Annotated in this window: 63 protein-coding genes, 3 tRNA genes and 1 pseudogene (2 of these 67 cut by a window edge); 35 read left to right on the top strand and 32 right to left on the bottom strand. The window is 53.7% G+C overall.

All coding sequences use genetic code 11. The features are described 5' to 3' along the window. From motB to flhD, 4 genes are all read right to left on the bottom strand, one after another. Window positions 1–243, bottom strand: partial view of a flagellar motor protein MotB gene (gene motB / locus BFG58_RS00555; RefSeq protein ID WP_032658606.1) — the start only. It extends 687 nt beyond the left edge of the window; only the first 243 of its 930 coding nucleotides appear in the window; it begins with the start codon at window positions 241–243; its stop codon lies beyond the left edge, outside the window. Next, entirely contained in the window at window positions 240–1,127 is an 888-nt protein-coding gene (gene motA / locus BFG58_RS00550; protein ID WP_008500417.1) for a flagellar motor stator protein MotA, read from the bottom strand. The genes motB and motA overlap by 4 nt, the downstream gene beginning before the upstream one ends. 123 nt (window positions 1,128–1,250) lie before the next feature. Beyond that, window positions 1,251–1,829, bottom strand: coding sequence for a flagellar transcriptional regulator FlhC (gene flhC, locus BFG58_RS00545; RefSeq protein WP_008500416.1), 579 nt, complete (start codon window positions 1,827–1,829; stop codon window positions 1,251–1,253). Window positions 1,830–1,831: 2 nt separating this feature from the next. Beyond that, window positions 1,832–2,182 carry a flagellar transcriptional regulator FlhD gene (gene flhD, locus BFG58_RS00540; RefSeq protein WP_008500415.1) on the bottom strand — a complete coding sequence of 117 codons (351 nt, stop codon included), beginning with the start codon at window positions 2,180–2,182 and terminating at the stop codon, window positions 1,832–1,834. Between the two features lie 795 nt (window positions 2,183–2,977). Here flhD and uspC point away from each other — a divergent pair. Beyond that, on the top strand, window positions 2,978–3,406 hold the full coding sequence (uspC, locus tag BFG58_RS00535) for a universal stress protein UspC (protein ID WP_045908186.1): 429 nt from the start codon (window positions 2,978–2,980) through the stop codon (window positions 3,404–3,406). 15 nt (window positions 3,407–3,421) lie between these two features. Here the strand turns inward: uspC and otsA are convergent, their stop codons facing one another. From otsA to araF, 5 genes are all read right to left on the bottom strand, one after another. Continuing rightward, window positions 3,422–4,846 carry an alpha,alpha-trehalose-phosphate synthase gene (gene otsA / locus BFG58_RS00530; RefSeq protein WP_069718976.1) on the bottom strand — a complete coding sequence of 475 codons (1,425 nt, stop codon included), beginning with the start codon at window positions 4,844–4,846 and terminating at the stop codon, window positions 3,422–3,424. Then, a complete protein-coding gene (gene otsB / locus BFG58_RS00525) occupies window positions 4,821–5,624 on the bottom strand; it encodes a trehalose-phosphatase (protein WP_045908184.1) in 804 nt (267 codons plus the stop codon). The genes otsA and otsB overlap by 26 nt, the downstream gene beginning before the upstream one ends. A gap of 176 nt (window positions 5,625–5,800) precedes the next feature. After that, on the bottom strand, window positions 5,801–6,790 hold the full coding sequence (gene araH, locus BFG58_RS00520) for an L-arabinose ABC transporter permease AraH (protein ID WP_175430159.1): 990 nt from the start codon (window positions 6,788–6,790) through the stop codon (window positions 5,801–5,803). Between the two features lie 11 nt (window positions 6,791–6,801). Then, window positions 6,802–8,316 (bottom strand): L-arabinose ABC transporter ATP-binding protein AraG, encoded by a 1,515-nt coding sequence (gene araG / locus BFG58_RS00515; RefSeq protein WP_069718975.1) that lies wholly within the window; start codon window positions 8,314–8,316, stop codon window positions 6,802–6,804. A gap of 71 nt (window positions 8,317–8,387) precedes the next feature. Further along, on the bottom strand, window positions 8,388–9,377 hold the full coding sequence (gene araF, locus BFG58_RS00510) for an arabinose ABC transporter substrate-binding protein AraF (RefSeq protein WP_008500409.1): 990 nt from the start codon (window positions 9,375–9,377) through the stop codon (window positions 8,388–8,390). 789 nt (window positions 9,378–10,166) lie between these two features. Here araF and BFG58_RS00505 point away from each other — a divergent pair. Together BFG58_RS00505 and BFG58_RS00500 are read left to right on the top strand one after the other, a co-directional pair. Further along, window positions 10,167–10,670: a non-heme ferritin-like protein gene (locus tag BFG58_RS00505; RefSeq protein WP_045908180.1), complete on the top strand. Its 504-nt coding sequence runs from the start codon at window positions 10,167–10,169 to the stop codon at window positions 10,668–10,670. 156 nt (window positions 10,671–10,826) lie between these two features. After that, the gene (locus BFG58_RS00500; RefSeq protein ID WP_069718974.1) at window positions 10,827–12,170 is read left to right on the top strand and encodes an anaerobic C4-dicarboxylate transporter; all 1,344 of its coding nucleotides are present in this window, start codon (window positions 10,827–10,829) and stop codon (window positions 12,168–12,170) included. A 42-nt stretch (window positions 12,171–12,212) separates the two neighbouring features. On the opposite strand, the gene BFG58_RS00495 is transcribed toward BFG58_RS00500, so the two are convergent. Both BFG58_RS00495 and azuC read right to left on the bottom strand, forming a co-directional pair. Continuing rightward, window positions 12,213–12,464: a DUF2766 family protein gene (locus BFG58_RS00495; RefSeq protein WP_008500405.1), complete on the bottom strand. Its 252-nt coding sequence runs from the start codon at window positions 12,462–12,464 to the stop codon at window positions 12,213–12,215. A gap of 109 nt (window positions 12,465–12,573) precedes the next feature. Then, entirely contained in the window at window positions 12,574–12,657 is an 84-nt protein-coding gene (gene azuC, locus BFG58_RS23670) for a stress response protein AzuC (protein ID WP_014884364.1), read from the bottom strand. Between the two features lie 234 nt (window positions 12,658–12,891). Between azuC and yecR the strand changes: the two genes are divergently transcribed. Beyond that, window positions 12,892–13,230 carry a YecR family lipoprotein gene (gene yecR / locus BFG58_RS00490; protein WP_045908178.1) on the top strand — a complete coding sequence of 113 codons (339 nt, stop codon included), beginning with the start codon at window positions 12,892–12,894 and terminating at the stop codon, window positions 13,228–13,230. Window positions 13,231–13,432: 202 nt separating this feature from the next. Then, complete coding sequence (ftnA, locus tag BFG58_RS00485) at window positions 13,433–13,930, top strand: non-heme ferritin (RefSeq protein WP_014884366.1); 498 nt, start codon at window positions 13,433–13,435, stop codon at window positions 13,928–13,930. A gap of 36 nt (window positions 13,931–13,966) precedes the next feature. Here the strand turns inward: ftnA and BFG58_RS00480 are convergent, their stop codons facing one another. Then, entirely contained in the window at window positions 13,967–14,308 is a 342-nt protein-coding gene (locus BFG58_RS00480; protein ID WP_048223763.1) for a hypothetical protein, read from the bottom strand. Window positions 14,309–14,597: 289 nt separating this feature from the next. On the opposite strand from BFG58_RS00480, the gene tyrP reads away from it, so the two are divergent. Continuing rightward, entirely contained in the window at window positions 14,598–15,749 is a 1,152-nt protein-coding gene (gene tyrP, locus BFG58_RS00475; RefSeq protein WP_368072901.1) for a tyrosine transporter TyrP, read from the top strand. Window positions 15,750–15,905: 156 nt separating this feature from the next. Here tyrP and BFG58_RS00470 read toward each other — a convergent pair whose 3' ends face one another. Further along, complete coding sequence (locus tag BFG58_RS00470) at window positions 15,906–16,574, bottom strand: YecA family protein (RefSeq protein ID WP_069718972.1); 669 nt, start codon at window positions 16,572–16,574, stop codon at window positions 15,906–15,908. A gap of 423 nt (window positions 16,575–16,997) precedes the next feature. Here BFG58_RS00470 and BFG58_RS00465 point away from each other — a divergent pair, with 423 nt between their 5' ends. The 7 genes from BFG58_RS00465 (at window position 16,998) to BFG58_RS00435 (ending at window position 23,125) form a co-directional block, all read left to right on the top strand. Further along, window positions 16,998–18,119: a branched-chain amino acid ABC transporter substrate-binding protein gene (locus BFG58_RS00465; RefSeq protein WP_023312277.1), complete on the top strand. Its 1,122-nt coding sequence runs from the start codon at window positions 16,998–17,000 to the stop codon at window positions 18,117–18,119. A gap of 99 nt (window positions 18,120–18,218) precedes the next feature. Next, window positions 18,219–19,133, top strand: coding sequence for a branched-chain amino acid ABC transporter permease (locus tag BFG58_RS00460; protein WP_032646250.1), 915 nt, complete (start codon window positions 18,219–18,221; stop codon window positions 19,131–19,133). A gap of 11 nt (window positions 19,134–19,144) precedes the next feature. Continuing rightward, on the top strand, window positions 19,145–20,419 hold the full coding sequence (gene livM / locus BFG58_RS00455; RefSeq protein WP_069718971.1) for a high-affinity branched-chain amino acid ABC transporter permease LivM: 1,275 nt from the start codon (window positions 19,145–19,147) through the stop codon (window positions 20,417–20,419). Beyond that, window positions 20,416–21,291 carry an ATP-binding cassette domain-containing protein gene (locus BFG58_RS00450; RefSeq protein ID WP_063622007.1) on the top strand — a complete coding sequence of 292 codons (876 nt, stop codon included), beginning with the start codon at window positions 20,416–20,418 and terminating at the stop codon, window positions 21,289–21,291. The genes livM and BFG58_RS00450 overlap by 4 nt, the downstream gene beginning before the upstream one ends. Continuing rightward, window positions 21,288–22,004 carry an ABC transporter ATP-binding protein gene (locus BFG58_RS00445; protein WP_008500393.1) on the top strand — a complete coding sequence of 239 codons (717 nt, stop codon included), beginning with the start codon at window positions 21,288–21,290 and terminating at the stop codon, window positions 22,002–22,004. Before BFG58_RS00450 ends, BFG58_RS00445 begins: the two co-directional genes overlap by 4 nt. A gap of 153 nt (window positions 22,005–22,157) precedes the next feature. Next, complete coding sequence (locus BFG58_RS00440) at window positions 22,158–22,649, top strand: Hcp family type VI secretion system effector (protein WP_069718970.1); 492 nt, start codon at window positions 22,158–22,160, stop codon at window positions 22,647–22,649. After that, entirely contained in the window at window positions 22,646–23,125 is a 480-nt protein-coding gene (locus tag BFG58_RS00435) for a DUF2778 domain-containing protein (RefSeq protein WP_069718969.1), read from the top strand. Before BFG58_RS00440 ends, BFG58_RS00435 begins: the two co-directional genes overlap by 4 nt. Window positions 23,126–23,479: 354 nt before the next feature. On the opposite strand, the gene BFG58_RS00425 is transcribed toward BFG58_RS00435, so the two are convergent. Then, entirely contained in the window at window positions 23,480–24,157 is a 678-nt protein-coding gene (locus tag BFG58_RS00425) for a DUF2076 domain-containing protein (RefSeq protein WP_069718968.1), read from the bottom strand. 180 nt (window positions 24,158–24,337) lie between these two features. On the opposite strand from BFG58_RS00425, the gene BFG58_RS24215 reads away from it, so the two are divergent. Continuing rightward, the gene (locus BFG58_RS24215) at window positions 24,338–24,607 is read left to right on the top strand and encodes a hypothetical protein (protein WP_069718967.1); all 270 of its coding nucleotides are present in this window, start codon (window positions 24,338–24,340) and stop codon (window positions 24,605–24,607) included. 596 nt (window positions 24,608–25,203) lie between these two features. On the opposite strand, the gene BFG58_RS00415 is transcribed toward BFG58_RS24215, so the two are convergent. The 6 genes from BFG58_RS00415 to uvrY form a co-directional block, all read right to left on the bottom strand. After that, a tRNA-Leu gene (locus BFG58_RS00415) sits at window positions 25,204–25,290 on the bottom strand. An 11-nt stretch (window positions 25,291–25,301) separates the two neighbouring features. Continuing rightward, a tRNA-Cys gene (locus BFG58_RS00410) sits at window positions 25,302–25,375 on the bottom strand. Window positions 25,376–25,421: 46 nt separating this feature from the next. Next, window positions 25,422–25,497: transfer RNA gene (locus BFG58_RS00405), tRNA-Gly, on the bottom strand. Window positions 25,498–25,649: 152 nt separating this feature from the next. Then, window positions 25,650–26,198, bottom strand: a complete 549-nt coding sequence (gene pgsA / locus BFG58_RS00400) for a CDP-diacylglycerol--glycerol-3-phosphate 3-phosphatidyltransferase (RefSeq protein ID WP_048029399.1) — start codon at window positions 26,196–26,198, stop codon at window positions 25,650–25,652. Window positions 26,199–26,254: 56 nt separating this feature from the next. Then, window positions 26,255–28,087, bottom strand: a complete 1,833-nt coding sequence (uvrC, locus tag BFG58_RS00395; RefSeq protein WP_008500347.1) for an excinuclease ABC subunit UvrC — start codon at window positions 28,085–28,087, stop codon at window positions 26,255–26,257. Next, on the bottom strand, window positions 28,084–28,737 hold the full coding sequence (uvrY, locus tag BFG58_RS00390) for a UvrY/SirA/GacA family response regulator transcription factor (RefSeq protein WP_069718966.1): 654 nt from the start codon (window positions 28,735–28,737) through the stop codon (window positions 28,084–28,086). Before uvrY ends, uvrC begins: the two co-directional genes overlap by 4 nt. 469 nt (window positions 28,738–29,206) lie before the next feature. Here uvrY and BFG58_RS00385 point away from each other — a divergent pair, with 469 nt between their 5' ends. Then, entirely contained in the window at window positions 29,207–29,431 is a 225-nt protein-coding gene (locus BFG58_RS00385) for a DUF2594 family protein (protein ID WP_008500345.1), read from the top strand. 66 nt (window positions 29,432–29,497) lie between these two features. Here the strand turns inward: BFG58_RS00385 and sdiA are convergent, their stop codons facing one another. The 9 genes from sdiA to BFG58_RS00340 form a co-directional block, all read right to left on the bottom strand. Continuing rightward, window positions 29,498–30,220, bottom strand: a complete 723-nt coding sequence (gene sdiA, locus BFG58_RS00380; RefSeq protein ID WP_045908171.1) for a transcriptional regulator SdiA — start codon at window positions 30,218–30,220, stop codon at window positions 29,498–29,500. Window positions 30,221–30,441: 221 nt separating this feature from the next. Further along, window positions 30,442–31,194, bottom strand: coding sequence for an L-cystine ABC transporter ATP-binding protein TcyN (tcyN, locus tag BFG58_RS00375; protein ID WP_008500343.1), 753 nt, complete (start codon window positions 31,192–31,194; stop codon window positions 30,442–30,444). Further along, window positions 31,191–31,859: a cystine ABC transporter permease gene (gene tcyL, locus BFG58_RS00370; RefSeq protein WP_014884380.1), complete on the bottom strand. Its 669-nt coding sequence runs from the start codon at window positions 31,857–31,859 to the stop codon at window positions 31,191–31,193. The genes tcyN and tcyL overlap by 4 nt, the downstream gene beginning before the upstream one ends. Before the next feature lie 21 nt (window positions 31,860–31,880). Next, a complete protein-coding gene (gene dcyD, locus BFG58_RS00365; protein WP_069718965.1) occupies window positions 31,881–32,867 on the bottom strand; it encodes a D-cysteine desulfhydrase in 987 nt (328 codons plus the stop codon). Between the two features lie 106 nt (window positions 32,868–32,973). Next, complete coding sequence (tcyJ, locus tag BFG58_RS00360) at window positions 32,974–33,774, bottom strand: cystine ABC transporter substrate-binding protein (RefSeq protein ID WP_069718964.1); 801 nt, start codon at window positions 33,772–33,774, stop codon at window positions 32,974–32,976. Between the two features lie 86 nt (window positions 33,775–33,860). Further along, the gene (fliZ, locus tag BFG58_RS00355; RefSeq protein ID WP_008500339.1) at window positions 33,861–34,412 is read right to left on the bottom strand and encodes a flagella biosynthesis regulatory protein FliZ; all 552 of its coding nucleotides are present in this window, start codon (window positions 34,410–34,412) and stop codon (window positions 33,861–33,863) included. A gap of 54 nt (window positions 34,413–34,466) precedes the next feature. Continuing rightward, window positions 34,467–35,186 carry an RNA polymerase sigma factor FliA gene (locus tag BFG58_RS00350; protein ID WP_008500338.1) on the bottom strand — a complete coding sequence of 240 codons (720 nt, stop codon included), beginning with the start codon at window positions 35,184–35,186 and terminating at the stop codon, window positions 34,467–34,469. A gap of 129 nt (window positions 35,187–35,315) precedes the next feature. After that, window positions 35,316–36,521, bottom strand: coding sequence for a flagellin lysine-N-methylase (fliB, locus tag BFG58_RS00345; protein ID WP_045908168.1), 1,206 nt, complete (start codon window positions 36,519–36,521; stop codon window positions 35,316–35,318). Between the two features lie 62 nt (window positions 36,522–36,583). Next, entirely contained in the window at window positions 36,584–37,408 is an 825-nt protein-coding gene (locus tag BFG58_RS00340) for a flagellin (RefSeq protein ID WP_023312294.1), read from the bottom strand. Between the two features lie 401 nt (window positions 37,409–37,809). Between BFG58_RS00340 and fliD the strand changes: the two genes are divergently transcribed. The 4 genes from fliD to amyA are packed head-to-tail and all read left to right on the top strand — an operon-like array spanning window position 37,810 to window position 41,579. Further along, window positions 37,810–39,234: a flagellar filament capping protein FliD gene (gene fliD, locus BFG58_RS00335; protein ID WP_045908166.1), complete on the top strand. Its 1,425-nt coding sequence runs from the start codon at window positions 37,810–37,812 to the stop codon at window positions 39,232–39,234. A gap of 21 nt (window positions 39,235–39,255) precedes the next feature. Beyond that, entirely contained in the window at window positions 39,256–39,660 is a 405-nt protein-coding gene (gene fliS, locus BFG58_RS00330) for a flagellar export chaperone FliS (RefSeq protein WP_023312296.1), read from the top strand. 5 nt (window positions 39,661–39,665) lie between these two features. Next, window positions 39,666–40,040, top strand: coding sequence for a flagella biosynthesis regulatory protein FliT (fliT, locus tag BFG58_RS00325; RefSeq protein ID WP_045908165.1), 375 nt, complete (start codon window positions 39,666–39,668; stop codon window positions 40,038–40,040). A 51-nt stretch (window positions 40,041–40,091) separates the two neighbouring features. Continuing rightward, the gene (gene amyA / locus BFG58_RS00320; RefSeq protein WP_069719641.1) at window positions 40,092–41,579 is read left to right on the top strand and encodes an alpha-amylase; all 1,488 of its coding nucleotides are present in this window, start codon (window positions 40,092–40,094) and stop codon (window positions 41,577–41,579) included. Window positions 41,580–41,673: 94 nt separating this feature from the next. Here amyA and yedD read toward each other — a convergent pair whose 3' ends face one another. Further along, window positions 41,674–42,087: a lipoprotein YedD gene (gene yedD, locus BFG58_RS00315; RefSeq protein ID WP_032652553.1), complete on the bottom strand. Its 414-nt coding sequence runs from the start codon at window positions 42,085–42,087 to the stop codon at window positions 41,674–41,676. Between the two features lie 74 nt (window positions 42,088–42,161). Beyond that, complete coding sequence (gene fliE, locus BFG58_RS00310; protein ID WP_069718963.1) at window positions 42,162–42,476, bottom strand: flagellar hook-basal body complex protein FliE; 315 nt, start codon at window positions 42,474–42,476, stop codon at window positions 42,162–42,164. Between the two features lie 228 nt (window positions 42,477–42,704). Here fliE and fliF point away from each other — a divergent pair, with 228 nt between their 5' ends. The 14 genes and pseudogenes from fliF to rcsA all read left to right on the top strand — a co-directional run bounded on the left by fliF (window position 42,705) and on the right by rcsA (window position 54,239). Next, window positions 42,705–44,384 carry a flagellar basal-body MS-ring/collar protein FliF gene (fliF, locus tag BFG58_RS00305; protein WP_069718962.1) on the top strand — a complete coding sequence of 560 codons (1,680 nt, stop codon included), beginning with the start codon at window positions 42,705–42,707 and terminating at the stop codon, window positions 44,382–44,384. Further along, window positions 44,377–45,375 (top strand): flagellar motor switch protein FliG, encoded by a 999-nt coding sequence (gene fliG / locus BFG58_RS00300; RefSeq protein WP_008500327.1) that lies wholly within the window; start codon window positions 44,377–44,379, stop codon window positions 45,373–45,375. The genes fliF and fliG overlap by 8 nt, the downstream gene beginning before the upstream one ends. Further along, window positions 45,368–46,075, top strand: coding sequence for a flagellar assembly protein FliH (gene fliH / locus BFG58_RS00295; RefSeq protein WP_045908162.1), 708 nt, complete (start codon window positions 45,368–45,370; stop codon window positions 46,073–46,075). Before fliG ends, fliH begins: the two co-directional genes overlap by 8 nt. Further along, window positions 46,075–47,445, top strand: coding sequence for a flagellar protein export ATPase FliI (fliI, locus tag BFG58_RS00290; RefSeq protein ID WP_045908161.1), 1,371 nt, complete (start codon window positions 46,075–46,077; stop codon window positions 47,443–47,445). Before fliH ends, fliI begins: the two co-directional genes overlap by 1 nt. Before the next feature lie 21 nt (window positions 47,446–47,466). After that, entirely contained in the window at window positions 47,467–47,910 is a 444-nt protein-coding gene (gene fliJ, locus BFG58_RS00285; protein ID WP_021241386.1) for a flagellar export protein FliJ, read from the top strand. Next, entirely contained in the window at window positions 47,907–49,139 is a 1,233-nt protein-coding gene (gene fliK, locus BFG58_RS00280) for a flagellar hook length control protein FliK (RefSeq protein WP_069718961.1), read from the top strand. The genes fliJ and fliK overlap by 4 nt, the downstream gene beginning before the upstream one ends. 106 nt (window positions 49,140–49,245) lie before the next feature. Beyond that, on the top strand, window positions 49,246–49,716 hold the full coding sequence (gene fliL / locus BFG58_RS00275; protein WP_021241388.1) for a flagellar basal body-associated protein FliL: 471 nt from the start codon (window positions 49,246–49,248) through the stop codon (window positions 49,714–49,716). Window positions 49,717–49,720: 4 nt separating this feature from the next. Continuing rightward, entirely contained in the window at window positions 49,721–50,725 is a 1,005-nt protein-coding gene (gene fliM / locus BFG58_RS00270; RefSeq protein WP_008500320.1) for a flagellar motor switch protein FliM, read from the top strand. Next, complete coding sequence (gene fliN / locus BFG58_RS00265; protein ID WP_008500318.1) at window positions 50,722–51,135, top strand: flagellar motor switch protein FliN; 414 nt, start codon at window positions 50,722–50,724, stop codon at window positions 51,133–51,135. The genes fliM and fliN overlap by 4 nt, the downstream gene beginning before the upstream one ends. A 2-nt stretch (window positions 51,136–51,137) precedes the next feature. Then, on the top strand, window positions 51,138–51,512 hold the full coding sequence (gene fliO, locus BFG58_RS00260) for a flagellar biosynthetic protein FliO (protein ID WP_048223877.1): 375 nt from the start codon (window positions 51,138–51,140) through the stop codon (window positions 51,510–51,512). Continuing rightward, window positions 51,512–52,249, top strand: a complete 738-nt coding sequence (gene fliP, locus BFG58_RS00255; protein ID WP_008500316.1) for a flagellar type III secretion system pore protein FliP — start codon at window positions 51,512–51,514, stop codon at window positions 52,247–52,249. Before fliO ends, fliP begins: the two co-directional genes overlap by 1 nt. 9 nt (window positions 52,250–52,258) lie before the next feature. Next, entirely contained in the window at window positions 52,259–52,528 is a 270-nt protein-coding gene (gene fliQ, locus BFG58_RS00250; RefSeq protein ID WP_008500315.1) for a flagellar biosynthesis protein FliQ, read from the top strand. A 7-nt stretch (window positions 52,529–52,535) separates the two neighbouring features. Further along, window positions 52,536–53,328, top strand: a pseudogene (gene fliR / locus BFG58_RS00245) (flagellar biosynthetic protein FliR); the annotation flags it as partial. A 287-nt stretch (window positions 53,329–53,615) separates the two neighbouring features. After that, complete coding sequence (rcsA, locus tag BFG58_RS00240) at window positions 53,616–54,239, top strand: transcriptional regulator RcsA (protein WP_008500313.1); 624 nt, start codon at window positions 53,616–53,618, stop codon at window positions 54,237–54,239. Between the two features lie 102 nt (window positions 54,240–54,341). On the opposite strand, the gene dsrB is transcribed toward rcsA, so the two are convergent. After that, on the bottom strand, window positions 54,342–54,530 hold the full coding sequence (gene dsrB, locus BFG58_RS00235; RefSeq protein WP_008500312.1) for a protein DsrB: 189 nt from the start codon (window positions 54,528–54,530) through the stop codon (window positions 54,342–54,344). A 129-nt stretch (window positions 54,531–54,659) separates the two neighbouring features. On the opposite strand from dsrB, the gene yodD reads away from it, so the two are divergent. Both yodD and BFG58_RS00225 read left to right on the top strand, forming a co-directional pair. Continuing rightward, a complete protein-coding gene (gene yodD / locus BFG58_RS00230) occupies window positions 54,660–54,887 on the top strand; it encodes a YodD family peroxide/acid resistance protein (protein WP_013097742.1) in 228 nt (75 codons plus the stop codon). Between the two features lie 301 nt (window positions 54,888–55,188). Further along, a protein-coding gene (locus tag BFG58_RS00225; protein WP_069718960.1) for a mannosyl-3-phosphoglycerate phosphatase-related protein crosses the window boundary here: on the top strand, window positions 55,189–55,700 show its 5' portion. It continues 289 nt past the right edge of the window; the window shows 512 of its 801 coding nt (coding positions 1–512); its start codon is at window positions 55,189–55,191; the stop codon falls past the right edge of the window.

The raw sequence follows: 55,700 nt of genomic DNA, 5'->3' as shown, positions 1-55,700 counted from the left end.
TTCGCTGTTAGAGATACGCGGTCCGCCAGCGACCGCCGTTGCCAGCGGCGTGCGGAAATACTCGGCAATCTGGATCAGTTCTTTTGGGCTGGAGATGGAGATCAGCCACATCACCAGAAAGAACGCCATCATTGCGGTCATAAAATCGGCGTACGCGATTTTCCACGAGCCGTGCGCGCCATGCCCACCGCCCTTGTGCTTGCGTTTTTTTACGATGACGATCGGATGGGACTGGTTTTTCATGCGTCCTCAGTTGTCGTCTGTTGGTTTGGGTTTTTCACCGCACGTACGTGTTCTTCAAGCTCGATAAACGACGGACGCTCGCTGGAGTAAAGCGTTTTACGGCCAAACTCAACCGCGATCGGTGGCGCATAACCGTTGAGGTTAGAGAGCAGCGTGATCTTCACGCACTGCATCATTTTGGTGGTTTCCGCGCTCTTCTGGCGCAGTACGCTGGCCAGCGGAGAGATGAAGCCATACGCCAGCAAAATACCGAGGAAGGTTCCCACCATCGCATGGGCAATCAGCGCACCGAGCTCCGCTGCCGGACGGTCTGCTGAGGCCAGCGCGTGAACCACCCCCATCACCGCAGCAACGATACCGAACGCCGGAAGCGAGTCGCCGACCAGCGCCAGGCTGTTGGCCGGTACTTCAGATTCGCTTTCATGGGTTTCAATTTCTTCATCCATCAGCGCTTCGATTTCGAAGGTATTCATGTTGCCGCTGATGATCAGTCGCAGATAGTCGACGATGAAATCCAGCATCATGGCATCAGCAAGAATGCGCGGATAGCTGGCAAAAATTTCGCTCTCTTTCGGGTTTTCAATATCCCGCTCGAGCGAGAACATGCCCTGCTGACGCGACTTCGCCATCAGGCGATAGAGCAGTGCCAGCAGATCCATATACATGCTTTTGGTGTATTTCGAGCGACGGAACAGCAATGGAATTGCTTTCAGCGTGCCCTTGATCGATTTACCGTTGTTACCAACGATAAAAGCCCCTACCCCTGCGCCGCCGATGATAATAAGTTCAGCCGGTTGATAGAGTGCTCCAAGGTGCCCGCCGGTCATCATGTAACCGCCGAAAACTGTACCGAGAACTACCAGGTAACCTAATAAGATAAGCACGACATCATCCTTCCGCTAGTGACTATGGCAAGGACGTCCAGCTCGCAGCGTTGACCGTTTACGGGGTAAAAAAAAGCAGCGGTAATCGCTTACCGCTGCTGGAATCTTTCCCACACGTTCGGGTTAAACAGCTTGTTCGATCTGTTCATCCAGCAGTTGTGGAATAATATCGGCAGCATCCCGGGAAAGTTTACGTCTTTTTACTGCGCGGGATGGAGGCTGACATAAACTACAGGCGAAGCTGCCTGCAGGCTGATGAGCATGGGTAATAAAATTGCCGTTGCAGCAGTTGCAGCGCGACAGCTCAAGCATTCCGCTCTCAACAAAACGCACCAGCGTCCATGCGCGGGTCAGCGCCAGCAGAGGACCTTCTTCCTGCTGTGGGCATTGTTCAAGGTAAAGTTTGTAGGCTTTGATCACGGCGTCAACGCCGCTACACAAACCGGTTTTGAGAAGATACTGCCAGGCATTACAGAACATGGAAGCGTGAATATTCTGCTCCCACGTCATAAACCAGTCGGTAGAAAACGGCAGCATGCCTTTCGGCGGGGGACTACCACGTAACTCTTTGTACAGTTTGATCAGACGGCCACGGCTCAACTGCGTCTCGCTTTCCAGCATTTGTAAACGAGCACCCAGTGTAATCAGCTCCATGGCTAACTGTATGTCACGCGCTTCCTGAACAATGCTTTTCTCGCTCATTGCTAGGCCCTTTTCTTACGGGCTACGTCATCAGGCTGGCTGATTTCGTTAAGCAAGCGAGTGGAAAGAAGAATACCGGTATGGATCTGTTGAAGATCGTCTACACGGGACTCCTGCGTCAGACGCGTTATTGTCTGTGAATCATCGAAACGGAACTGGCAAACCAGTTGATTCGTTTCAGCCAGTTTAACCATCTGCGGGAGGGTTAAGCCGCCCAGCATGGTTGCCATTTCTTCGTTAATACCCAGACGAAACATCGCGGACGCCTTGTCCTGACTAATCAAACGCTGCGCGAGCAGTAAATACGACAAATTGATGTCATAGATATGTTTTAGCAACTCGGATGTATGCATTGTTCCCATCCCGAATAACCAACTATTATTTTTATGCGGAAAGACCGCACCCCGTGATGTCGCCGGGAAATCACCCGGTATAAAAAAGAAAAGGCTAAATGCATAGTTGAATTTAGGTTTGTATTCATCGAAACGCGTAAGAGAGGAAACGCGAATGCGTCTCTTACATGTTTTATCATTTCTTACAAATAACTAAGATTTTTCCTAATTCGACGCAAACTCTACTCGTCAGTTTTGACACATACAATCCAGCCATCCTCAAATTTAAAAAAAATGTGATCCACGTCACACAATTTAAGTGAATATGACCCATAAATCCATCAGTATGACTTGTAATTTGTTCACTTATTGACCAATCGGCACTGTTTTGTATTCTTAATTGACGAATACTCATGCAGAAGGGGGATCAGAACTGGCATGCAATGTGCTTTTCCATCGGGGAGCATGGCGCGGAAACATTTACATCAAACACCCCTTCGGGAAACATTTTTCTTACTGTGAAAAAACATAGAGTTATGCAGGGAGCCTAAAAAAGATGTTTCAGTCCGTGATCATTCGAAATGATTTTGTAACGCGTAAAAACGATTCAACAGTCAAGGCATAAATTTGTGTGATTTACGTTAAGTTGTTAATTTTTTTCATTTAGGCCCATTTTTCAGTTATTCTTCTTATAAGAATAATTAATGAATAATTATGATAAGCTTCACACTAATGTCGTAATCAGCCCTTGCAGAACCCCGAAATTCGCGGTAAAGGTGATCAAACGCTGTCAGTCAGACACCCAAGGAGTGCGCCATGAGTTACTCCCATCTACTTGTTTCTGTTGCTGTTTCCCCAGAAAGCCATCAACTCGTCGCCCGGGCGGTGTCAATTGCCAGACCCCACAATGCCCGCATCAGCCTCATCACGCTTGCGGCCGAACCGGAGATGTATAATCAGCTGGCTGCCCCTATGCTGGAGGATATTCGTGAGGTACTTCAGGAGGAAACGCAGCAATTCCTGCGCGAGCTGGTAGAAAAGGCAGATTATCCCGTCTTTGAGACCGTTATTGCGACAGGAGAACTTAATGCCCATATTCTCGATATGTGTCGTAAACAGAATATTGATTTAGTGATATGCGGGAATCATAACCACAGCTTTTTATCGCGCGCAGCCTGCGCGGCGAAATCTATTGTCGCGTCAAGCCAGGTTGATGTGCTGTTAGTGCCGCTTGGGGGGCGTTAACCCCCCAGGGAAATATCAGGCAAGTTTAGGGAAGGTTGCGATCTTTTTTTGTAAATCGCCTTCATGGCTTTGTGGGGCGATATCGCGGAGATCCTGAATAAAACGCGCCTGCCAGTGGTTAATATCGTTTTCCCGGATCGTCTCCATCATTTCAGCATGGCGGGAAATACGCTCCGTGAGCGGCATGGTCAGCGCGCGGTTCAGGGCGTTAGCCACGTCATCGCGATCGTAAGGGTTCACAATCAGCGCCGACGTGAGCTCATTTGCGGCCCCGGCAAACTGGGAGAGCACCAGCACACCCGGATCGGCGGGGTCCTGCGCCGCCACGTATTCTTTCGCGACCAGGTTCATCCCGTCGCGCAGCGGCGTCACCAGGCCGACGTCCGCGTAGCGGAAGACCTTCATCAGGATCTTACGGTCAAAGTGCTGGTTCAGATAAAACAGCGGCGTCCAGCCCAGCTGCCCGTAGCGGCCATTAATCCGCCCTGCTTCTGTCTCCAGCTGATGGCGAATGTCCTGATAGGCCTGAACCTCACCGCGCGACGTCGGCGCAATCTGGGTATAACGGATTTTACCGTGATGCTCCGGATATTTATCCAGCAGCGTTTCATATGCCAGGAAGCGCTCCGGCAGGCCTTTGGAATAATCAAGACGCTCAACTGAGAAGATATTTTTCACGTGCTTGAGTTCATTCTTAAGCTGCGCCAGCTTTGGCGGCAGCGGGCCAGCGGCCTGCTCCGCGATTTCGTCAGGTTCAATCCCTATTGGATACACTTCGGTGTGGAACGTTTTTCCCCACGCCGTATGGGTTTTCCCGCCTTTGGTCACCAGACGCGCTTTCCCTGACACGGAGTCAAGGAATGCCAGTCGGTCATTTTCCGTCTGGAAGCCCAGCAAATCGTAGTCACACAGCGCCTCCAGCAGCTCTTCATGCGGCGGCAGCGCGGTAAAAATTTCCGGCGTCGGGAACGGGATGTGCAGGAAGAAGCCAATCCGGTTATTCACTCCCCTCTTTCGCAGCTCTCTGGCGAACGGCAGCAGGTGATAATCGTGGATCCATAAAATATCGTCTTCTTCTATTAAAGGCAGCAGTTTATCCGCCAGCAGCGCATTCACGCGCGCGTAGCCTTCGAAGGATTCACGCTGGAATTTGACCAGGTCAAGACGATAGTGAAACGCCGGCCACAGGACGGCATTCGAGAACTGCGAGTAATACTCGTCGTAGTCTTTCTCTTTCAGTGCAAACGACGCCCACGTGATGTTCCCACGCGTCACTTTTTTGAGCGGTTTCTCTTCTTCACTGATTTCTCCGCTCCAGCCAAACCACAGCCCGCCAGCGGCTTTCAAGGCACCTAACACCCCTACCGCCAGGCCACCCGCACTGGCTTTTTTATCATCAGGCGGTGCGATTCGGTTAGAGACGACGACTAAGCGACCCATAATGGTTTCCCCCTTTGTTTTGCGCTATTTGTTGTTGTTGCTGGTTAGCGATATCAGATACCCACTGCCAGACGCTGGCGACATCCGCCAGCCGCCATTCGGCGACAGTGTCACCAGGCCCTACCTTAACGGCGATCCCTCCGGCCTGATTAACCACACGGAACCCGGCCTCGTCGGTCAGGTCATCCCCAAAGAAAACAGGCGTCCGGCCCTTAAAAGGTGCCTCCGCCATAAATGCGGCGATGGCTGCGCCTTTATTAATCCCCTTCGGCTTTAACTCCACCACGCATTTGCCCGGCTGCAGCGCCAGCTGTGGATGTTCATCCGCAACCGTCTGCGCAAGCGCAAGCACGGCAGCTTCATGCTGCGGCGCCTGGCGATAATGCAGGGCAAAGGCCATGCCTTTGGCTTCCAGCTCGGTGCCAGGCAGGTCTGCCAGCGCAGCAGAGAGCTGCTTCTGGAGCGTTTGCGTGAGTGCGTCGGGGAGTGAAACGATATGCGTTTGATCATGGATGTCGCGGCGCTCCGCTCCGTGTACACCGGCCAGCGGAAAGTGGTATGGACTGGCGAGCAGATCCAGCTCGGCCATTGAGCGCCCTGATATCAATGCCAGTGCTCCCTCATTCATGAGCGAGAGCTGATGCAAATCCTGTAACACCGCCTCCGGAATAGACACCTGATCGGGGTGCGGTTTTATCCCGGCGAGCGTGCCGTCGAGATCAAAAAAGAAAGCATAGTGTCCGGGCAGTACAGGCGGTGCGGTTAACAAGTCAGCCACCCTTTTCCTCCTTACGGTTGACGAGAGGCAAACGCCTTTACCTCTTTCATAGCCATGTAAGTATAGACAGTGTGACGTCGCTCGCCATTTGACAACCGCCCCGCCAGTAAAACTGGCGGGGCGGTTAAGGGGTCAACTATGGTTATAAGTTGAGCAATAAAAGAGGTGCAAAGCGGTTACACGGTACGCTTCGCTTTTTGCTTGTAACGGTCGAAAATCACCGCTGCCAGCAGGATCAGACCACGCACCACGTACTGCGAGAACGGCGAAATATTCAGCAGGTTCATGGCGTTCTCTACCGTCCCTAAAATCAGGATACCGGCCACCACATATGAGATTTTTCCGATGCCGCCCTTGAGGGAAACGCCCCCTAACACGCAGGCCGAAATGACGATCAGCTCATAACCGATAGAGGTCATTGGCTGGCCGCTGGTCATACGCGACGCCAGAATAATCCCCGCCGCGGCAGAAACCAGTCCTGAAAGCACAAAGATAATAATCTTGGTGCGCACCACCGGCACCCCGGCCAGACGGGCGGCCTCTTCATTACCGCCAATCGCCAGCGTATTACGGCCAAAGGTGGTCCGGTTAAGCAGGAAGCCGAACAGGATCAGGCAGGCCACCGTCAGCCAGATAGGCGCAGGCAGACCCAGCCAGTTGGCGTACCCCAGCGTGAAGAAACGTTCGTCTTCAATCCCCACCGCTTTACCGTCAGAGATGATATAGGCCAGCCCGCGGACAATTTGCATTGTCGCAAGCGTCGTGATCAGGGCGTTAATCTTCAGGCGCGCGATGACAAAACCGTTCACCAGACCGCTGATGACGCCGAGTAACAGACCGGCAAGGACGCCAATCCACAGGCTCTCCGTCATGTTGATCACCACGGCCGTCGTGACGCCTGCGCAGGCAATCACCGACGCCACCGACAGGTCAAAATCGCCGGAGGCCAGGCAGAACAGCATCCCGCAGGCCACCATCCCGGACATGGAGATGGCGAGACCCAGCCCCTTCATATTAATGAAGGTGGCAAAATTGGGAACAAAGATCGCGCAGGCGACGAACAGTGCGGCAAAGACCACCAGCATGCCGTACTGATCCCAGATACGCCCAACGCTCAACGCCGACTTCGACTTCGGCACTCCGGATGTAGTAACAGAGGACATCATTAACTCCTTACTCAGGCGACGGCCTGGCTAACTTTAGGCATGGCGAGGTTCAACGCCTGTTGTTCATTCGCCTGTTCATGAAGTAATTCGCCGGCAATTTCGCCTTCACGCATCACCACAATGCGGTCGGCCACGCCAAGCACCTCCGGCAGATCGCTGGAGGCGAAAAGCACCGCCACGCCGCGTTTTGCCAGCTCATAGATCACGTTATAAATCTCGTGTTTTGCCCCCACGTCGATACCGCGCGTCGGCTCATCCAGTAAGATGACCTTCATATCCTCTGACAGCCAGCGGCCCAGAATGGCCTTCTGCTGGTTTCCGCCTGACAGATTCATGATCAGCTGTTCCGGACCCGGCGTTTTGATATTCAGTGAACGAATATGGTGGTCGGCGTTACTCGACTCCCAGCTATCGTTTATCAGGCAACCGGCGCGAATAAACTTACGCCGGGCGGAAATATTGATGTTGTCGCGCACCGAGTGCACCGGAATAATGCCCTCCGCTTTCCGGTCTTCCGGACAGAGCATCATCCCCGCCCTGATCGCGTGGGCTGGTTTCTGAATATCGATCCGCTCGCCGTCAATGGAGACCTGCCCATCGGTAATACGGGTACCGCCGAACAGACCTTTCATCAACTCGCTACGCCCCGCGCCCACCAGACCAAACAGGCCGACAATTTCACCGCTGCGTACGGATAACGAAATCGGCGTTCTGACGCCCGGCGCTTTTACGCTATCCAGGCGCAGGCGTTCCGGGCCGTACTGGCGCGGCTGCCAGTGATAGATATCACCCAGATCGCGTCCGACCATCGCCTGGACCAGTTGGTCATGGTTCACCTGCGCCATGTCGGTAAAGGTGCGCACATAGCGTCCATCTTTAAACACGGTGATGGCATCGCTCAGGGCAAATATCTCTTCCATGCGGTGCGACACGTACAGAATCGTCCGGCCTTCCTGACGCAATTCGCGGATCACGCGGAACAGATTTTCGATTTCCCGCTTCGAGAGCGAACTGGTGGGTTCATCGAAGGCAATAATTCTGGCGTTACGCGCCAGCGCCTTGGCAATTTCAACCATCTGCCACTGGCCGATGGAGAGATATTTCAGCGGCGTCTGGGGATCGACGTCCAGACCCAGATGTTTAAGCTGCAGCCCCGCTTCATAATTAAGTAGCGAACGATTCACCACGCCGCCTTTGTGCGGGAGCTGTCCTAAATAGATATTTTCCGCCACGGTCATCTCAGGGATGAGGTGCAACTCCTGATAGATAATGGCTACCCCGGCATTGAGCGCCGCCGTGGTATCGGCAAAAGCGACATCTTCGCCGCGGATCGCTAGCGTGCCGGTCGTGGGCGAGTAGTTGCCGCTGAGGATTTTCAACAGCGTCGATTTTCCCGCACCGTTTTCCCCCATCAGGGCATGAACCTGGCCGGCATAGCAGTCGAAGCTGATATCGGTCAGCGCGTTAACACCGGGGAAGGTTTTCCCGATGCCGCGAAAAGAGAGATACGGATCAGACTGTCGCATAACGTCTCCGTGATTCCTGTAGTGTGTACGTCAGGCCCCTCACGAAGGATGAGGGGCACAATCACCGCGTATTACTTCCCGCCCAGTCCTTTTTTCGCCAGCTCCTCTTTGAAGTTGTCGCGGGTGATCAGCACCACGTCGGTCACTTCGGTAAATTTCGGCGGTTCAGCCCCTTTGGTGACCCAGTTGTAGAGCATCTCGCTGGATTTGTAGCCGTGAACGTCCGGGCTTGGCAGCAGTGAACCGTAGAAGCCGGTTGCCTGCGCTTTGGACAGCTCGCTGACGGCGTCAACGCCGTTGATGCCAATCCCGATCACGTCAGGCGCTTTGAAGCCCTGACCTTCCGTCGCGCGCACCCCGCCCAGCACGGTGTTGTCGTTCATGCCGACCACCAGCCAGTGTTTGACTTCTGGATGCTGCACCAGCATGGAGTTCGCGGCGTCGAATGCGCCCGGGATATCGTTGGATTTGGTTGGGACTTTATAGATCTGTTTTTCCGGGAAGCCGGCTGCTTTCAGCGCGTCCATTGACCCGGTCGTACGACGACGTGCCGTGTCCAGCTCATCCGCAGTAATGGCCATCACCGCGGTCTCTTTGACATCCCAGCCGCGTTTTTGCATCTCTTTATAGAGTTCCTGGCCCTGACGCTCACCGATTTTGGTCGCCGCCATCATCACCAGCGGGACGCTGTCCATCGGCTTGCCTTTGGCGTTAACGAACTGATCGTCAACGGCGATGACCTTCATGTCATAGCCCCGGGCCTTGGCCGCGATGGCCGAGCCCAGCTTGGGATCCGGCGTGCAGATCACAAAACCTTTCGCGCCGCTGGCTGCCAGGCTGTCGATGGCGTTCAGGGTTTTCTCACCGTCAGGCACGGCGATTTTAATCACTTCAAAACCTAAGTCTTTCCCGGCCTTATCGGCGAATTTCCACTCCGTCTGGAACCAGGGCTCTTCAGGCTGTTTTACCAAAAAACCGAGTTTTAAATTCTCAGCAATAGCGGATTGTGACATAACGGCAGCCAGACCGATGGCCGCCAGCGCTTTAGTAAATTTGTGCATGGTAAACTCCAGCTTTAGCTTTCTTTTCTGTAGGGAATATTTGCGTACTTCTTTATTTAATCGGACTTAAAACAAGGCATTAGCGCTTACCTCGTCATAAGCGTTATTGCTGGTGATAGTTTTAGCGGGAAATTAATCCTCCATAAGAGAGCCCCATCACACCGCAGAATTACAGTAATTGCGTACATAAATTCAGCGAAAAATGACATAAAAAAGGCAGTATTTGTCAGACAAATGAAACGAGGGTAAGCAGGATTATCCATAAGATTAGCTAAGATATCCCTGATCCCTTTTAACAGGCGTGAGGACCCCAGACGTCAGAACGCTGCAGCATGTTTTTCATCAAAAACGCAGCACGTCCGGAGCGTTATTTACTTCGTAGAATTTGATTTAGCGCAATTTCATTAATGCATCATATATTCGAAATAATTCATCCGTAATTCATTCTTTTACGGAGCATTATTCCGGCTTAATATCCCCAAAAGAGTAACAGTATATCTCTTCGGTAAAAGCCATTAATTATCAATGGATTAATGAAAGGGAAATTGATGGCGAGCTAATTGTATTTCTGTACTATATTAAAGTTTGTAATGTATGGTAAACACAGCCTATTTAAGAGTTTTCTTAGACCACAGACAAGGGTATGCTTATTTATATCGAACACAGGAAGTGAATTTCGGTCGACTTCGTTTACTGCAGAAAACGTATTTCTGCTCTTTTTCTTCGTATTTGCCTGACGCTCAGGTTAAGCAACGGACATCACGTCCCACCGTCAATAAGGATATGAGTATGGCTACCCAAACGATGATGCAAAAACTTAACGCGCAGATGAACCTTGAGTTCTATGCCTCCAATCTGCACCTGCACTTAAGTGCGTGGTGCGCTGAGAACAGTCTCACGGGGTCTGCCACCTTCTTTCGCTCTCAGGCGCAAAGTAACGTCACCCATATGATGCGGGTCTTTAACTTCCTGAAGGCCTCAGGGGCGAATCCTGTCGTTAAAGCCCTTGATGGGATCAACGAGAGCTATTCTTGCCTGGAAGAACTGTTTCAGAAGACGCTTGAAGAGTATGAACAACGCTGCAGCACCCTCAACAAACTGGCTGATGAAGCCAAAGCGCAGCAGGATATTACGACGCTCAGATTCTTACGCGATATGGACAAAGAGCAGCAGCAGGATGGCCTGCTGCTTAAGACGCTGGCGGATGAGATCCATAATGCGCAGCAGGCAGGTTTATGTCCTGAGCAGACCGACCGTCACCTGCTCGACATTGTGGCGGTGCAGCACCACTGAGTTTTTGGCCTGCTTCCGTCCCGGGGAGCAGGTCCCCTTCCCCTCTCCAATCTTCTGCTTTTGCTGAAATTTAACAAATCAGATCTGGCTCCCAATGATTAACCACACAACGTGTGATGATTTATTTAATTACATAATCATTGACGAGGGAGCATCATGATCACCATTGAGTTTGTTGTCATTCTCCTCTGCCTGCTGACGGGTACGCGTTTCGGCGGGATGGGGCTTGGGTTAATCAGCGGTATTGGTCTTTTTATTTTATGTTTCGTCTTTGGTCTGCAGCCGGGTAAACCCCCGGTTGACGTCATGCTGACCATTCTCGCGGTGATTGGTTGTGCCGCTACCCTGCAAACGGCGGGGGGCCTCAACGTCATGATGCAGTTTGCGGAACGCCTGCTGCGCAAACACCCGCAGCACATCACCCTGCTCGCTCCGTTTACCACCTGGATGCTGACCTTTCTGTGCGGCACCGGCCATGTGGTCTACACCATGTTCCCCATCATAGCGGATATCGCGTTGAAAAAAGGGATCCGCCCGGAGCGCCCCATGGCCGTGGCATCGGTGGCATCGCAGATGGCGATCACGGCCTCCCCCGTTTCCGTTGCCGTCGTGTCGCTGGTGTCCATCCTGGCGGCCCAGCATGGGATCGGCCACGGGTGGGGAATTCTGGAAATTCTCGCCGTGTCGGTTCCCGCTTCACTTTTCGGAGTGGCCATTGCGGCCCTGTGGAGTTTACGCCGTGGGAAAGATTTGGCCGACGACACGGAGTTCCAGGAAAAGCTGAACGATCCTAAACAACGTGAATTTATCTATGGCGGAACGGAGACGTTAATGAATCAGCGTTTCCCAAAACAGGCCTACTGGTCCACGTGGATTTTCTTTGCCGGTATTGCCGTGGTCGTTCTGCTGGGGGCCTTCCCTGAGCTGCGCCCGGCCTTTGAACTGAAAGGCAAAATGACGGCCCTGTCGATGAACCTTGTCATCCAGATGATGATGTTAATTGCGGGTGCCGTGATGCTGATGGTCTGTAAGGTCAATGCCTCCGCGATTTCTAACGGCGCGGTGTTCAAGGCCGGTATGGTCGCGATCTTCTCGGTATTTGGCGTGGCGTGGATGAGCGATACTTTTTTCCAGGCGCATCTCGACGAGTTAAAGCTGGCGCTGGAGGGCGTGGTGAAAAGCCACCCGTGGACATATGCGATTGTGCTGTTTCTGGTGTCAAAACTGGTGAACAGCCAGGCGGCGGCGCTGACGGCGGTTGCGCCGATGGGGTTGATGTTGGGCATCGATCCGAAAATGCTGATCGCCTTTTTCCCGGCGTCATACGGTTATTTTGTCCTGCCGACCTATCCCAGCGATTTGGCCTGCATCGGCTTTGACCGGTCAGGCACGACCCGCATCGGGAAATTTATCATCAACCACAGCTTCATTTTGCCAGGGCTGATTGGGGTGAGCTGCGCCTGTGCGGCGAGCTACCTGCTGGTTCAGACGTTCTTCTGATAGCATCAAAGGGCGACACATGCCGTCGCCCATTTCCCTGCTTTAGTGAGACTCACCCTGCGGCGTGAATCGCAGCTCGATCAGCGCGATGGCTTTCTGGATCGCACGCAGTGTAACCGGGTCAGCGGCAGCAGGATGGCTGGCGAAGTCGATGTTTTTCAGCTGCGTAGACATCTTCTCGCGCACTTCAACCGGCGCAATCACGTCCAGAACATCGAGGATTTGTTTGATAACCAGCTGGCAGGCGACAACGTCAGAGACCAGTTCCTGATCGGCGCTCAGGTTTTGTGACATGGGGGTTTTCTCCTTATTTAAAGGCCGCCATAGTACCAAAACACGCCCCCTGACATCTTCCCTTCATCGGCTGCAGGTACAAAAAAACCCGCCGAAGCAGGTTTTTTTATCAGAACATGGCGCCCGGCGGCACGTCTTTGAAGGTGCGGCAGTAATTGGCCCACATACTTTTCAGGATTTTGCGCAGTTTCACGATGATGCTCCATTAACTTGTTATACAACTTTATCGTCAACCTGCTTATAATATGACCGCCATCACAAAAATCAATACTTTTGTGACAAACATCACAATTTAATCAGCCAGTGGCCTGATGGCGATCACCTCTGACCCGTTGCGAAGAGTGAGGGCAGATTGTCCGGCTATTCCAGCCATTGCGGCGGGCATCTGCGGGTACGATAACGTATTTCCATCCACTCAGAGCGAACCATGAAAAGAGTCATTGTAGCCGGCACACTCCTGCTGCTCGCGGGGTGCAGTATTAACCGCCAGGCTGAAGTCAGCAGCCTCGACGCGCCGAACGGCATCGTCCGCCTCGATTACGGCCAGGCAGCGCTGCAAAATGCGTATTCCGATGAGTATGTGAACAACGGCACGGCGGTAAAAGCCTGTCAAAACATGGGGTATGCCACTGCCTCGGCCTATGGTCAGCCCATCAAAACCTGCACCCTGATTAGCGGTTCGTTGTGTCTGAACGAGAGCGTGACTATCCAGTATAAATGCCTGGGTTACGCCGTTAACCCTAAGTCAAATAATCCGTGGTATTAATCCAGACTGCCAGCCTGTGCTGGCAGTTTATTTCATTACGAACAAAAACAATTCTCATTAATAAATAATAAATCGGCAATGCGTTTTATTCCCATTCGTATTTTTAATAAATAAAATAAAGTTTTTACGTTTTGCAAATAATTAAATAACAAATTATAGTGTCGCTCATTGTGAACCAGAAATAATAACCCGGAGCGTCACCATGCTGAAAACTGAAATGATCGACAAGCTCAACGCGCAAATGAACCTTGAGCTGTTTTCGTCCCTGCTCTACCAGCAGATGAGCGCCTGGTGCAGCTACCACAGTTTCGAAGGCGCGGCCGCGTTTCTGCGTCGTCACGCGCAGGAAGAGATGACCCATATGCAGCGTCTGTTTGATTATCTGACGGATACCGGCAGCCTGCCGCGCATTGAAACCGTGGCTTCCCCTTTTGCTGAATATAATTCACTCGATGAACTGTTCCGCGCCACCTACGAGCACGAGCAGCTGATCACGCAGAAAATTAACGAACTGGTTCATGCCGCGATGACCAGCCAGGATTATCCAACCTTTAATTTCCTGCAGTGGTATGTAGCCGAACAGCATGAAGAAGAGAAGCTGTTTAAATCCGTGCTGGATAAATTATCGCTGGTGGGTAAATCCGGTGAAGGTCTTTACTTTATTGATAAAGAACTTTCCACGCTTGATACGCAGAATTAATTTCAGCGCGGTGCCGGTTTCCGGTACCGCGTTAATTTACATACACCCGGCACAGCTGGTGCAGCGCCAGTCGTGGGGATTCACGGCCTGGTAAAAATAGCGGTAGCTGCACGTCTCCAGCGGAATCCCCTTCTCGTAGAACAAATCCGTCAACCAGTCGACATTCTCGATAATCCACTCATCTTCCTGTAAGCCTTGTGCAAAGGTCTCATCTTCAGGATCAATAACCGAATAGATCCCCCAGGTGCCCATATCCTTTTCGCGACGGGACTCGGGAAGATTCAGGGGCTGGTTCTGCCAGCTGATTATCCAGTGGCCATGGCACAACAGGTTGCCTCCCCGGCTCCATGCCGCGGTAAAAGGATTCTCCCCCGCCATAACACCCTCACTTTATTTGATAATTTATATTTATTGTTTACGTTACGCCGGAATGTCGTGCAGCAGTATCGCCCTTATGAGGTAGGCATAGGCCTAAAAAGGATTGGAGGGTCATTAATTCGTAAACCATTTTTTACACCTCTTGTAACGGTGATTTGACGAGTTACGGCTTTTCCCTTACTCTGCGCCGCAGATTTTGTCGCGGTTAAGAAGCGTTGTAGAGGAAAGCGTGAAAAACAGAACTCTGGGAAGTATTTTTATCGTCGCCGGAACGACAATTGGCGCAGGAATGCTGGCAATGCCTCTGGCAGCCGCGGGCGTGGGATTTGGCATGACCCTGCTGCTGCTGGGCATGCTCTGGGCGCTGATGTGTTACACCGCCCTGCTGCTGCTTGAGGTTTACCAGCACGTACCCGCCGATACCGGTCTGGGTTCGCTTGCGGCGCGCTATCTGGGACGCTATGGCCAATGGATAACCGGCTTTAGCATGATGTTCCTGATGTACGCCCTGACCGCCGCCTATATCAGCGGCGCCGGGGAATTGATCGCCTCCAGCGTCAACGACTGGTTTGGCTCTGACATTACCCCTGCGACGGGCGCCATCTTCTTTGCGCTCATCGGCGGCGGCGTGGTCTGCGTCGGGACGTCGCTGGTCGATCTGTTTAACCGTTTTCTGTTCAGCGCCAAAATTCTTTTCCTGATTGTCATGCTGGTCCTGCTGGCGCCGCACGTGCATAAGGTCAACCTGCTGACGTTGCCGCTGGAAAAAGGTCTGGCGCTTTCCGCGATCCCAGTCATTTTCACCTCGTTTGGCTTCCACGGCAGCGTGCCGAGTATCGTCAGCTATATGAACGGCGATATTCGCAAGCTGCGCCGCGTCTTTGTGATCGGCAGCGCGATCCCGCTGATCGCCTATATTTTCTGGCAGCTGGTGACCCTGGGCAGCATCGACTCTTCAACCTTTATTGGGCTGATGGCGCAACACGCTGGACTGAACGGTTTTCTGCTGGCACTGCGTGAGGTTGTCACCTCGCCGCACGTGGAGCTGGCGGTGCACCTGTTTGCCGACCTGGCGCTGGCAACCTCGTTCCTGGGCGTGGCGCTTGGCCTGTTTGATTATCTGGCCGACCTGTTCCAGCGTCGCAATACTGCCGCAGGACGGTTACAGACGGGGGCGATCACCTTCCTGCCGCCGCTGGCGTTCGCGCTGTTTTATCCGCGTGGGTTTGTGATGGCGCTGGGCTACGCGGGAGTGGCGCTCTCGATCCTTGCTCTGCTCCTCCCCTCCCTGCTGGCCTGGAAGAGCCGCCAGCAGCATCCGCAGCAGGGTTACCGCGTGGCGGGGGGAAAACCGCTGCTGTGCGTTGTGTTTGGCTGCGGGGTAGTGATTATTCTGGTGCAGGTGTTGATTGCAGCCGGGATACTGCCGGAAGTGGGTTAAATAAAAAAGGGACTGTCATCAGCCCCTTGAGATTGATGACAAACCCCATCATTTATATTGATACCGTCTTTCTTGCCGGGTGGCGCTGCGCTTACCCGGCCTACGTGCTGAATGGAGGTGAACGAAACAAATCCACCTAAGTTAATAAAAAATTGATCAGTGCAAACAGCAGCTCTTAAACTTCTTCCCGCTGCCGCAAGGACACGGATCGTTACGCCCGACCTTCGTGCCGTTCACAATCGGCTTCTTCACTTCCGGCTGTTGCGGGTTGTTTACCCAGTATTGATATAACCGCAGTGCCGCAGGCTGGATGCTCTCGATACTGGCGATATACTCCTCTTCGGACAGTTCATCCAGCTTGTCGCTGTTCTCTTCTGTACCGTGCAGCGCAATTGTATCAAGATCGGCCTTCAGGGCTTCCGGCAAGGCTGACCAGTCCGTCAGCGCCACGCCGCGCATATAGCCGTAGCACCACTCTTCCACCACGGTATAACTCTCACCGTCCACGTCGTTATAGCCAAACATCGGTTCGAACTGATCCGGGTATTCGCTCAGGCGCTCGGCAATATCGTTCATGTGCTTAAAGCAGAGATCGATAAAACGGTTCATCTCACGATCGTTTTTCCAGCGCGGGATATATTTCTCGCCGCCCCATACCGCCACCAGCCAGGCATCTGGCTCAACGACAACAGGACCGGAAAGCACTGCGGTAAGCATGCCGTCCAGTTCGGACACGTCAATCACGGACGCGTCATCATGACCGTAAGACATTAACGTCTCTTCAAGCCACGCCATCTCGCTTTCATTCAATGGGCCTTCAGTCATCGCTGACACTCCTGCAAAAAGGAAAAGATCCTAACACATATCTCACGCCTCTCCGGGCTGAAGTTTAGGTCTTTATTGCTGCAAAAACGTGCAAACCGTGACCTTTGCACAACTTATGGGCTTTATTGTTAACGATATGTGATCTCCGCTGTAATTTCTTCTCCTCCCGCAAGGCGGCATAACGCGGCGCTCTATACTCAAACATGTCACAAGCCCGTCAATGGGTTAACCATTCTGGCAACGTTTTTGCTTAATGTTCTTCGCGCGACGCTGCGCAGGGATACCTCGCCGTATATGCAGGATGCCGTCTGTATCTTGTTCGTTTAGTGCATTTTGTTCTTGCTCGTGTTTCGGATTGGCTGTGCCGTCGGGCGTTCGGGTTTACGCCGTGGTGCAAAAACCTCTTTGCTAAGGAACATAATAATGTCGCTGAAATTTATCAGAACTCCTCTTTCTCTTGTGCTGGCCGGTTGTCTGGTGACGGCGTTTTCCGCCCGGGCAGATATTGTGATTGGCGTGGCCGGTCCGTTCACGGGACCGAACGCCACCTATGGCGATCAATACTGGCACGGCGCAACGCAGGCTGCTGAAGACATTAATGCCGCCGGCGGCATTAATGGTGAGAAGATCAAACTGGTTCAGGGAGATGACGCCTGCGAGCCGAAGCAGGCCGTCGCCGTTGCCAACCGTTTAGTTGACCAGGATAAAGTCAACGCCGTGGTCGGCCATTTCTGCTCCTCTTCCACCATGCCCGCCTCCGAGGTGTATAGCGATGCGGGGATCATCGCCATTACCCCCGGTTCAACCAACCCGCTGATTACCGAACGCGGCATGAGCGATATGTTCCGCATGTGCGGCCGCGACGACCAGCAGGGTCAGGTTGCCAGCGACTTCATCATCGACAAACTGAAAGCCAAACGCGTGGTGATCATTCACGACAAAGACACCTATGGTCAGGGTCTGGCTGACGCCACCAAAGCGGCGCTGGCGAAACGCGGGGTTCAGGATGTGATGTACGAGGGGTTATCCCGCGGTGAAAAAGACTTTAACGCGCTGGTCACCAAAATCGGCGCGCAAAAACCGGACGTCGTGTTCTTCGGTGGCTGTCACCCGGAAGCCGGTCCGCTGGTTCGCCAGATGCGTGAACAGGGCGTACAGGCAAAATTCTTCTCCGGGGACTGCATCGTCAACGAGGAGATGGTGACCGCCGCGGGCGGCCCGCAATATACCAATGGCATTTACATGACCTTCGGTAAAGACCCGCGCCTGATCCCGGACGGCAAAGCGGTTATCGAGAAATTCCGCGCCGGTAAATTCGAGCCGGAAGGTTACACGCTTTACTCCTATGCCTCCGTACAGGCGATTGCCGCGGCCTTCAAGGCCACCGGCGGCAAGGATTCTGCCAAAGCCAGCGAGTGGCTGAAGGCCAATTCCGTCGACACGGTGATGGGCAAAAAAGCCTGGGACAGCAAAGGCGATCTGAAGGTCTCTGACTACGTGGTTTACCAGTGGGACGACAAAGGAAAGTATAAGGAAGTGCAGTAACGGGACGGAGTCACGCTCAACGCCGACGGGCTCTCCCGTCGGCGCGTAATAAACATCAGGCTGCGCGGCTCGCGCAGCCTATAAAACGAGCGCGCTAAGATGAGTACATTCTTCCTGCAACAGTTAATCAATGGTTTAACGCTGGGTTCCGTCTACGGCCTGATCGCCATCGGTTACACCATGGTGTACGGCATTATCGGCATGATTAATTTCGCCCACGGCGAAGTGTATATGATTTCCGCCTATCTCTGCGCTATTGGCCTGGCGCTGCTCTCGTTCTTCGGCCTGCAGTCGTTCCCGCTGCTGATCCTCGGCACGCTGGTGTTCACCATTGTGGTTACCGGGGTGTACGGCTGGACTATCGAGCGTATCGCCTACAAACCGCTACGCAACTCCACGCGCCTGGCGCCGCTGATCTCCGCCATCGGGATGTCGCTTATCCTGCAAAACTACGCGCAGCTGAGCCAGGGCCCGCGCCAGCAAGGGGTACCGACCATGCTGGACGGCGTTATTCGCCTGCATCTGGGCGAAGGGTTCGTGCAGATAACCTACACCAAAGTGTTTATCCTGGTTGCCTCGTTTGCCGGCATGCTGGTGCTCACCTGGATAATCAACCGTACCCGGCTGGGACGGATGTGCCGCGCGGTCCAGCAGGATCGCAAAATGGCCTCCATTCTGGGCATTAACACCGACCGAATTATTTCGCTGGTCTTTGTCATCGGCGCGGCGATGGCGGGCCTGGCGGGGGTGCTGATCACCATGAACTACGGCACCTTTGATTTCTACGTCGGGTTTGTGATCGGTATTAAAGCCTTCACGGCGGCGGTACTTGGCGGCATCGGCTCCCTTCCCGGCGCCATGCTCGGTGGCCTTATCCTGGGTGTGGCGGAGGCGCAGTTCTCGGGCATGGTCAACTCGGACTATAAAGATGTCTTCTCGTTCGGCCTGCTGGTCATGATCCTTATTTTCCGTCCCCAGGGACTGCTCGGGCGCCCAATAGTGGCCAAAGTGTGAGGGAGAGAATGATGACATCACACGGTTTCTCACTTAAACGCTGCATTCTGGACGCGATTTTTTCCGGGCTGATTGCGCTGATTATCTTCGGCCCCATCGCTGGCGTGGTGCTGGACGGGTATAGCTTTACCTTCGCCGGGCAGCGCCTGGCCTGGATGGTGGGCATCGTCATGTTCGGGCGTTTTCTGTTGAGCGCTTTTTTAGGTACCTCTGCCGGGGCCCGTTTCCAGGCGCGCTTCGAGGCCGACAGCGCGGGCGTTTATGTCCGACCTCCGGATTACAAAAGCCGCATGCGCTGGATCATTCCCCTGGTGATTGCTCTTGCAGTTTGCTTCCCGTTTGTCGCCACCAAGTATGTGCTGACCGTCGCCATCCTCGGGCTGATCTACGTGCTTCTTGGCCTGGGACTGAACATCGTCGTGGGCCTGGCCGGTCTGCTGGATCTGGGGTATGTCGCGTTCTATGCGATTGGTGCGTACGGTCTGGCGCTGGGATACCAGTATCTCGGCTTAGGGTTCTGGAGCATGCTGCCGCTCGCGGCAATCATGGCCGCCGCCGCAGGCGCCCTGCTCGGCTTCCCGGTGCTGCGCATGCACGGTGACTATCTGGCCATCGTCACCCTCGGATTCGGGGAGATCATTCGCCTGATACTGAACAACTGGCTGACCTTCACCGGCGGCCCCAACGGCGTGTCTGCCCCTCCCCCGACTTTTTTCGGTCTGGAATTTGGACGACGCGCGAAAGAAGGCGGCGTGCCCTTCCACGAGTTTTTCCACCTGACCTACAACCCGAACATGAAGTTTATCTTTATCTACGCGGTGCTCTTTCTGGTGGTGATGCTGGTGCTCTACATCAAGCACCGCCTGACGCGCATGCCGATTGGCCGGGCGTGGGAAGCTCTGCGTGAAGACGAAATTGCCTGCCGCTCAATGGGGTTGAACCATGTTCTGGTGAAGCTTTCCGCCTTTACGCTGGGTGCGTCGACCGCGGGCATTGCCGGGGTGTTCTTCGCCACCTATCAGGGGTTCGTGAATCCAACCTCCTTTACCTTCTTTGAATCGGCACTGATCCTCGCCATTGTGGTGCTGGGCGGTATGGGCTCGACGCTGGGCGTGGTGCTGGCCGCCTTCGTGCTCACGGTCACGCCGGAACTGCTGCGCAGTTTTGCCGAGTACCGCGTCCTGATGTTTGGCATGCTGATGGTGGTCATGATGATCTGGCGTCCACGCGGTTTGATCCGCATTAACCGCAGCGGGTTTGCCGTGCGTAAGGGCGTCGCGCCATGAACGAAACAATATTACGCGTTGAGCATCTGATGATGCATTTTGGCGGGATTAAGGCCCTGAATGACGTCAACCTGGACGTGCAACGCGGCTCCATTACCGCCCTGATTGGGCCAAACGGGGCGGGAAAAACCACCGTCTTTAACTGCCTGACGGGCTTCTACAGAGCCTCTGGCGGCAACATTTTATTTAATACCCGCCATAAAACGACCAACGTCATTCAGGTACTCGGGCAAAAATTCCAGCCCGGCGACTGGATTAACCCCGCTCAGCTCGGGCAGCGTCTGTTCTACAAAATGTTCGGCGGAACCCATCTGGTCAACCGAGCCGGGCTGGCGCGCACGTTTCAAAATATCCGTCTTTTTCGCGAGATGTCGGTCGTGGAAAATCTGCTGGTGGCGCAGCATATGAGGGTGAACCGCAATCTGCTCGCCGGGATCCTGAATACGCCGTCCTACCGGCGAGCTGAAAGCGACGCCCTGGACAGAGCCTTTTACTGGCTGGAAGTGGTGGATCTGGTGGAGTGCGCCAATCGCCTGGCGGGAGAAATGTCCTACGGCCAGCAGCGGCGACTGGAAATCGCCCGGGCAATGTGTACCGGGCCGGAAATGATCTGTCTGGATGAACCCGCCGCAGGACTGAACCCGGTTGAAACGCACAAGCTGAGCGGGATTATTCGCTTTCTGCGAGATCATCATGACATCACGGTATTGCTGATTGAGCATGATATGGGGATGGTGATGGAAATTTCGGACGACATTATCGTGCTCGACCACGGCGATGTGATTGCCAGGGGGAAACCCGAGCAGATCCAGCATGATGAAAAGGTCATTGCCGCCTACCTGGGCACGGATGAAAGCGAGGTCTCCCTATGAGCGAACCGCTGCTGGCTTTTCGCGAAGTGGATGTGTTTTACGGCGTCATTCAGGCGCTGAAGCAGGTCTCTCTTGAGGTGAATAAGGGGGAAACCGTGGCGCTGATTGGCGCAAACGGCGCGGGTAAATCGACATTGCTGATGTCCATCTTTGGTCAACCCCGTATCCGCAGCGGGCAGATCCTGTTCTGTGGTGAAGATATCAGCCATCAATCCACCCACTACGTTGCGTCCGGCGGCATTGCGCAGGCACCGGAAGGCAGACGAATCTTCCCGGATATGACCGTTGAAGAGAACCTGCTGATGGGGACCATTCCCATCGGCAATCAGTTTGCGGCTGAAGATATGCAAACCATGTTTGACCTTTTCCCTCGCCTTAAAGAGCGGCGTAAACAGCGCGCGATGACCATGTCCGGCGGGGAACAGCAGATGCTGGCGATCGCCAGGGCGCTGATGAGCCGTCCGAAGCTGCTGCTGCTGGATGAGCCCAGCCTGGGCTTAGCCCCGATTGTGGTGAAGCAGATCTTCCAGACGCTGCGAGAGCTGGCCCGCAGCGGTATGACCATTTTTCTGGTGGAGCAGAATGCGCACCATGCGTTGAAGCTATCTGACCGGGGGTATGTGATGGTGAACGGACAGATCCGGCTGAGCGGCAGCGGTGAGGAATTGCTGGGGAATCAGGAGGTGAGGAAGGCGTATTTGGGCGGGGTGTGATTTGATACCTAAGGAACCATTAGAAATATTTTCATATAAATAACAATGAGATATTCACGAAAAGTATAGCACGCAATGCCTTGAGAAGGCCTGAGTTTGTTGATTTATTAGTCTTTGACAATCACGTCAAACTCACTGAAAGGAGCGTTCAGAATGGCTATACCCGCATATTTATGGCTCAAAGATGACGGAGGTGCGAATATTACAGGTTCTGTAGATGTTCAGCACCGTGAAGGTAGCATTGAGGTTTTATCGTTTGGCCATGGTTTACACATTCCAACCGATGGCAATACGGGGAAACTAACCGGTACCCGCGTCCACTCTCCACTAACAATCGAAAAAGAGTTTGATTCATCCTCGCCTTACCTTTACCGGGCTGTAGCAACTGGCCAGACCCTAAAGTCAGCTGAAATCAAATGGTACCGTATCAACGATGCAGGGCAGGAAGTTGAGTATTTCAACATGCTTTTAGAAAATGTGAAAATCGTAGGGATAACGCCTGTAATGCATAACGTAAAAAATCCCTCAATGGAAAAACACAATCACCTTGAGGCGATAGAACTGCGTTATGAGAGAATCACATGGAAGCACTGCGACGGGAATATCCAGTTTACTGACGGCTGGAATATTCGGGCTACAGCATGATTATTGCTCGCTATGCATTGAATGGCTTACCGTCATCTATTCTTACCGTTCCGGGTATAGGAAACTTTCCGGCATTCTCAGGCCAACTCTATGGCAGAAACAATCCGACTATGGCAAGCAAACAAGAAATCGGACCTATCCCGCCAGGACGTTACTTCATCGTGAACCGACAGAGCGGAGGCAGGCTCGGAGGACTAAGTGATTTTGCCCTGAAAAATATTTATGGCACCGATCGCTCAAAATGGTTTGCCTTATACAAAGATGACTGGCAGATAGATGATCAAGTATTTGTTGAAGGTGTCCGGCGTGGCCATTTCCGCCTCCATCCGATAGGACCAAGAGGGTTAAGCGAAGGCTGTATAACTCTTCTTCATCTGAGTGACTTTGATTACTTGTACGAAGCTCTTATGAAAACAACTATGATGCCGGTACCTTGCACGAGCTTTAAAGCTTACGGGACAATAACAGTGACATGAGGACTTTTATAGAAATCACCTTCAGCCTTGCAATCGGTCTTATCAGTTTTCTTTTATATACGCGCTGGCTTTTTATTTTGATACCTGTCGAATGGGCTTATGCCGTGATGGACCATTTCGGGACATACGGGATAGAAGAACTGGAGGATACGTTAGTCGATATCGCCTCTTTGTTTGGATTGCTTCCGGCAATTCTTACAGGTTTGTTAGTAAGAAAAGCAGTAAAAAGAATGTGATTTATGAGCCTTCAGGCTTAGCCTCGAAGGCTTTTTTGACCCGGAAAAGCAAAACCCTGAAAGTTGGATACCCAACTTTCAGGGTTAACTTCATTTCGATGGTGACACGATAACGTCGTTAAATAAAACTGTCGTCGTCATTGCTGTAGTCATCATCTACATCGTCGTTCTGCCAAGCGTCGTTATTACTGCCGAACGGATCGTTCTGGTTGAGGAAACGGGTGTCAGAGACGTTATTAACGTCGCCGTATTGATTACCGACAAACGGTTCACCACCGACGGGCATTGTCGGTTCTTCGATGATGTTCACGATCTCTTCCGGCCGCGACTGATGGAACATGCTGGTAAGCATCTCGCCAAGCGCGATGCCACCGGCCACGCCAGCGGCTGTCTGGAGCGCGCCAGCCATAAAACCACCGCCGCGAGTAGCCGGCGCTGGCGCCCGAGAGTAATCCTGCGCCGGCTGCTGTTGCGGCTGGGCATTCCAGCTGTTTTCAGTCTGCGGGTTACTTTTTCCGCCACCAAACAGGCCGCCGAGGAAACTGCCGCCCGTCGAGGGTTTGCTTTTTTGCGCGGCTAATTCGCTTTCAAGCTCCTGAACCCGGACCTGCAGGCGTTTCAGCGCCGCTTCCTGAATCAAAATCGACTGCGCCATATAGTAGGGGGCCGCAGGCTGCTGTCTGACAAATTCAGCGATCTGACGCTCCGCATCTGCATCCCGTTGGCTGTTTTGTTGTCCGGCCTGTTTAAGGCGCTCGAAAAGGCCGTTGATAAGCTGCTGTTCTTCATATTGCATGACAATAACCTTCCGCTCTCCAGGGTGGATACCAACCAGTTTATCAGCGGCGGCAACCTGTGTCTGGCGAGTGAAATGTTTGTTTAAGATTGGTTGCAGGTTAGCTGAAAATCGCCCTGCTTTCCGGGCTTGATATTAGAGAGTTAGGCTTAACGTTCTGTTATGGCAGCGAATATTAACATGGACAGTATTCAGGGTATTGCACAAAATTTTACCGGCGTAATGGCTGGCAAATTCATATTCGCTGAACTAACCGGAATAAAACTGGGTGCTGCCGTGTCGTCACGCATTATGACCTCGTTCGCCGCTGGCGTGGTCATCGGAAGCGCCCTCACGATTGGCGCAGAAACATCGAGAGCTATCTATACGGCCCGAAAGCTTGAAAACCAGAACCCTGCACTCTACTACCGACTTAAGGGTATGGGTGATTTGGATCTTTGTATTTTTTAGTTGAAGAGAAATTGAAACCTTTTCTTGACGCCTGTAGCGTGGCAGATGTAAACAAGCACGAATTTAACGAAGTGTGTAAATACTTTTTTGGTGGATTATGAACACTCAGGACATTATCAAATTAATAGCATCTCGAATTTTGCGCGGGTTGGGGATGGGAATGGCTTCTGCGGGCCTATTGTTCTGTATTTATTTCTTTTCATTTTCAAAAGGCGAATCCCGTTTTATCTGGGGTGTAGCGTCTGGTGCTCTCATTGTCCTTGGTTACTTTATATACCGAATCGCGATACTCAAGGTTTTTGACGAACGTTGAAGACCTCAATTGCTCATACTCTATCAAAAAGCCCACCGATTGGTGGGCTTGATGTTAAAGACTTAGGCTTAACGTCTTCCTGTCATTAAAGAATGACGGAAAGGCATCAAATAGGATGAAATCAACCGCAACTTTTCACGTGGTCTACATTTGAGTGGTGGTCGCTGGGCAGTAGTGCCCTCTTCTTGTGGCGAAGTTGAATGGCGAAAAGCAGGCAATAAAAAACCACCTTTCGGTGGTTTATACGACACTGCTTATCATTGATTTTATTCTAGTTTTCCCATGGTAGCCGGAGTGGGACTTGAACCCACACAGCGCGAACGCCGAGGGATTTTAAATCCCTTGTGTCTACCGATTCCACCATCCGGCCAGGGAAGAAAGTGGAGGCGCGTTCCGGAGTCGAACCGGACTAGACGGATTTGCAATCCGCTACATAACCGCTTTGCTAACGCGCCGTAAAACTTTTTAAACTGACACCCGCTGTTGCGCATGTCTTTAATCTGGAGCGGGAAACGAGACTCGAACTCGCGACCCCGACCTTGGCAAGGTCGTGCTCTACCAACTGAGCTATTCCCGCATGTCATCAAGTAAATGTCTAACCACTTGATTTCATTATCGTCCGGCTGACTGTGCCGCCGTTCGATGCGTTGCATTCTACTGATATGACGTTATGAGTCAACGTTATTTTTTGCATCCCCGGATCGTTTGCTGAAAATTACGGCGAAACGATCACTGATCAAGCAAATCCCCGCGCGCAGCGTTCAAATATTGCAGCATTGACCACAACGTCAGCACTGCCGCCACCCACAGGAGGGCAATCCCCGCCCACTCAACCCAGGCGTTCGGACGCCAGAGCATCCAGACCAGCGCCGCCATCTGCGCCGTCGTTTTTACTTTCCCAATCCAGGAGACCGCCACGCTGCTGCGTTTCCCCAGTTCCGCCATCCACTCGCGCAGCGCAGAGATAATAATCTCACGGCCGATCATGGTTGCCGCAGGCAGCGTCACCCACCAGGTATGATAGTGCTCAGCCACCAGCACCATCGCAATCGCGACCATCACCTTATCCGCCACCGGATCGAGGAAGGCGCCGAAACGGGTGCTTTGATTCCAGCGCCGCGCCAGGTAGCCATCAAACCAGTCTGTGACCGCTGCAATAAGGAAGATCAATGCGCAGGCAAAGGGTGCCCAGACAACCGGCAGGTAAAACGCCAGCACGAAGAACGGAATGAGTACGACACGAAAAAGAGTGAGCAACGTAGGGATATTATATTGCATAGTGACGGTAACTATTTGTTGTCAGTAAAATTTAGCTCTATGTTGCTACAGAGCCCTCAATGTTTCAACGAGTAGTAGATCTTTTCTGCCAGCCCTTGCGAAATACCCGGCACTTTTGCAATTTCCTCCATGCTGGCGTTGAGTAATCCTTGCAATCCGCCCATATACTTCAGCAGCATCTGGCGACGTTTTGGCCCCACCCCTTCGATCGTCTCGAGTGAGCTGGTGTTTTTCACCTTCGCCCGTTTTTTACGGTGACCGCTGATGGCGTGATCGTGTGATTCATCGCGAATATGCTGAATGACGTGCAGCGCCGGGGAGTCTGGCGGCAGGCTGAAGCCCTCACCTTCCGGCTCGAAGAACAGTGTCTCCAGACCGGCCTTACGATCGGCCCCTTTTGCGACGCCCAGCAGCAGCGGATGGTTTTTATCCCAGCTGACATCAAGCGATTCAAATACCGCTTTCGCCTGGCCGAGTTGCCCTTTCCCGCCGTCAATCAGGATCACATCCGGGATCTTGCTCTCTTCTATGGCTTTACCATAGCGACGACGCAGCACCTGATTCATCGCCGCATAGTCATCGCCCGGCGTGATGCCGGTAATGTTATAGCGGCGATACTCGGCGCGCAGCGGACCGTTAGCATCAAACACCACGCAGGACGCGACCGTCTGTTCCCCCATCGTATGACTGATGTCGAAACACTCCATCCGTTTCACTTCCGGAAGCTTCAGCAGCGCCGCCAGGGCCGTTAAACGCTGGTGCACCGTCGACTGCTGCGACAGCTTCGTGCTCAGCGCCGTTGCCGCGTTGGTCCGCGCAAGCTTCAGATAGCGCGCACGATCGCCGCGCGGTTTGGTTTGTACATTGACCCGGCGCCCCGCCAGTTCAGAGAGCGAATCGGCCAGCAGGGTTTTATCGTCAAGATTAAAATCGAGCAGGATCTCAGAAGGCAGCGTGCGCATCTGGCTCCCCTGCAGATAGAACTGGCCGACAAAGGTTTCCACCACTTCGCCCAGTTCGGTACCGCCAGGCACTTTCGGGAAATAGCTGCGGCTGCCGAGCACTTTGCCCTGGCGTATGAACAGCACATGCACGCAGGCCATCCCGGCGTCAAAGGCCACGCCGATCACATCGAGATCGTCACCGGTATTTGAGACAAACTGTTTCTCCGTGACTCTGCGCACCGCCTGGATTTGATCGCGGATCCGCGCGGCCTCTTCGAACTCGAGTGCGGCGCTGGCTTTTTCCATCCGCGCGATCAGTTGCGTTAACACCTGATCGTCTTTACCGGCCAGGAACAGGCGCACGTACTCCACCTGCTGGGCATACTCTTCTTCACTCACCAGCCCGGCCACGCACGGCCCCAGGCAGCGTCCTATCTGGTACTGCAGGCACGGGCGCGAGCGGTTACGGTAAACGCTGTTTTCACACTGGCGGATCGGGAAGATTTTTTGCAGCAGCGCCAGCGTTTCACGTACGGCATAGCCATTGGGGAACGGCCCGAAATATTCTCCCTTCGCATGTTTTGCCCCACGGTGCATGGCGAGGCGCGGATGGGTGTCACCGCTCAGAAAGATAAACGGATAGGATTTATCATCGCGCAACAGGACGTTATAGCGCGGCTGGTACAGCTTAATATAGTTGTGCTCAAGCAGCAGCGCTTCTGTCTCCGTGTGCGTGACGGTAACATCAATATTCTGGATGAGTGAGACCAGCGCTTCGGTCTTACGGGAGGCCAGGTTGCTGCGAAAATAGCTGGAAAGGCGTTTTTTAAGATCTTTTGCCTTCCCCACATAGATAACCGTACCGCCAGCGTCATACATGCGATAGACGCCAGGCTGGCTGGTTACGGTTTTCAGAAATGCTTTTGAATCGAACACATCACTCACTGACTTAACAACGTCTCCGCATTACACAAACCATGTCGGATGGCCAGATGCGTCAGTTCGACGTCACCATGAATGTTCAGTTTACTGAACATCCGATAACGATAGCTGTTTACCGTTTTCGGGCTGAGATTCAGCTGTTCCGAGATCTCATTCACCTTCTGACCTTTGGTGATCATCAGCATAATCTGCAATTCACGCTCGGACAAACTGGCAAAGGGTGATTCGGTTTTCTCGGGCTCAATCTGACTCAACGCCATCTGCTGAGCGATGTCGGACGCAATGTAACGCTGTCCGGCAAACACGGAACGGATAGCATTGACGACTTCCTGTGGTGCAGCACCTTTACTCAGGTAACCCGCGGCCCCCGCCTGCATCACTTTCGCGGGCAGTGGATTTTCGGTATGCACGGTCAGCATGATGACTTTGGTGTCTACAAAGGTACGCGCAATTTTGCGTGTTGCCTCAAGACCACCGATACCGGGCATGTTCATATCCATCAGCACCACATCGGCGGAGTGAGTACGGCACCATTTTACCGCATCTTCACCACAGCATGCCTCACCGGCAACTTTAATACCTTTAATATCTTCAAGAATGCGTCGTATCCCTGCGCGCACCAGTTCGTGGTCATCAACAAGAAGGACGTTGATMAAAGGAAATGTCTCCAGAATAGGGATAACGCTACTGAGTGATAATTTGGTTTATATTAACGGTTTTCATGACAAGATTAAAACGTTAAAAAACCGGCTATTCGATTTTGCTCTCGTTTTTGGAAATTAGCCTGTACAGGCGGTGGAAAGAGAGCCCGTGTTTTTAGGGCTCTTGCGGCTTTTTTTAATCATCTGTATTCAAAAAGTTACAAAAAAACGTGCTGCCTTAACCTGCACAAAAACAGGGAACAACTTTTTGTAACAATAATTAACGGCAAGCGGACCCGACCTAAACAATTAATAGTCATTAACCCGGTTGAGTTTACCGGTACGATCTGTTTACGCAATTAAACACCCGCGTAAAAGTACGAAAAACAACCGCTGCATTTTTTGCGTTAGCTTGTGGTATACTCCGCCGCCTTGACTTTCGTCGTCGCGCTCTAGCGCCGTTTAATAATGAGGAAAATAAATGAGCACACCTGAATTTGCCACTGCGGAGAATAACCAGGAACTGGCACAGGAAGTAAACTGCCTGAAGGCACTGCTGACGCTGATGCTGCAGGCGATGGGCCAGGCTGATGCCGGCCGTGTGATCATTAAAATGGAAAAACAAATCGCGGAGATGGAAGACCAGGCTGAATCAGCGGTATTTGCTAACACCGTTAAGCAAATCAAGCAAGCCTACCGCCAGTAACAAAAAACGGCTGGATGCAGTGCATTCAGCCGTTCGCTCGTCTGTCACGCAGAACGTTTTACGGAGTCAGATCAGTCCCGTTGCCGCCGCGTAGCACGCGATCTGAGTCTTATTGGGCGCGTTAAATTTCTTCTGCATATTCTTCTGATGGAAGTTAACGGTATTCTCTGAGATCGAGAGGATGATCGCTATTTCCGCTGACGTCTTCCCTTCCGCAGTCCATTTCAGAATTTCACGCTCGCGCTTGCTGAATTTCATTTCGGGCGGCATGACCATCTCATGGTCAAAACGCATCAGGGAGGTTAAAGCCATTTGCACCAGCATTTGCAACCGCAGCTCTATTTCCTCATGGGCTAATGGCCCTTCCTGTACGCGACTACGAGAAACAGACAGGAAGCCGAGCGCATGATTCGGCAGCATCAGGCACTGCGTTATTCCGGCGCGTAAACCGTGGTCCTGGGCGCTATGCCATAATTCCTGCGCCTCAGCGAATAATGCGTCTGTCCAGGGGAGATGCCCCTGAATGAAATTCTCCGGTTTTAAAACCGGATCGATCGCGAAATAGTTCGCGGATTGATATTGCGCCATCCACAGTTTTGGGTAAGTGGTATGCAGGGAGATCTTAGGGCGCGTAAATGGCACGGGATGGCGCACACAGAGCGCATAATAATCGAATTCCAGCGCCTGAGTTTGACGCTCCAGCTCCTGATATACCTCGGCGGCACAGGTCAATTCCTGAAACCGGAGGGAGCATTCCCGTCGCCAGGTGAAAAAGTCTAAATCCTTCATACTTACTAAATGAAGCCTCTGAACAGATAATCATTATTATGGTGAATATAAGCTAACACAGAAAACTTTTTTCTAACCACAAAATATCGGCAATAGCACAATTAACTTTACTATCGATAAGGTTTATCCGAGCCGGATGGAATAAAAAAACAGGGGACCTCGTGCAGAGGGAGAATAATTTGCTCCAGAGTAAATTTCTGGAGCAAATGCGTGCAAAAATGCTACTGCATAAGGAATTTTTCAAGGAATTGACGGGTTCGCGGCTGTTGAGGGTTAGCGAACAGGCTTTTCGCTGGCCCCTGCTCCACAATCCGCCCCTGATCCATGAAGATGGCTCTGTCAGCGACATCGCGCGCAAAGCTCATTTCATGGGTGACGATCACCATCGTACGTTTCTCCTGCGCCAGCTGGCGAATGGTGTTCAGCACCTCGCCCACCAGTTCCGGATCGAGCGCAGAGGTCGGTTCATCAAACAGGATCACGTCCGGGCGCATCGCCAGCGCACGCGCTATCGCCACGCGCTGCTGTTGGCCGCCAGAGAGGCGACGCGGATAGCTGGTCTCTTTTCCCGCCAGCCCAACTTTGGCGAGCAGTTCACGAGCCCGCGCCGTCGCTTCCTCTTTAGGCTCACCTTTAACGATAACCGGACCTTCAATGATGTTCTCCAGCACCGTACGATGTGGGAAAAGATTGAAGTTCTGGAAAACAAAGCCGACATGCTGGCGCAGGCGGCGAATCAACCCTTTCTGCTGGCTGATGGATTTCCCGGTATCAATCGTTATCTCCCCGACCCGGATGGTGCCGCCTTCCGGCTGTTCAAGCAGGTTAATGCTGCGCAGCAGCGTCGTCTTTCCCGAACCGCTCGGTCCGATAATCGCCACCACTTCGCCCTGCTCGACCTCCAGATCGATCCCGTGGAGCACCGTTTGACCGTGGAATTTTTTCACCAGGTTTTTGACGTCAATTGCACTCATTTTGGATCACGCTCCTGGCGGTTAAGCTGGTTTTCGAAATAGTTTTGCAGAGCAGAGAGCACTGTCGCCATCACCCAGTAAATCAGCGAGGCGGCCAGATACATGGTAAAGACCTCGAGCGTACGGGAGGTGATGAGCTGTGCCTGACGGAAAAGCTCCGGAACCTGAATCGTTGCCGCCAGGGAGGTATCTTTCACCAGGCTGATAAAGCTATTGCTGAGCGGCGGAAGCGCCACGCGCGCCGCCTGCGGCAGAATGGCGCGGCGCAGCGTCTGCCAGGGCGTCATCCCGATACTGGCCGCCGCTTCCCACTGCCCTTTGTCAATGGAGGAGATGGCCGCACGCAGGGTTTCGGAGGTGTACGCCGCGGTATTGAGCGACAGGCCAATCATCGCCGCCGGGATCGGATCCAGCTCGATACCAAACTGCGGTAAGCCGTAGTAAATCATAAAGAGCTGCGCAATAAGCGGCGTACCGCGAAACACGGAGATATAAAAGCGCGCCAGCCAGCGCACCGGCAGGATGGGCGACATGCGCATCAAGGCCAGCACAAAACCCAGAACCAGCCCAAAGAACATCCCGCCGATACTAAGCTGTAACGTAAATACCGCACCTTTCAGCAGATACGGCAGAGAATCAATAACCAGTTGAATACTTTCTTGCATTATTATTTTTCGACCTGATTTTTAGACATGAGGATGGTAGGCAAACAGCGCAGGCGCTCCGCCGGTATGGACAAATAAAATCGGCCCTTCATCCTTAAAGCGTTTTTGCGCAATGCCGTCGATCAGTCCGGCCATCGCTTTGCCGGTATAGACCGGATCGAGCAGTATGCCCTCGAGGCGCGCCAGCAGTTTCACCGCTTCCATTCCCTCTTCGTTCGGCGTGCCGTAACCCGGCGCAAAATAGTCATCCCAGAGCAGAATATCGGCCTTTGCCTTCAGCTCCAGCTGCTCTGCGACCGCCTGCTGTAACGTAACCACTTTTGGCTTCTGATCCGCGACGCTGCGGGACACCGTCACGCCAATCAGTTCGACGTCCGGCAGCAGTTGCTCCAGCCCCACCGCCAGCCCTGCATGGGTGCCCGCACTGCCGGACGCGACCACCACGGAGGAAAGACTCACCGCGCCCTCGCACTGCTGCGCGATCTCCAGCGCGCTTTCCACATACCCCATCGCACCCAGCGCATTCGACCCGCCGACGGGGATAACGTAGGGGCGGAACCCCTGCGCTTCCAGACGCGTCGCCAGCTCATCGAGCTGGGCGGTCGGGTCGGTCAGCGCTTCAACCATCTCAACCTGCACGTTAAACAGATCCAGCAGCAGGCGGTTACCGTTGGTGAGATAGTTTTCAGCCCGCGTGCCAATCGGGTTTTCCAGCAACGCCACGCAGTGGAGCCCAAGTTTCGCCGCTACGGCCGCCGTCTGGCGAACGTGGTTGGACTGGATGGCCCCGGCAGTAATGAGCGTATCCGCGCCTTCACGCAGGGCGTCCGCCGCCAGAAACTCCAGCTTGCGCAGCTTGTTGCCCCCCATCGCCATGGGCGTTACGTCATCACGCTTAATAAAAATATCGCGCCCTAAATAATCAGAAAATCGCGGCAGATACTCCAGCGGCGTCGGCGCGCCGATAAACTCCAGGCGAGGAAAGCGCGTTAAATTCTGTAGTGACATGGATGCTCCGGTAACTCTGACAAAATGTGATATTTTTCATTATGCACGCAGACGCGTAAGAAATAAAAAAGGCGCTTTTAAAAGCGCCTTTTTTTACGTCCGAAACTTATTTCGTGACGTCTGCCCCGAACCACTTCTCAGAAAGCGCTTTCAGGCTGCCGTCTTTTTGCATATCAGCAATCGCCGCGTCAATCGCTTTCACCAGGTCTTCGTTACCTTTACGAATAGCCACACCGGATTCCTGACGAGAGAACGCATCACCTGCGACCGCCAGGGTGTTGTTGGTTTTCTTCACCAGATCCAGCGCCGCCAGGCGGTCAACCAGAATGGCGTCGATACGGCCCACGCGCAGATCCTGGTATTTCGTCGGGTCATCATCATAGGTACGGATATCTACGCCCTGCACGTTCTGGCGCAGCCACTCTTCGTAGTTGGTTCCCAGACCGACACCGACTTTCTTCCCTTTCAGGTCCGCGGCAGTTTTAATCCCACCTTCGTTGCCTTTCTTCACCAGCGCCTGAATACCGGATACGGTATACGGGGTGGAGAAGTCATACTTCTTCTTACGCTCGTCAGAAATGGTGACCTGGTTGATGACCACATCAATACGTTTCGAATCCAGCGACGCCAGCATACCGTCCCATTTGGTCGGTTTCAGGGACGCTTTCACGCCGAGGTGTTTCGCCAGCTCTTCAGCAAACTCCACTTCAAAACCGGTCAGCTTACCGTCATCGCCCTGGAAGCTGAACGGAGGATAGGTTCCTTCCAGCCCGACCAGCAGCGTACCGCGCTCTTTCACTTTATTCAGCAGGTTTTCTGCGGCGAACGTTTTCACGCTCATGCCTGCAACCAGCGCAACGGCCATAACACCCATCAGCGCCTGACGACCCAGAAGTGCAAATTTCATAAATACCCCGATATAGTGGAATTTTTACGTAGTGTAGAGAAATCGCCTGCAACGTCAAAGGCGACTGCGCTACATCTTATTCTTTTTTAATATATATCAGAAGTTGTTCCGGCGTGGGCTTTCTGCTTTATGGCACCCGGCATTTGTACCTTATATTGTGCATACTTGCGCAGCGCAATTCGGTAGTTGTTGGTGCTGGTCGCAGGCAGCCACGGCTCCAGGTTCTCGTCCAGATAACCGGTTTTCAGCAGATCGCGGGAAATGTTGTTCACGGTCAGATGTTGTCCGAGGCGACGCAGGCGAACCACATATTCGCGCACGGTGCCGTGGCTCATCTCCGTTTGTTCAAACAGGAACTGCTTGAAGCCGATAATGTCGAAGAAGTCGCTTTGCTCTTTGCAGTGGAGATCGCCACAGAAACGGCAAAGCGCCACCCACTCTTTTTGCTCTTCGAGCCATGCTGCTTCGTCCATCAACGTGTCGAGGCGCGAAATCGCGATCTTATTGACGATTTCGCCACGGCGAACCAGCGTGATACGATCGAGTAACTTGTTACAGTGGGCGCAATGCGTCTGGCTGTGTTTAAAGTCTTTCAGGTAGCGGCTTAAAGGCCGTCTTTTAGATTGCTGCACCGTCATGATAACTCCTGGTTGTCAATACGTTGTGCGGCATTTTTAAGGTGAATCAATCACCTATAACTTACCCAGCTTGGTTCGTAAGCGTTTAATGGCCTGGCTGTGCAGCTGGCTCACCCGCGACTCTCCCACCTCCAGAACAGCGCCAATCTCTTTGAGGTTAAGCTCTTCCTGGTAATAAAGGGTCAATACCAGCTGTTCGCGTTCAGGCAGAGCTTCAATAGCTTCCATGACGCGCTGGCGTAAATTCCCTTCCATTAAATGGTGTAACGGGTTTTCTTGCTGGTGCTCATCCGTCACCAGCTCGATGCTATCGCCATGCTCTTCTCGCCACTCGTCATAAGAGAAGAGTTGGCTATTATTGGTATCGAGCAACATCTGACGATACTCTTCAACAGCAATGCCAAGACGATCCGCCACTTCAGTTTCCGTTGCGTTGCGTCCCAGTTCCTGTTCCAGCTGCCCCATCGCATGCGCCACTTCGCGTGCGTTGCGGCGAACACTGCGCGGCACCCAGTCACGGCTGCGCAGCTCGTCCAGCATCGCACCACGAATACGCTGAACTGCGTAAGTCGTAAATGCCGTTCCTTGCAGAGCGTCGTATCGGTCAACTGCATTCAATAACCCGATACCGCCCGCCTGTAGCAGATCGTCGAGTTCCACGCTCGCCGGCAAGCGCACCTGGAGGCGCAATGCTTCGTGACGCACCAGCGGGACATAACGCTGCCACAGCGAGTGTTTATCCATTACACCTTCAGCGGTATAGAGTGAATTCACGATAAACAGCCCTGCGTTAGTTGAGTTATCGGCATGATTATCCGATTCTGCAGGGCGTTCAATTGGATGAAAAAGGGGGATAAAGTGAGGTTATTCTGAGGTTGCCCTCAACCGGGGCAACTTTTCTGCCTAAATTAACAGTTGCAACAATGAAAGATCGTCGCCCAGTTTGACGCTATCTATATGTTGATGAAAGAGCTTTCCCGCTTCCTGATTATGCTGGCTTAGCGAGTGGAAGCTGTAAATAACATCAATGATATTATCTTGTTCAATTTTCCCCGCCACGATAGCCTGACCGGCAAGTAACGTTTTCAGGAAATAGTACTCGGCAACGATTAAATAAAGATTATTCAACATGCTGCGACCGTTGCTCTGCGGGAAGCCCTGCTCCCAGAGTTTGTATTTAAAAAAGTTCTTAAATAAGTGGTCATTGGTCGCCAGGTAACTACCCGCCACATCGCGCCAGACGGACTCGATGTTCTCCATGACCTTCTCTGCCGGTTCGGCATCACCGACAGATTCGAACTGTTGATAAAGCTGGGCAAAATAGTGGTTTAACACCGCACCGCCGCGGGCCGTCGCTTTCTTCGTAAAGTAACTCTGGATGAGCGAAATTAACGCGAATTTCAGGCTGTAGTTCTGATTAAATCCGCCCAGCTCCGTCTTGATTTTACCGCTCACCAGTTCGTTAACCAGCGAGAAATAAACCGTTTCGAGCGTGCCGATATTTTCTTCCAGGTTTTCGAGTTTTTCAGCCACCATGAGGAACTTCACCACGGCGTAAACCTGTTCTTCAACGCTAACGTCCTCAACGCTGAATATATTCTGGCAGAAGAGATTGATGACTTTTGCCTTTAAATCAATCATCGGCGCAGTATTGACGTCCTGCTGGACAATGACCGATTCCATCATCGACATAGACTCCCGATCGTTCAACAGAAGTCGGGTGACTTCCGGACACGAGAGATTCAATGATTTTTCGATTTCATTTTTATAGACCCGGTTTGTCCGTGGAAACGACGAACAGGTTGGGCTTAAGGCCTGCGCGCCCATGGCGCTGTGAATAGAACAGAGTTTTTCCGTATCCATGAACGGACAGTTTTTACTTTCCGTATGGAAAATCACTTCGCCCCAGTTGCCATACTGTTTTTTGGTAACTTTTATCGCCGTTTTCGCCGTGTGACGAATGGCGGCATTTTTACTGTTCAGATAGCGATTAACGGAGGATTTATCAAATGCGATGGTCCAGCCCTGACAACAATGTTCACGGCATTCCCCACCGACACATGAAAAATCTGCGACCAGCTTTGGTTGAGTGACACTGATTTGTTTCACGGGCGGATTCTCAAATAGCAGAGATAAAAAAACCCCGCCGAAGCGGGGTTTCGTGCGTAAAATTAACGCAGCAGAGACAGAACAGTCTGTGGAACCTGGTTTGCCTGAGACAGAACAGAAGTACCAGCCTGCTGCAGGATCTGCGCGCGAGACATGTTGGAAACTTCAGTTGCGTAGTCAGCGTCCTGGATACGGGACTGAGCAGCAGACAGGTTGTTAGAGGTGTTGTTCAGGTTGTTGATTGCAGAAGTGAAGCGGTTCTGCACAGCACCCAGGCCTGAACGTGCTTTATCAACGGTAGCGATAGCTTTGTCGATGGTGTTCAGGTCGGTAGCGGTCATTGCTTTCAGGTCGATTGCGTTCACGCCCAGAGTAGTAGAGTCAGCTTTCGCGCCGCTCAGATCCAGGTTGATGGTGTCGCCGTCGTTAACGCCAACCTGAATTTTAACTACGCCCGCAGTACCTGCAGTGCCGTCCAGCAGTTTGATGCCGTTGAAGTCAGTTTTGCCCGCAACACGGTCGATTTCAGCCAGACGAGCGGTAACTTCATCCTGCAGAGAAGCCAGGTCAGATGCGCTGTTGGTGCCGTTGCTTGCCTGAACAGCCAGTTCACGTACACGCTGCAGGTTGTTGTTGATTTCGTTCAGAGAACCTTCAGCAGTCTGCGCCATGGAGATACCGTCGTTGGCGTTACGTGCTGCCTGAGTCATCCCTTTGATCTGAGCGGTCATGCGGTTTGCAATCGCCTGGCCAGCAGCATCGTCTTTCGCGCTGTTAATACGCAGACCGGAAGACAGACGCTCGATAGCAGTGCCCAGAGAAGACTGAGATTTGTTCAGGTTGTTCTGAGTGGTCAGGGACAACAGGTTAGTATTGATAACTGCCATAATTTTCTTTCCTTCAAAAATTGGGTTTTAGGTCCGGTGCCTAACACTCACAGCGTCTCTCACCGTCAACAAGGTTATCGACGGGTCCCCAAAAGACTTTAGAATCAATTTTGAAAAAATTACAACCAACTGATTATTAACGGATTTATTTTTAAAAAATCAATTAAGGTCCGTCAGCGCGTTATTATTTACGCTTTTTTAACGCGCAAAGAGATGACAAAAAAGGCACACACTTATTCGTGTTTTCAATGCGCGGATAATGATCCTAAAGTGCAATCCTTTCATTTACCCCGCCAGGACATGCCTATTCTTTGGATTATTTTTTTCTCACCATCGTAAACTTTTACGTTAAGAGGCCGATAAGAGTCCTGAACTACTTTCGTATTTTAAGGAAAATATGCATGGCTACTATCAGTAACCTCGGGATAGGTTCTGCAGGACTCGGGGATTTATATAATCAGTTGGAAGCGGCAGAGAAAACCAAGCTGACGACGATTACTTCCCAGCAATCAACGTATAACGCACAGTTAAGCGCTTACGGCAAGCTGCAGAGCGCCATGACATCGCTGCAGACTGCCACCGCTGCACTGGGTAAAGCCACCACCTGGAACTCAACGTCCGTGAGCAGCACCAACACGGCCTTTACCGCCACGACGACAGCTGATGCGTCCGTGGGTTCCTTTGTGGTTAACGTCAACCAGGTTGCAAAAGCACAGGCGCTCACTACCGGCTCCTATGCAAACAACACGGATCTGCTCGGCGATACGACAGGTACAACGCGTAAAATCACCATCACCCAGCCGGGCACGAAGACACCGTTAGAGGTCACGCTGGCCGATGGCGATACGTCGCTGGCCGGGATCGCGAGCGCCATTAATAAAGCGAACGGCAACGTTACCGCCAGCGTCATTAAAGCGAAAGACGGTGATTACCGCCTGATGCTGTCATCAAAAACCACCGGTACCGATGGTGCGATGACCGTCAGCGTCACTGGCGACGCCAAGCTGCAAAGCGCCATTGGCTACGATTCAACCACCAAAACGGGCGCGCTGACGGTAAACACCGACGCGCAGAACGCGATTGTGGTGGTGAACAACATCTCTATCGAGCGCCAGTCGAATACCATTACCGATGCGCTGCCTGGCGTCACCTTCTCGGTGAAGGCCGAAAGCAAAGCCGATGAAACCCTTGAGGTTTCACGCGCAACGGATGCAAACCAGAAGGCGATTACGGACTGGGTCACGGCGTACAACTCGCTGCAGTCCACCATTAACAGCCTGACGAAATATGTGCCAGTCGATGCAGGCTCCGGCAGCCAGTCTACCAGCAACGGCGCGCTGGTCGGTGATGCGAACGTGCGCGGAGTTCAGTCTCAGCTGCGCGGTCTGCTGACCGAAGTGCAGGCCGGCTCGGTTCAGATCATGGCCCAACTGGGGATTACCCAGGACCCGGTTAAAGGCTCAGACGGCACCGTCGGTAACCTGAAGGTCGATACCGACAAGCTGAAAAAAGCGCTGACCGACAACCCGAACGCCGTACAGCAGTACTTTGTCGGTGACGGAAAGAAAACCGGTATGGCCACGCAGATGAACAACACGCTGACCGCCATGCTCAGCACCAGTACCGGTAGCGCCGGGGTGATCCAGAACGCGAAAGACGGGATCAACAAAACGCTGAAAACCCTGGGCGAACGTTACGATGCCATGGATGCCCAAATTGAAGCCACCATGGCGCGTTACAAAACCCAGTTCACCAGCCTGGACGTATTAGTCACCAAAATGACCAGTACAGCCAACTACCTGACCCAACAGTTCTCACAAAAATAGTCGTCGCATTGAGGAGTGGAAATGTATAAGACCTCTGGTGTTCAATCCTATCAGCAGATAGGAGTCGAAAGTGCAGTGATGAATGCCAGTCCACACCAGCTGATTGTCATGTTGTTCGACGGGGCGCATAGCGCCCTTGTTCGCGCGCGTTTGTTCATGGAAGCCGGACAAATTCGTGAGAAAGGCGAAGCGTTATCCAAAGCCATCAACATCATCGACAACGGTTTAAAAGCAGGACTGAACATGGAGGTTGAGAGCGAGTTGTCCGGTAACCTTGCCTCCTTGTACGAATATATGGTTCGACGTTTGTTACTGGCGAATGTCAGTAATGACGTAGACGCAATTGTTGAAGTCGAGGGTTTATTAAACAACATTGCGGATGCGTGGAAGCAAATCGGCCCCAATGCGTCCTCTATTTCAGGATAATTTTGATGAATAATCCCAGCGCAGCGCTTAGCCACTGGCAGGCGTTACATGCTCAGAGCATTGCTATGCTAAATCTCGCACATTCTGGTCAATGGGATGCGCTTATCGAGCAGGAAATGCATTACGTACAACTGGTGGAAAGGATTTCTCAAACGCCCATCATGTCATGCCCTCCGGCTCAGGTTGAGCAAGCGCGTGCGCTGCTGGAAATGATCCTTGAAAATGAAAATGCGCTTAAGGCGCTGCTGAAAGTCCGCATGGACGAACTGCGCAGTCTGATCGATCAAACCGGCAAACAGCAATCCATCACGTCTACCTATGGAAAGCTGTCAGGGAATATTCTTTATCCAGAAAGTTTTACCCGCGACACACAACTATGATTTCTTCATCCATACTCCAGAAGTCTGCCAATGGCTTCTGGAGCAAGGATGATGAAAAACCCCACCCTGTTACAATGTTTTCACTGGTACTACCCTGCTGGCGGTGAATTGTGGCGAGAGGTCACGGCGTTAGCACCCAATCTTAACGAAATCGGCATCAACATGATCTGGCTACCGCCCGCCTATAAAGGCGCGTCAGGCGGGTATTCTGTCGGCTATGACTCCTATGACCTGTTCGATCTGGGCGAGTTTGACCAGAAAGGCAGTATCGCCACCAAATACGGCGACAAAGCGCAGCTGCTGGAGGCCATCGACGCCCTCAAGCGCAACGACATTGCCGTGCTGCTGGACGTGGTGGTCAACCACAAAATGGGCGCCGATGAAAAAGAGCCTGTGCGCGTTCAGCGCGTGAACGAGCAGGATCGCACGCAAATCGATGATGAGGTCATCGAGTGTGAAGCCTGGACCCGCTATACCTTCCCTGCCCGCGCCGGGCAATATTCCCAGTTCATCTGGGATTACAAATGCTTCAGCGGCGTCGACCACATTGAAAACCCCGATGAAGACGGCATCTTTAAAATCGTCAACGACTACACCGGCGAAGGCTGGAACGATCAGGTTGATGATGAGATGGGTAACTTCGACTATCTGATGGGCGAAAATATCGACTTTCGCAATCACGCCGTCACCGAGGAGATCAAATACTGGGCCCGCTGGGTCATGGAACAGACGGGCTGCGACGGTTTTCGTCTGGACGCCGTCAAGCATATTCCCGCCTGGTTCTACAAAGAGTGGATTGAGCACGTCCAGGAAGTCGCCGACCAGCCGCTGTTTATCGTGGCGGAATACTGGTCCCACGAGGTGGATAAGCTTCAGGCCTATATTGACCAGGTCGAAGGCAAAACCATGCTGTTTGATGCCCCCCTGCAGATGAAATTCCACGAGGCGTCACGTCAGGGTCGGGATTACGACATGAGCCAAATCTTCACCGGCACGCTGGTGGAAGCCGATCCGTTTCATGCGGTGACCCTCGTCGCGAACCATGACACCCAACCTTTGCAGGCGCTGGAAGCCCCGGTCGAAGCCTGGTTTAAACCGCTGGCCTACGCGCTGATCCTGCTGCGGGAAAATGGCGTGCCGAGCGTCTTTTATCCGGACCTCTTTGGTGCCAGCTATGACGATACGGGTGGAGACGGAGAAACGTACCATATTGATATGCCTGTCATTGAGCAGCTCCACGAGCTGATCCTCGCGCGCCAGCGTTTTGCCCACGGCGTGCAGACGCTGTTTTTTGACCATCCTAACTGCATCGCCTTCAGCCGCAGCGGTACGGAAGACGATCCCGGCTGCGTGGTGGTGATGTCGAACGGCGACGACGGCGAGAAGGTAATTTGCCTGGGGGAAAACTACGGCAACAAAACGTGGCGTGATTTTCTCGGCAATCGCGAAGAAACGGTCACCACGGCGGCAGATGGCGAAGGAACGTTTACCTGCAAAGGCGGAAGCGTCAGCGTGTGGGTGATTGAGGATGCGTTGTAGAAACAATGCCGGGTGGCGCTGACGCTTACCCGGCCTACGGGACGGTACTTTTGTAGGCCGGGTCAGGCGAAGCCGCCACCCGGCAAAAAAACGGCTACGGTAGTTTACTCGCCAGCGGGTTCTTGCTCAGGTAATCGGCACACTCAACCGTTGGGCGATCGACCTTCTGCAGCTCCAGCCCGTCGTACTCAAGCGTCGAGCCATCGCGCTCCAGCGGATAGATATCCAGCTTACGCGTCACGTTGTAATAACTGTCTGAACGCAGCATGATTTTACCCGGCACGGCAATCACGCGCTGCCACTGACGGCAGTCCAGCGTATCGCCCTCTTCCGTCACCACCAGCGTGGCAATCGCATTCGGGCTGACCATGTTGCTCTGCGGCCCTTTCGACTGCCAGTATCCCGCCAGATGCGCCGGAACAGGATGCTTGATCACGTCGTTATAATTATCGACCTGAACGCACCCGGTCAGTGCCAGCAGCGCGCCAGCAATTGCTATTTTTTTCATCATCTTTCCTGCATTCGAAGAAAAAAATATTGTGGCATTAAAGCGCTGCGGCTGCCAGCGAAGATCGACAGGTCTTAGACCTGCATCCCCATCACTTCCTGATAGGCCGACACCAGCTTGTTACGCACCTGGATCCCCATCTGCAGAGAAACCGAGGCTTTTTGCAAATCGGTCATCACATCATTCAGCGCCACGCCCGGCTCGCCGAGGGTGAACTTCTCAGCCTGAGTGCGCGCTGCGGTCTGGGTATCACTGATACGGTCAAGAGCGGCATGCAGTTGCCCTGCAAAGCTGATGCCTGGCTGCTGATCTGCCACATTCTGGTTACGGGCCGTCATCGCCGTTGCCTGCAACTGACTGATTACCCCTTCAATGCCCTGTATAGCCATGACTCTCCCCTGGATGGTTTTTTACGCGGTCAAGACTAACAGCTTGTCAATAAGATAATGGCGGTAAATAGCATGAAAAAACCAGGTTATTTGACGCATAGAAAATCACGAATCATCAAATAATGGCAGGGCCATCAATATGGAACTTTTGTCGTGTTTGCCGACCCGGGAGTCAGTTTTGTTTCTCTACACGAATAACGTAAACCACCAGGATTTAAGAGGTGCGCAATGAGTGCAACAGCATCGACAGCGCCGCAGAATAAATCACTCGAGTGGATGAACCGCCTTCGCGCGAATCCTAAAATCCCGTTGATCGTGGCAGGCGCTGCCGCAATTGCGATCCTTGTAGCGATGGTCCTGTGGGCGAAAAGCCCTGATTACCGGACGCTCTACAGTAACCTTTCCGATCAGGATGGCGGCGCCATCGTCACCCAACTGACCCAGATGAACATCCCTTATCGCTTTGCCGATAATGGCGGTGCGCTGGAGGTCCCGGCAGATAAGGTGCACGAACTGCGTCTGCGCCTGGCCCAGCAGGGGCTGCCGAAAGGCGGCGCGGTGGGCTTTGAGCTGCTGGATCAGGAAAAATTCGGTATCAGCCAGTTCAGCGAGCAGGTGAACTACCAGCGTGCGCTGGAAGGTGAACTGGCCCGCACCATTGAAACATTAGGCCCGGTGAAGAGCGCCCGCGTGCACCTGGCGATGCCTAAACCTTCCTTATTTGTCCGCGAACAGAAATCACCTTCGGCTTCCGTGACCGTGAACCTTGAGCCTGGCCGCGCGCTGGACGAAGGGCAAATCAGCGCGGTGACGCATCTCGTCTCCAGCGCCGTCGCCGGTCTGCCGCCGGGTAACGTGACGCTGGTTGACCAGAGCGGTCACCTGCTGACGCAATCCAACACCGCCGGTCGCGATCTGAATGACGCGCAGCTGAAATATGCCGCCGATGTGGAAAGCCGTCTCCAGCGTCGTATCGAAGCGATCCTCGGCCCGGTAGTGGGCAACAGCAACGTGCACGCGCAGGTCACCGCGCAGATCGACTTCTCGAATAAAGAACAAACCGAAGAGCAGTACAGCCCGAACGGCGATGCGGCTCAGGCGGTCATGCGTTCGCGTCAAATCAACTCCAGCGAGCAGATTGGCGGTGCCTACCCGGGCGGCGTGCCGGGCGCGCTGTCTAACCAGCCTGCCCCGGCAAACGCGGCGCCGATCTCTACGCCGCCGGCCAATCAGCAGAACGGTCAGCAAAATAATCAGCAGACCACCTCTACGGCGAATAACAGCGGCCCACGAAACACCAGCCGTAACGAAACCACGAACTACGAAGTGGATAGAACGATTCGTCACACTAAACTGAACGTGGGCGATATTCAGCGTCTCTCCGTTGCGGTAGTGGTGAACTACAAAACGCTGGCGGATGGTAAACCGTTGCCGTTGACCGCCGAGCAGATGAAGCAGATTGAAAACCTGACCCGCGAAGCGATGGGTTACTCCGAGAAGCGCGGCGATACCCTCAACGTGGTGAACTCACCGTTCAACTCGGTTGAAGAGACTGGCGGTGAACTGCCGTTCTGGCAACAGCAGGCGTTTATCGACCAGCTGATGTCCGCAGGACGCTGGCTGCTGGTGCTGATTGTCGCGTGGCTGCTGTGGCGTAAGGGCGTTCGTCCACAGCTCCAGCGCCGTGCTGAAGCTGAAAAAGCGGCTCGCGAGCAGATGAATGCGCGTCAGGAAACGGAAGAAGCGGTTGAAGTTCGCCTCAGTAAAGATGAACAGATGCAGCAGCGCCGTGCTAACCAGCGCATGGGTGCCGAGGTGATGAGCCAGCGCATTCGCGAAATGTCAGATAACGATCCGCGCGTCGTGGCGCTGGTCATCCGCCAGTGGATGGGTAACGAACATGAGTAATACGCTTACGGGCACCGATAAAAGCGTCATCCTGCTGATGACCATTGGCGAAGATCGCGCAGCAGAGGTGTTTAAACACCTCTCCCAGCGAGAGGTACAGATTCTCAGTGCGGCCATGGCCAACGTGCGCCAAATCTCCAATAAACAGCTGACCGAAGTGCTGTCGGAGTTTGAGCAGGAAGCCGAACAGTTTGCTGCGCTGAACGTCAACGCCAACGACTACCTGCGTTCCGTGCTGGTCAAGGCGCTGGGCGAAGAGCGTGCCGCCAGCCTGCTGGAAGACATTCTGGAAACGCGCGATACCGCCAGCGGTATCGAAACGCTCAACTTTATGGAACCGCAGAGTGCCGCCGACCTTATTCGCGACGAGCACCCGCAGATTATCGCCACCATTCTTGTCCACCTCAAACGTGGTCAGGCGGCCGATATTCTGGCGCTGTTCGAAGAGCGCCTGCGTCACGATGTGATGCTGCGTATCGCCACCTTCGGCGGCGTCCAGCCTGCCGCGCTGGCGGAGCTGACCGAGGTGCTGAACAACCTGCTCGACGGCCAGAACCTCAAGCGCAGCAAAATGGGCGGCGTGAGAACGGCGGCGGAAATCATCAACCTGATGAAAACGCAGCAGGAAGAGGCCGTCATTACGGCGGTTCGCGAATTCGACGGCGAGCTGGCACAGAAAATCATCGACGAGATGTTCCTGTTCGAAAACCTCGTCGAAGTGGACGACCGCAGCATCCAGCGCCTGCTCCAGGAAGTGGATTCCGAGTCGCTGCTTATCGCCCTCAAAGGCGCCGAGCAGCCGCTGCGCGAGAAGTTCCTGCGCAACATGTCTCAGCGTGCGGCCGATATCCTGCGCGACGACCTTGCCAACCGCGGCCCGGTTCGTCTGTCTCAGGTGGAAAACGAACAGAAAGCCATTCTGCTTATTGTTCGTCGTCTGGCGGAAACCGGCGAGATGGTGATTGGCAGCGGAGACGACACCTATGTCTAATGAGCTGCCGTGGAAGCGCTGGACGCCGGACGATCTGGCCCCTCCCCTCTCCGAGTTCACGCCAGCCGTGATCCCGACCGAGGAGCTTGACCCGGACGTCGAACAGCCTGAGCTAAGCGAAGAAGAGCAGCAAGCACAGATGCTGGCTCAGCTGCAAATGCAGGCGCACGAGCAGGGCTACAATGCCGGTCTGAACGAAGGCCGGCAGAAAGGCCACGAGCTGGGGTATCAGGAAGGCCTGTCAAAAGGGTTAGAGCACGGTATCGATCAGGCGCGCCAGCAGCAGGCGCCGATCCATGCCCGCATGCAGCAGTTGGTCAGCGAGTTTCAGCACACGCTGGACGCGCTGGACAGCGTGATTGCCTCGCGACTGATGCAGATGGCGCTGGAAGCCGCGCGTCAGGTGATCGGCCAGACGCCCGTCGTGGATAACACGGCGCTGATTAAACAAATTCAGGGCCTGCTGCAGCAGGAGCCGCTGTTCAGCGGTAAGCCGCAGCTGCGCGTCCATCCGGACGACCTGCAGCGCGTGGAAGAGAGCCTGGGCGCGACGCTAAACCTGCACGGCTGGCGCCTGCGCGGCGATCCGTCGTTACATCACGGCGGCTGCAAAGTCTCAGCCGATGAAGGCGATCTGGATGCCAGCGTCGCCACCCGCTGGCAGGAACTGTGCCGCCTGGCGGCACCGGGAGTCGTCTGATGACCGCACGCCTCACCCGCTGGCTCACCACGCTCGACAATTTTGAGACGAAGATGGCGCAACTGCCCTCTGTTCGTCGTTATGGGCGACTGACGCGCGCCACCGGTCTGGTACTGGAGGCCACCGGCCTGCAGCTACCGCTGGGCGCGACCTGCGTGATCGAGCGTCAGGACGGTCTGGAAACGCGTGAAGTGGAAAGCGAAGTGGTCGGGTTCAACGGCCAGCGCCTGTTCCTGATGCCGCTTGAAGAGGTGGAAGGCATTCTGCCCGGCGCGCGCGTGTATGCCAAAAACACCTCTGGCGATGGGCTGCAAAGCGGGAAACAGCTGCCACTTGGTCCTGCCCTGCTGGGGCGCGTGCTGGACGGCAGCGGGAAGCCGCTCGACGGGCTGCCCTCGCCGGACACCACCGAAACCGGCGCATTAATCACCCAGCCGTTTAACCCCCTGCAGCGAACCCCTATCGAGCATGTGCTCGATACCGGCGTACGCCCGATTAACGCCCTGCTGACCGTGGGACGTGGGCAACGTATGGGCCTGTTCGCCGGGTCAGGCGTGGGTAAATCCGTTCTGCTCGGCATGATGGCGCGCTATACCCAGGCGGACGTTATCGTAGTGGGCCTGATCGGCGAACGTGGTCGCGAAGTTAAAGATTTCATTGAAAACATTCTGGGTGCGGAAGGCCGTGCCCGCTCAGTGGTCATCGCCGCACCGGCGGACGTGTCGCCGTTACTGCGTATGCAGGGGGCAGCGTATGCCACCCGCATCGCCGAAGATTTTCGTGACCGCGGCAAGCACGTGCTGCTGATCATGGATTCGCTGACCCGCTACGCGATGGCGCAGCGTGAAATCGCGCTGGCTATCGGTGAGCCACCGGCGACCAAAGGCTACCCACCTTCGGTCTTCGCCAAACTCCCTGCCCTGGTGGAACGTGCGGGGAACGGTATCAGCGGCGGCGGCTCCATCACCGCGTTCTATACGGTGCTGACCGAAGGCGATGACCAGCAGGATCCGATTGCCGACTCCGCACGCGCGATCCTTGACGGCCATATTGTGCTGTCGCGTCGTCTCGCCGAAGCCGGACACTATCCGGCAATTGATATTGAAGCCTCTATCAGCCGCGCAATGACGGCGCTGATAACCGAGAAGCACTACGCCCGCGTGCGTAACTTTAAACAACTCCTCTCCAGCTTCCAGCGCAACCGCGATCTGGTCAGCGTGGGGGCGTATGCCAAAGGCAGCGACCCGATGCTCGACAAAGCGATTACCCTGTGGCCGCAGCTGGAGGCATTTTTGCAACAAGGCATTTTTGAACGTGCCAACTGGGAAGATTCAATTCAGGCACTGGAGCTGATTTTCCCGCAGGTGTAACACAGGTGGAGGGCGAAGGTCATGGCGCAAAACAGCGCGTTATCAACGCTGAAAGATCTGGCTGAAAAAGAAGTTGATGATGCCGCATTGCAGCTTGGCGCAATGCGACGCGGGTGCCAGCAGGCTGAAGAACAGTTGAAGATGTTAATCGACTATCAGCATGAATATCGCACCAACCTCAATACCGATATGACACAGGGCATTGGAAGCCAGCGCTGGATTAACTATCAGCAGTTTATCCAGACGCTGGAGAAGGCGATAGATCAGCATCGCCAGCAGCTTCACCAGTGGACCCAGAAAGTCGATACCGCGCTGAATTTCTGGCGCGAGAAGAAGCAGCGACTGCAGGCCTGGCAGACCTTACAGGACCGACAGATTGCGGCAACGACCCTGGCGGAAAACCGTCTGGATCAGAAAAAAATGGATGAGTTTGCCCAGCGCGCATCAATGAGGAAACCGGAATGATCACACTGCAACAACTGCTGATGAGCGACAGCGACCTGTCAGGCGGTACGCAGGCGGGGAAAGGCACCGACGGTGCACAGGACTTTCTCGCGCTGCTCGCGGGCGCCCTGTCGGACGCGACGGGCAAGGGCAAAGATGCGCCACTGACCCTGGCTGACCTGAAAGCCGCCGGCAGCAAGCTGTCCCACGTTGCTCAGGACGCCAAAGGGGGTACCACCCTGCAGGCCAAAATTGCCGACCTGCTCTCGCGCCAAACCGTGCTGAATGGCGACGAAACGGCGCCCGTCACCTCGCTTGATACGCTGGTTTCCGGACTGGTGCCGCTGTCTAAAGGTGACGCACTGAAGACGATCAATGCCGCGAACAGCAAAGATGACGGTAAAAGCGAGCTGAGCGAAGAGGAGCTGGCCGGATTGAGCGCCCTGATGGCGATGCTGCCGCACCAGCAAACTACCGCCTCTCGCGTAGCTGGCAGTGACGGCGTATCCGCCACCGCAACGCTGAGTACAGCAGCGCTTGCGCAAAACGGCGCGGGCCAACCGTCCCTGAACGCGCTTCCGGGAAGCCATGATAAAGCGCAGAGTGCTGCGCCTTATCAGAGCCAGGCGAAAAACAGCGACCCGGCCCTGTCGGGCAACGCGCCGGCGACGCCGGTCGTGGCCGCAACCGCAGAGAAGCAGGAGCTCGCCAGCGCCTCCTCTTCATCATCACCGACGGCTACCCTTGCACCAATTATGTCCAGCCATGCAACCAGTCAGACGGCCGCCACCGTTGCTCCCGCGCCGGTGTTAAGCCAGCCTCTGGGCACGCATGAATGGCAGCAGTCCCTGAGCCAGCACATCACCCTGTTCACCAAACAGGGCCAGCAGACGGCCGAGCTGCGTCTGCACCCGGAAGATCTGGGTCAGGTGCAAATTTCGCTTAAGCTGGATGATAACCAGGCGCAGTTGCAGATGGTCTCTGCGCACAGCCATGTCCGTGCGGCGCTGGAAGCCGCGCTGCCGGTACTGCGAACCTCGCTGGCAGAAAACGGCATTCAGCTTGCGCAGAGCAGCGTCAGCAGCGAGAGCTTTGCCGGGCAGCAGCAGTCCTCATCCCAGCAGCAGCACCAGGCTTCGCGTTCCGGCAACACCGGCGGTTTTAATGAAGAGAGCGATGAACTACTGCCCGTTCCTGCCGCCCTGCAATCCGCCGCGCGCGGTAACAGTGCCGTAGACATCTTCGCCTAAACGCCAGAGGTAGCGTGATTATCCCCGTCTTTTCCACGCTTTGACGACAGCAGGACACGGGATAATCACCTTATTAAGCTGTACCGAAACAGGAAGCTCGTATCAGATGACTGACTCCGCTATCACCAAAAAAAGTAAGCGTTCCATCTGGATCCCGCTGCTGGTGTTGATCACGCTCGCCGCCTGCGCTACCGCGGGCTATAGTTACTGGCGTATGCAGCAGGAACCTTCGACCGCTGCGGCCAAAGCCGAACCTGCACCGCCACCGGCGCCGGTATTTTTCCCTCTGGACACCTTCACCGTGAATCTCGGTGACGCGGATCGTGTGCTGTACGTCGGTATTACGCTGCGCCTGAAGGATGAAGCCACGCGCGCGCGTCTGAATGATTATCTTCCGGAGGTGCGTAGCCGCCTTCTGCTGCTGTTCTCTCGTCAGGACGCTTCGGCGCTGGCCACCGATGTGGGTAAGCAAAAGCTGGTCGACGCCATTAAACAAACGCTGGCGACCCCGCTGGTAAACGGCCAACCTAAGCAGGAAGTCACTGACGTTCTGTATACAGCCTTCATTCTGCGGTAACGACATGGGCGACAGTATTCTTTCTCAGGCAGAAATCGATGCGCTGCTCAACGGCGACAGCGATAAAAGTGATGATCCGCAACCGGGTATCGGCGGCGATAGCGATATTCGTCCCTATGACCCGAATACCCAGCGTCGCGTGGTACGTGAACGTCTGCAGGCGCTGGAGATCATTAACGAACGTTTTGCACGTCAGTTCCGTATGGGGCTGTTTAACCTGCTGCGTCGTAGCCCGGATATCACGGTCGGTGCGATCCGCATTCAGCCGTATCATGAGTTTGCCCGCAACCTGCCGGTGCCAACCAACCTTAACCTGATTCATCTGAAGCCGCTGCGCGGCACCGGTCTGGTGGTGTTTTCCCCAAGCCTGGTGTTCATTGCGGTGGATAACCTGTTCGGCGGCGACGGGCGTTTCCCGACCAAAGTAGAAGGTCGAGAATTCACCCACACCGAACAGCGCGTCATTAACCGCATGCTGAAGCTGGCGCTGGAGTCTTACAGCGACGCGTGGAAAGCGATTAACCCGCTGGAAGTGGAATACGTCCGTTCTGAGATGCAGGTGAAATTTACCAATATCACCACCTCCCCGAACGATATCGTCGTGAACACCCCGTTCCACGTGGAGATCGGTAACCTGACCGGCGAGTTCAACATCTGCCTGCCGTTCAGCATGATCGAACCGCTGCGCGAGCTGCTGGTTAACCCGCCGCTGGAGAACTCTCGCAACGAAGACCAGAACTGGCGTGAAAACCTGGTCCGCCAGGTCCAGCATTCGCAGCTTGAGCTGGTGGCGAGCTTCGCCGATATCCCGCTGCGGTTATCTCAGATCCTGAAATTACAACCCGGTGATGTTTTGCCGATAGAAAAACCCGACCGCATTATTGCCCATGTGGATGGTGTCCCCGTGCTGACAAGCCAGTACGGCACGATTAACGGTCAGTATGCGTTACGCGTTGAGCACTTGATCAACCCGATTTTGAATTCGCTGAATGAGGAACAGCCCAAATGAGTGACATGAACAATCCGTCCGATGAAAACAGCGGAGCACTGGACGATCTGTGGGCTGACGCGTTAAACGAGCAAAAAGCGACCCCGGCCAAAAGCGCAGCGGATGCCGTATTCCAGCAGCTCGGCGGCGGTGATGTCAGCGGCACGCTGCAGGACATCGACCTGATTATGGATATCCCGGTTAAGCTGACCGTTGAACTGGGACGCACCCGTATGACCATTAAAGAGCTGCTGCGCCTGACGCAGGGTTCCGTGGTGGCCCTTGACGGCCTGGCCGGTGAACCGCTGGATATTCTGATCAACGGCTATCTGATTGCTCAGGGTGAAGTGGTGGTGGTAGCCGATAAATACGGCGTACGTATCACCGACATCATTACCCCGTCTGAGCGTATGCGTCGTCTGAGCCGTTAAGCATGAAAACCCAGGCAACACTATCGCAACCTTCTGCCGTTCCCGGCTCACCTCTGCTCCAGGTGAGCGGGGCGTTGTTCGGTATTATTGCCTTTATTCTTATCGCCGCCTGGCTGGCGAAGCGCTTTGGCCTGGCGGGAAAAACCGCCGGCGCCCGCGGGCTGAAGGTCAGCGCCAGCACCACTCTGGGACCACGTGAACGCGTGGTCATCGTCGAGGTGGAGGATGCGCGTCTGGTTCTGGGCGTCACGGCGTCAAACATCAGCGTATTACATAAGCTGCCGCCCGCCCCTGCTGTGGTGGACGAGCGTGCAGAGGCCCCTGCGGATTTCCAGTCCGTGATGAAGAGTTTGCTTAAGCGTTCCGGGAGATCCTGATGCGCCGTTTGTTATCCCTGACGCTTGCGGGCGTTGGCCTGTTTGCTCCCGCGGTCTATGCGCAACTGCCCGGTCTGGTGTCAACCCCTCTCGCTGGCGGCGGCCAAAGCTGGTCGCTTCCGGTGCAGACGCTGGTGTTCATCACCTCGCTGACGTTTATTCCGGCTATCCTGCTGATGATGACCAGCTTCACCCGCATCATCATCGTTTTTGGTCTGCTGCGAAACGCGCTCGGCACCCCTTCCGCTCCGCCAAACCAGGTTCTGCTCGGACTGGCGCTGTTTTTGACCTTTTTCATTATGTCGCCGGTGATCGATAAGATTTACACCGACGCCTATCAGCCGTTCAGCGAAGATAAAATCTCTATGCAGGAAGCGCTGGATAAAGGCGCGCAGCCGCTGCGGGAATTTATGCTGCGCCAGACGCGCGAAGCGGATTTGGCCCTCTTTGCCCGCCTGTCCAACACCGGCGAGCTGCAAGGACCAGAAGCGGTACCCATGCGTATTCTGCTACCCGCCTATGTGACCAGCGAGCTGAAAACCGCGTTCCAGATCGGCTTTACCATCTTTATCCCGTTCCTGATTATCGACCTGGTGATCGCCAGCGTCCTGATGGCGCTCGGGATGATGATGGTGCCGCCCGCGACCATCGCCCTGCCCTTTAAGATCATGCTCTTTGTGCTGGTCGACGGCTGGCAGCTTTTGGTCAGCTCGCTGGCGCAGAGTTTCTACAGTTAAGGAACGGCAATGACACCCGAATCGGTCATGATGATGGGCACGGAGGCGATGAAAATCGCCATTGCCGTTGCCGCTCCGCTGCTGCTTGTCGCGCTGGTTACCGGTCTGATTATCAGTATTCTGCAGGCCGCCACGCAGATTAACGAAATGACGCTGTCGTTCATCCCGAAAATCATCGCCGTGTTCGTGGCGATTATCGTGGCCGGACCGTGGATGCTGAACCTGCTGCTGGACTATATGCGCAACCTGTTTACCAATCTGCCGTACATCATCGGCTGACCTGACGATGCTGCATTTCACCAGCGACCAGTGGGTTCAGTGGCTCGGCGTCTACTTCTGGCCGATGCTGCGCATCATGGCGCTGATCTCCACCGCCCCCATTCTCAGCGAGAAATCGATACCCAAGCGTGTCAAAGTGGGGCTGGGGATTATCATCTCCATTATCGTCGCACCGTCTCTCCCTCCCGTGGATATTCCGATCTTCTCGGCGAATGCGGTGTGGGTCGCCCTGCAGCAGGTGATGATTGGCGTTGCCGTCGGCTTTACCATGCAACTCGCTTTTGCCGCCGTGCGTACCGCGGGGGAACTGATTGGCCTACAGATGGGGTTATCGTTCGCCACGTTTGTCGATCCCGGCAGTCATCTCAACATGCCCGTGCTGGCGCGCATTATCGATCTGCTCGCCATGCTGCTGTTCCTGTCGTTCAACGGCCATCTGTGGCTTATCTCCATGCTGGTGGACACGTTCCATACGCTGCCGATTGGCGAAAACCCGGTGAACAGCAACGCTTTCCTGGCGCTCACCCGCGCCGCGGGGCTGATCTTCCTGAACGGGCTGATGCTGGCGCTGCCGATCATCACCCTGCTGCTGACCGTCAACCTGGCATTAGGTTTACTGAACCGAATGGCGCCGCAGCTTTCGGTGTTTGTCATTGGTTTTCCGTTGACGCTGACGGTCGGAATTTTATTAATGTCATTACTGATGCCACTTATCGCTCCCTTCTGTGAACATTTATTCGGCGAGATATTCAACCTGTTAGCGGATATTGTCAGCGAACTGCCTCGTAAATAATAGACCTCACTGTTGCTACTGTCTTTCTGAGGATATTCCTAAAATAAAACGCGAAAAACATCTTCCAGGATATATCTGACGCGGTTTAATTGTTTCTAACCACCTCACAATACTTAATATTTACTTTACTTTAAGAAGATTCCTGGCAAATTATACGTAACTTTACGGGATAGTGAGTCCGCCTGAAAGTCTTTGTCATGCTCACAGGTTTATTATTTTTTTCCATCCCGTATGGCTGTTTTGAGCTCTCAGGCAGATGGTGAATTATCGTTACGCATTGAGTGAGGGTATGCCATGTCAACGATCATTATGGATTTATGCAGCTACACCCGGCTAGGGTTAACCGGGTACCTGGCAAGCAGAGGGGTAAGAAAGAGAGACATCAACGATGCACACACCGTTGACGAACTCGCAGCCGCTTGTGACGAACTAAAACCAGGCGTGGTGTTTATTAATGAGGACTGTTTCATTCACGATCCAGCCAACAGTCAGCACATTAAGCAAATCATTAATCAGCATCCAAAAACCCTGTTTATTGTTTTTATGGCGATCGCGAATATCCATTTCGATGAGTATTTGTTGGTCCGTAAAAATTTATTGATCAGTTCTAAATCGATTAAACCCGAGTCGCTGGATGACATTTTGGGTGATTATTTGAATAAAGAAGTTAAAAATGTAGGAGCGGTTAACTTACCCACCCTATCATTAAGCAGGACTGAATCAAGTATGCTGCGAATGTGGATGGCGGGACAAGGAACTATTCAGATCTCCGACCAGATGAATATTAAAGCGAAAACCGTTTCATCACACAAAGGAAATATTAAACGGAAAATTAAAACGCATAATAAGCAAGTGATCTACCACGTGGTACGCCTGACCGATAATGTGACGAACGGGATTTTCGTCAACATGCGTTAGTCGCTTAAGACCCTGTGCACCCTACCTTTGATCTCTGGCCTGGCCAGAGATTTTTGCTTCTGCATAGGGTGTCGGGCACGCGATGTGCTACCCGACGCCATGTTAGTCTGCTTTCTCAACAAAAATACCGTCCGGATGCCCCAGTTCGTTAAAAAACCAAATGCCGAGCGGGTAGTCTTCCAGTGATACCAGGTACATTGTCCCTTCGCTAAACTCTTCAATTGCCAGCACCACACCCGGGCGGCGCGGCCCACCGTCCGTTTTAACGGTTACCCGATCGTTGACCTTCATACATTCCTCCTCTGGTTTTGAGCCAGTGTAGAACAAAACGCAAAATCGCACATCGCCGCCCGGTGTGAATGGCGTTTTTATCTACAGTCTATACTTAGCGATGGACCCGGCTGAATGAGGAACCCCGCAATGAAGACCGATAAAGAGTACAGCGACACCATCAAGCGAGAAGTCGAGGTGGATGTCGATGCCCTGCTGGCCGCCATCAATGAGATTAGCGAGTCAGAAGTCCGCAGGACGGACGACAATTCGGACCGCGTCATTGTTAACGGAAGGGATTATCACACCTATCGTGAGCTGGCGGAGGCCTTCGAGCTCGATATTCACGACTTTAGCGTGTCGGAAGCCAATCGTTAGGACGAAAAAAATCCCGGTCATGGGGATGACCGGGATCAAAACTTGCTTATGCAAGAAGCACTTGAAAATTCGTTACACCAGGAAATCTGATGTACAAGCCACACTATCCCCAACGAATTTGTCTGACAAGCATATATTCTTATGATGAATATAATATTTTTAACATAATGCTTTTCGTTATGAGCAATAACTTACGCTGAATGCGGGTTTGCCAGGGATTGTTCCCATTTCATCTGTTAACACTTCGGTTATTTTTTAGGAATTTTCTTAGAACGAAACGCAACCGTCATCGGGAGTCACTATGCCTTCACTGCGGGATACCTTGCTGATTTTTTCTGACCTGGATGGCGCGTTGCTGGATATTCATACCTACGACTGGCAACCCGCAATGCCCTGGCTGGACAGGCTACAGGATAACCAGATTCCGATTATTCTCTGCAGCAGCAAAACCGCGGCAGAGATGCTGGATATTCAACAGGATCTGGGGCTGGAAGGCCTGCCGTTTATTGCCGAGAACGGCGCGGTCATTCAGCCTGACGTGCGCTGGGACAAGGTCCAGCGTCAGATCCGGGGGATGACGCACCGGGATATTCGCCCGCGAATCGAGCAGATTCGTCTGCAGACGGGCTTTAAATTCACCACCTTTGACGATGTGGATGAGTACATTATCAGCGAGTGGACCGGACTGACGCGCTACCGTTCGACGCTTGCCCGCAAGCATGAAGCCTCCGTCACGCTCATCTGGCGCGATACCGACGAGAAATTGGTCCAGTTTGAAGAGCAGCTGGCGCACATCGGCCTGAAGTGTCTGCA

The sequence above is a fragment of the Enterobacter sp. ku-bf2 genome (assembly GCF_001742765.1).
In the GTDB taxonomy this organism is placed as follows: domain Bacteria; phylum Pseudomonadota; class Gammaproteobacteria; order Enterobacterales; family Enterobacteriaceae; genus Enterobacter; species Enterobacter quasiroggenkampii.
The sequence above is the reverse complement of the archived record's forward strand: the minus strand, read 5'-3'. Positions and strand labels throughout refer to the sequence as shown.

Coding starts and splice junctions, on each gene's coding strand:
- fliG (WP_008500327.1), top strand. CDS start 44,377: ATGAGTAATACGCTTACGGGCACCGATAAAAGCGTCATCCTGCTGATG.
- fliE (WP_069718963.1), bottom strand. CDS start 42,476: ATGGCTATACAGGGCATTGAAGGGGTAATCAGTCAGTTGCAGGCAACG.
- sdiA (WP_045908171.1), bottom strand. CDS start 30,220: ATGAAGGATTTAGACTTTTTCACCTGGCGACGGGAATGCTCCCTCCGG.
- livM (WP_069718971.1), top strand. CDS start 19,145: ATGACATCACACGGTTTCTCACTTAAACGCTGCATTCTGGACGCGATT.
- BFG58_RS00440 (WP_069718970.1), top strand. CDS start 22,158: ATGGCTATACCCGCATATTTATGGCTCAAAGATGACGGAGGTGCGAAT.
- BFG58_RS00465 (WP_023312277.1), top strand. CDS start 16,998: ATGTCGCTGAAATTTATCAGAACTCCTCTTTCTCTTGTGCTGGCCGGT.
- araH (WP_175430159.1), bottom strand. CDS start 6,790: ATGATGTCCTCTGTTACTACATCCGGAGTGCCGAAGTCGAAGTCGGCG.
- fliS (WP_023312296.1), top strand. CDS start 39,256: ATGTATAAGACCTCTGGTGTTCAATCCTATCAGCAGATAGGAGTCGAA.
- fliO (WP_048223877.1), top strand. CDS start 51,138: ATGAAAACCCAGGCAACACTATCGCAACCTTCTGCCGTTCCCGGCTCA.
- BFG58_RS00505 (WP_045908180.1), top strand. CDS start 10,167: ATGGCTACCCAAACGATGATGCAAAAACTTAACGCGCAGATGAACCTT.
- tyrP (WP_368072901.1), top strand. CDS start 14,598: ATGCTGGCAATGCCTCTGGCAGCCGCGGGCGTGGGATTTGGCATGACC.
- BFG58_RS00500 (WP_069718974.1), top strand. CDS start 10,827: ATGATCACCATTGAGTTTGTTGTCATTCTCCTCTGCCTGCTGACGGGT.
- tcyJ (WP_069718964.1), bottom strand. CDS start 33,774: ATGAAATTTGCACTTCTGGGTCGTCAGGCGCTGATGGGTGTTATGGCC.
- pgsA (WP_048029399.1), bottom strand. CDS start 26,198: ATGCAATATAATATCCCTACGTTGCTCACTCTTTTTCGTGTCGTACTC.
- fliN (WP_008500318.1), top strand. CDS start 50,722: ATGAGTGACATGAACAATCCGTCCGATGAAAACAGCGGAGCACTGGAC.
- dcyD (WP_069718965.1), bottom strand. CDS start 32,867: ATGTCACTACAGAATTTAACGCGCTTTCCTCGCCTGGAGTTTATCGGC.
- BFG58_RS24215 (WP_069718967.1), top strand. CDS start 24,338: ATGGACAGTATTCAGGGTATTGCACAAAATTTTACCGGCGTAATGGCT.
- araF (WP_008500409.1), bottom strand. CDS start 9,377: ATGCACAAATTTACTAAAGCGCTGGCGGCCATCGGTCTGGCTGCCGTT.
- fliH (WP_045908162.1), top strand. CDS start 45,368: ATGTCTAATGAGCTGCCGTGGAAGCGCTGGACGCCGGACGATCTGGCC.
- BFG58_RS00435 (WP_069718969.1), top strand. CDS start 22,646: ATGATTATTGCTCGCTATGCATTGAATGGCTTACCGTCATCTATTCTT.
- yodD (WP_013097742.1), top strand. CDS start 54,660: ATGAAGACCGATAAAGAGTACAGCGACACCATCAAGCGAGAAGTCGAG.
- dsrB (WP_008500312.1), bottom strand. CDS start 54,530: ATGAAGGTCAACGATCGGGTAACCGTTAAAACGGACGGTGGGCCGCGC.
- fliP (WP_008500316.1), top strand. CDS start 51,512: ATGCGCCGTTTGTTATCCCTGACGCTTGCGGGCGTTGGCCTGTTTGCT.
- fliM (WP_008500320.1), top strand. CDS start 49,721: ATGGGCGACAGTATTCTTTCTCAGGCAGAAATCGATGCGCTGCTCAAC.
- fliZ (WP_008500339.1), bottom strand. CDS start 34,412: ATGACGGTGCAGCAATCTAAAAGACGGCCTTTAAGCCGCTACCTGAAA.
- uspC (WP_045908186.1), top strand. CDS start 2,978: ATGAGTTACTCCCATCTACTTGTTTCTGTTGCTGTTTCCCCAGAAAGC.
- BFG58_RS00470 (WP_069718972.1), bottom strand. CDS start 16,574: ATGACTGAAGGCCCATTGAATGAAAGCGAGATGGCGTGGCTTGAAGAG.
- tcyL (WP_014884380.1), bottom strand. CDS start 31,859: ATGCAAGAAAGTATTCAACTGGTTATTGATTCTCTGCCGTATCTGCTG.
- fliD (WP_045908166.1), top strand. CDS start 37,810: ATGGCTACTATCAGTAACCTCGGGATAGGTTCTGCAGGACTCGGGGAT.
- fliJ (WP_021241386.1), top strand. CDS start 47,467: ATGGCGCAAAACAGCGCGTTATCAACGCTGAAAGATCTGGCTGAAAAA.
- fliL (WP_021241388.1), top strand. CDS start 49,246: ATGACTGACTCCGCTATCACCAAAAAAAGTAAGCGTTCCATCTGGATC.
- ftnA (WP_014884366.1), top strand. CDS start 13,433: ATGCTGAAAACTGAAATGATCGACAAGCTCAACGCGCAAATGAACCTT.
- BFG58_RS00450 (WP_063622007.1), top strand. CDS start 20,416: ATGAACGAAACAATATTACGCGTTGAGCATCTGATGATGCATTTTGGC.
- yedD (WP_032652553.1), bottom strand. CDS start 42,087: ATGAAAAAAATAGCAATTGCTGGCGCGCTGCTGGCACTGACCGGGTGC.
- BFG58_RS00480 (WP_048223763.1), bottom strand. CDS start 14,308: ATGGCGGGGGAGAATCCTTTTACCGCGGCATGGAGCCGGGGAGGCAAC.
- fliI (WP_045908161.1), top strand. CDS start 46,075: ATGACCGCACGCCTCACCCGCTGGCTCACCACGCTCGACAATTTTGAG.
- yecR (WP_045908178.1), top strand. CDS start 12,892: ATGAAAAGAGTCATTGTAGCCGGCACACTCCTGCTGCTCGCGGGGTGC.
- fliQ (WP_008500315.1), top strand. CDS start 52,259: ATGACACCCGAATCGGTCATGATGATGGGCACGGAGGCGATGAAAATC.
- fliK (WP_069718961.1), top strand. CDS start 47,907: ATGATCACACTGCAACAACTGCTGATGAGCGACAGCGACCTGTCAGGC.
- BFG58_RS00340 (WP_023312294.1), bottom strand. CDS start 37,408: ATGGCAGTTATCAATACTAACCTGTTGTCCCTGACCACTCAGAACAAC.
- araG (WP_069718975.1), bottom strand. CDS start 8,316: ATGCGACAGTCTGATCCGTATCTCTCTTTTCGCGGCATCGGGAAAACC.
- fliT (WP_045908165.1), top strand. CDS start 39,666: ATGAATAATCCCAGCGCAGCGCTTAGCCACTGGCAGGCGTTACATGCT.
- BFG58_RS00460 (WP_032646250.1), top strand. CDS start 18,219: ATGAGTACATTCTTCCTGCAACAGTTAATCAATGGTTTAACGCTGGGT.
- rcsA (WP_008500313.1), top strand. CDS start 53,616: ATGTCAACGATCATTATGGATTTATGCAGCTACACCCGGCTAGGGTTA.
- flhC (WP_008500416.1), bottom strand. CDS start 1,829: ATGAGCGAGAAAAGCATTGTTCAGGAAGCGCGTGACATACAGTTAGCC.
- BFG58_RS00425 (WP_069718968.1), bottom strand. CDS start 24,157: ATGCAATATGAAGAACAGCAGCTTATCAACGGCCTTTTCGAGCGCCTT.
- otsA (WP_069718976.1), bottom strand. CDS start 4,846: ATGGGTCGCTTAGTCGTCGTCTCTAACCGAATCGCACCGCCTGATGAT.
- amyA (WP_069719641.1), top strand. CDS start 40,092: ATGAAAAACCCCACCCTGTTACAATGTTTTCACTGGTACTACCCTGCT.
- BFG58_RS00495 (WP_008500405.1), bottom strand. CDS start 12,464: ATGTCACAAAACCTGAGCGCCGATCAGGAACTGGTCTCTGACGTTGTC.
- flhD (WP_008500415.1), bottom strand. CDS start 2,182: ATGCATACATCCGAGTTGCTAAAACATATCTATGACATCAATTTGTCG.
- BFG58_RS00445 (WP_008500393.1), top strand. CDS start 21,288: ATGAGCGAACCGCTGCTGGCTTTTCGCGAAGTGGATGTGTTTTACGGC.
- BFG58_RS00385 (WP_008500345.1), top strand. CDS start 29,207: ATGAGCACACCTGAATTTGCCACTGCGGAGAATAACCAGGAACTGGCA.
- fliF (WP_069718962.1), top strand. CDS start 42,705: ATGAGTGCAACAGCATCGACAGCGCCGCAGAATAAATCACTCGAGTGG.
- tcyN (WP_008500343.1), bottom strand. CDS start 31,194: ATGAGTGCAATTGACGTCAAAAACCTGGTGAAAAAATTCCACGGTCAA.